Source organism: Aquimarina sp. AWH4_224, from assembly GCF_056160245.1.
In genome coordinates, this window is sequence record NZ_JBSWWU010000019.1 from 1 (window position 1) to 54,595 (window position 54,595).

The 54,595-nt window shown below is 35.2% G+C and carries 24 protein-coding genes, 1 tRNA gene and 1 rRNA gene; 5 read left to right on the forward strand and 21 right to left on the reverse strand.

Translation table 11 applies throughout. The annotated features are described in order from the left end of the window. From ACXAGJ_RS23345 to ACXAGJ_RS23365, 5 genes are all read right to left on the reverse strand, one after another. Positions 1–8,551, reverse strand: an 8,551-nt coding sequence (locus tag ACXAGJ_RS23345) for an amino acid adenylation domain-containing protein (protein ID WP_474843431.1), incomplete at its 3' end; no start/stop codon positions are given. A gap of 13 nt (positions 8,552–8,564) precedes the next feature. Beyond that, on the reverse strand, positions 8,565–14,921 hold the full coding sequence (locus tag ACXAGJ_RS23350) for an amino acid adenylation domain-containing protein (protein WP_474843433.1): 6,357 nt from the start codon (positions 14,919–14,921) through the stop codon (positions 8,565–8,567). A gap of 207 nt (positions 14,922–15,128) precedes the next feature. Next, the gene (locus ACXAGJ_RS23355; protein ID WP_474843434.1) at positions 15,129–17,408 is read right to left on the reverse strand and encodes an ABC transporter permease; all 2,280 of its coding nucleotides are present in this window, start codon (positions 17,406–17,408) and stop codon (positions 15,129–15,131) included. A gap of 232 nt (positions 17,409–17,640) precedes the next feature. Continuing rightward, the gene (locus ACXAGJ_RS23360; protein ID WP_474843436.1) at positions 17,641–24,120 is read right to left on the reverse strand and encodes an amino acid adenylation domain-containing protein; all 6,480 of its coding nucleotides are present in this window, start codon (positions 24,118–24,120) and stop codon (positions 17,641–17,643) included. Between the two features lie 59 nt (positions 24,121–24,179). Then, positions 24,180–24,707 (reverse strand): UpxY family transcription antiterminator, encoded by a 528-nt coding sequence (locus ACXAGJ_RS23365; RefSeq protein WP_474843438.1) that lies wholly within the window; start codon positions 24,705–24,707, stop codon positions 24,180–24,182. Between the two features lie 650 nt (positions 24,708–25,357). Between ACXAGJ_RS23365 and ACXAGJ_RS23370 the strand changes: the two genes are divergently transcribed. After that, entirely contained in the window at positions 25,358–25,504 is a 147-nt protein-coding gene (locus ACXAGJ_RS23370; protein ID WP_474843440.1) for a hypothetical protein, read from the forward strand. A gap of 76 nt (positions 25,505–25,580) precedes the next feature. Here ACXAGJ_RS23370 and ACXAGJ_RS23375 read toward each other — a convergent pair whose 3' ends face one another. The 11 genes from ACXAGJ_RS23375 to ACXAGJ_RS23425 form a co-directional block, all read right to left on the reverse strand. Beyond that, positions 25,581–34,292 carry a T9SS type A sorting domain-containing protein gene (locus ACXAGJ_RS23375; RefSeq protein ID WP_474843441.1) on the reverse strand — a complete coding sequence of 2,904 codons (8,712 nt, stop codon included), beginning with the start codon at positions 34,290–34,292 and terminating at the stop codon, positions 25,581–25,583. A gap of 147 nt (positions 34,293–34,439) precedes the next feature. Next, positions 34,440–36,713 (reverse strand): OmpA family protein, encoded by a 2,274-nt coding sequence (locus ACXAGJ_RS23380; protein WP_474843442.1) that lies wholly within the window; start codon positions 36,711–36,713, stop codon positions 34,440–34,442. Between the two features lie 64 nt (positions 36,714–36,777). Continuing rightward, positions 36,778–37,737, reverse strand: coding sequence for a PorP/SprF family type IX secretion system membrane protein (locus ACXAGJ_RS23385; RefSeq protein ID WP_474843444.1), 960 nt, complete (start codon positions 37,735–37,737; stop codon positions 36,778–36,780). A gap of 51 nt (positions 37,738–37,788) precedes the next feature. Beyond that, positions 37,789–40,569 (reverse strand): BspA family leucine-rich repeat surface protein, encoded by a 2,781-nt coding sequence (locus ACXAGJ_RS23390; RefSeq protein WP_474843446.1) that lies wholly within the window; start codon positions 40,567–40,569, stop codon positions 37,789–37,791. Between the two features lie 419 nt (positions 40,570–40,988). Then, positions 40,989–41,063: transfer RNA gene (locus tag ACXAGJ_RS23395), tRNA-Val, on the reverse strand. Positions 41,064–41,153: 90 nt separating this feature from the next. After that, positions 41,154–42,371, reverse strand: coding sequence for a bifunctional folylpolyglutamate synthase/dihydrofolate synthase (locus ACXAGJ_RS23400; RefSeq protein WP_474843448.1), 1,218 nt, complete (start codon positions 42,369–42,371; stop codon positions 41,154–41,156). 5 nt (positions 42,372–42,376) lie between these two features. Continuing rightward, positions 42,377–43,270 (reverse strand): energy transducer TonB, encoded by an 894-nt coding sequence (locus tag ACXAGJ_RS23405; protein ID WP_474843450.1) that lies wholly within the window; start codon positions 43,268–43,270, stop codon positions 42,377–42,379. A 2-nt stretch (positions 43,271–43,272) separates the two neighbouring features. Next, complete coding sequence (locus ACXAGJ_RS23410) at positions 43,273–43,665, reverse strand: ExbD/TolR family protein (RefSeq protein ID WP_073322092.1); 393 nt, start codon at positions 43,663–43,665, stop codon at positions 43,273–43,275. Between the two features lies 1 nt (position 43,666). Next, positions 43,667–44,365, reverse strand: coding sequence for a MotA/TolQ/ExbB proton channel family protein (locus ACXAGJ_RS23415; protein ID WP_425290172.1), 699 nt, complete (start codon positions 44,363–44,365; stop codon positions 43,667–43,669). Positions 44,366–44,433: 68 nt separating this feature from the next. Continuing rightward, on the reverse strand, positions 44,434–45,960 hold the full coding sequence (gene nhaB / locus ACXAGJ_RS23420) for a sodium/proton antiporter NhaB (protein WP_073322098.1): 1,527 nt from the start codon (positions 45,958–45,960) through the stop codon (positions 44,434–44,436). A 25-nt stretch (positions 45,961–45,985) separates the two neighbouring features. Next, positions 45,986–47,212: a Glu/Leu/Phe/Val dehydrogenase dimerization domain-containing protein gene (locus ACXAGJ_RS23425; protein WP_474843452.1), complete on the reverse strand. Its 1,227-nt coding sequence runs from the start codon at positions 47,210–47,212 to the stop codon at positions 45,986–45,988. A 454-nt stretch (positions 47,213–47,666) separates the two neighbouring features. On the opposite strand from ACXAGJ_RS23425, the gene ACXAGJ_RS23430 reads away from it, so the two are divergent. After that, positions 47,667–48,809, forward strand: coding sequence for an acyl-CoA dehydrogenase (locus ACXAGJ_RS23430; protein ID WP_073322104.1), 1,143 nt, complete (start codon positions 47,667–47,669; stop codon positions 48,807–48,809). 116 nt (positions 48,810–48,925) lie between these two features. On the opposite strand, the gene ACXAGJ_RS23435 is transcribed toward ACXAGJ_RS23430, so the two are convergent. From ACXAGJ_RS23435 to ACXAGJ_RS23450, 4 genes are all read right to left on the reverse strand, one after another. Continuing rightward, positions 48,926–49,165 carry a hypothetical protein gene (locus ACXAGJ_RS23435; RefSeq protein ID WP_474843455.1) on the reverse strand — a complete coding sequence of 80 codons (240 nt, stop codon included), beginning with the start codon at positions 49,163–49,165 and terminating at the stop codon, positions 48,926–48,928. 54 nt (positions 49,166–49,219) lie between these two features. After that, a complete protein-coding gene (locus tag ACXAGJ_RS23440; protein WP_474843457.1) occupies positions 49,220–49,426 on the reverse strand; it encodes a hypothetical protein in 207 nt (68 codons plus the stop codon). A gap of 104 nt (positions 49,427–49,530) precedes the next feature. Then, entirely contained in the window at positions 49,531–49,776 is a 246-nt protein-coding gene (locus ACXAGJ_RS23445; RefSeq protein ID WP_073322113.1) for a hypothetical protein, read from the reverse strand. Between the two features lie 101 nt (positions 49,777–49,877). After that, on the reverse strand, positions 49,878–51,500 hold the full coding sequence (locus tag ACXAGJ_RS23450) for a helix-turn-helix domain-containing protein (RefSeq protein WP_474843459.1): 1,623 nt from the start codon (positions 51,498–51,500) through the stop codon (positions 49,878–49,880). Between the two features lie 466 nt (positions 51,501–51,966). On the opposite strand from ACXAGJ_RS23450, the gene ACXAGJ_RS23455 reads away from it, so the two are divergent. From ACXAGJ_RS23455 to ACXAGJ_RS23465, 3 genes are all read left to right on the forward strand, one after another. Continuing rightward, positions 51,967–53,589 (forward strand): hypothetical protein, encoded by a 1,623-nt coding sequence (locus ACXAGJ_RS23455; RefSeq protein WP_474843461.1) that lies wholly within the window; start codon positions 51,967–51,969, stop codon positions 53,587–53,589. 24 nt (positions 53,590–53,613) lie between these two features. Next, positions 53,614–53,793 (forward strand): hypothetical protein, encoded by a 180-nt coding sequence (locus tag ACXAGJ_RS23460; protein ID WP_073322122.1) that lies wholly within the window; start codon positions 53,614–53,616, stop codon positions 53,791–53,793. A 148-nt stretch (positions 53,794–53,941) separates the two neighbouring features. Continuing rightward, on the forward strand, positions 53,942–54,388 hold the full coding sequence (locus ACXAGJ_RS23465; protein ID WP_474843463.1) for a DinB family protein: 447 nt from the start codon (positions 53,942–53,944) through the stop codon (positions 54,386–54,388). A gap of 132 nt (positions 54,389–54,520) precedes the next feature. On the opposite strand, the gene rrf is transcribed toward ACXAGJ_RS23465, so the two are convergent. Further along, positions 54,521–54,595: ribosomal RNA gene (rrf, locus tag ACXAGJ_RS23470) — 5S ribosomal RNA — on the reverse strand; the annotation flags it as partial.

The window sequence follows — 54,595 nt, forward strand, 5'->3', positions numbered from 1 at the left end:
AACCTTTGGTAACAGAACTATCCAAATCAAATCCATAGGAAGATCCTGAGTAATCCTTAACCGTAGGTCGAGGATAATCCGTGGGTAAATCTAAAACTGAAACTCCCCCTGAAAAAACAGATAACCAATACTCCTTTGAAGACTCTAAACTTGAACGATACGAAGAACTCTGTTGCCAATATGAATAATCCTTATACTGAAGTGATAAGTCTGCTAATGAATCTCCTCGATAATATCCCATCAAATCACTCAACAAAATACCCTGAGAAACTCCATCATTAACAATATGATGAATATCTAACATCAAAATATAATCCTCATCAGACAATCTAATCAATCCTACCCGTAATAAAGGTGGACGGCTCAAATCAAAGGGAACCACAAACCTTGAAATCAATGAATCAACTTCTAATTCATTAACCAAACCATAATCCGCTATCGAAAATGAAAAATCATCAACAATATGTTGTTGTGCCTCTCCATCTACCATCACAATGCCCGTGCGTAAGATCTCATGTCGCTCTATCAAAGAAATAAAACTAGACTCTAACAAAGAAACATCTAAAGAACCTTGCAAGCGAACAACCTGTGGCATATTATAGGCCAAGGATAAACGATCAAACTCATATAAAAAATACAAACGCTTCTGAGCAGATGATAAAGGATAATACAACTGCTGGGGAGCTAAGGGAATGCTACTTAAAACATCACTGGTATCCATAGTTGATAGATACTCTCCAAAACTGCGAATATCCTGATACTTGAAAATATCCTGTAAACTCAAATCCAAGGATAACTCCTTGCGTAATCGATTCATTAAAATCGTCGCTTTCAATGAATGACCTCCTAACTCAAAAAAGCTCCTGGTCACACTAATCTTGGATGCCTCTAATCCTAAGACATCACTCCATATCTCTACCAACTTAGACTCTAATGAAGTCTCTGCTGCTTGGTAAGAATCAACATCTTCTAAACTAGGAATAGGCAAACCAGAGCGATCAATCTTACCATTGGAAGTCAGTGGTAAGGAAGACAGCTCCACATAATAACTCGGAACCATGTAGTCCGGTAAACGATCTTGTAAATAACTCTTTATATCGGATACATTAACCGAAGAAGATGAAGATACATAATAACCTACCAAATGATCATCTCCTCCCCAATGTTGAATCATAACCAAACCTTCTGAAATAGCAGGGTAACCCGATAAATGATATCCAATCTCCCCTAACTCTATACGATAACCTCTCAACTTTACCTGATCATCTATACGGCCTACAAACTCCAAATCTCCATTCGATAACCTTCGTACCAAATCCCCTGTCTTATACATCTGTAAGCCTTCTCGATATGGATCTGCTATAAAACAATCAGATGTCTGATCCTCTAAACCTAAGTATCCTTGACTAACGCCTGACCCTGATATGTATAACTCACCTATACAACCTATAGGCAGCAATGATAAATCTGAACCTAAAACATACCCAAAAGTATTGCCTAATGGACGGCCTATAGCAACATTACTACCAATAGGTAACTCATCGGTAACCGCATTGATAAAAGAAGTAACCGTAGTCTCGGTAGGACCATACTCATTATAAAAAGCATAATCACCTACATAACGATTCGACAGCTCACTACTACAAGCCTCTCCTCCTGATACGATACGACGTAAACTCGGCTGAGAACCTAAACTTAAGCCCGATAAGTAAGAAGGGGTAGCATGCAAATGGGTAACTCCTTGAGAACGTAAGTAATCCGAAAATAACCCACTATCCAAAATCGTAGCTTCATCCAATAAAACCAAAACACTACCACTACATAAGGCTAGCCAAATCTGCTCTACAGATGCATCAAATCCTATATTGGAAAACTGTAAAATACGATCACTACCTTCAATCCCAAAGCAGGACAACTGAGAACAAACCAGATTCAATACATTACCATGATTAACCTTTACCCCCTTAGGGTTACCTGTAGAGCCCGAAGTGTAGATAATATAAGCCGTATCACTACTAGCGATATCAACATCTAAAGCATCCAAACTATATCTTGAAGCAACCTTAGAAAATGATGACATCAACGAAGTATCGACAATCAAATCCAAACCACTATCCGATACGATATATGACAAACGAGAAGCCGGATTACTCAAATCCAAAGGAACATAGGCACAGCCTAACTTTAGAATCCCTAAAATAGAGACCATCATATCAAATCCTCGAGGCAGTTGAAGACCAACATAAGAGCCTGAACAAACACCATGAACATCTCTTAAATAGTGCGCCAAACGAGTAGAACGTGCATCCAAATCTCCATAACTCATTTCTAAATCTCCATGAACTAAGGCAACACGATCTGGATCAGAAGCTACACTAGCCTCAAATAATGATAGAAAACTATCAGCTTCTCCATAATCTACATCCGTAGCATTAAAAGAGTATAACAAATCCTCTTTATCTGTTGCAGAGAGATACTCAATATCTTTAACTTTCTTAGTTCCAATATTCACCATTGAGTTTATTACCTCCTGCAATTGGCTTCCTATCATTAAAACTATCTCTTCATTGAGTACCGATGGGTTATAGCTGAGATCAATCTTTAATGCTTCTTCAATAGACACTGCTATTGATAGTGGATAGTTGGTTTGCTCTTTCACCTGTACATTGTCAATAACAATTCCTGAAAGGCTATCTTCATTAGCACTAGAAGGGTAGTTCTCGAACACAACAATCGTATCGAACAAATCTCCTTTTACCCCAATACTATCCTGAATTTCAACCAACGACGAATGACTATACTCTCTAGAGGATGTATGCCCTTTTTGAAGGGTAGTAAGCCAATCTACAATAGAAGACTCTCCTTCAATAGTAGAACAAACTGGAAGTGTGTTAATATATAATCCAACTCTTTCTTCTATATTGATGATTTCAGGAATTCTTCCCGAAACAGTCGCACCAAAAACCACATGATTTGAATTCGTATACCTTGACAATAAAAATGCCCAAGCACCTTGAATTACGGTGTTAACAGTAAGATGGTGGCGCTGCGTAAAATCTGAAAGAGTACTATATACTTGATCGCTTATTGAAAAACTATATTTTTTATTTTCTTCCTGTATGTTTTTATCCTCATAAATACTAGTAAAAGGAAGAACTGTAGGCTTTTGGATATTAGCTAAATAAGTGTTCCAATAGGTATTGGTTTTTAATTTTGATTTTCTGCTGATCGCATCTATGTAATCCCTATAATTATCGATCTCTATTGGATCAATTTCTTCTACATTAATTAATTGAGAATAACCCTCAACAAATTCATTAACAAGAACTGGGAATGACCAACCATCCCAAAGTATATGATGATCCGTAATAACCATTTTTGTCTTTGTAGAAGACAACTTCAACAAAGTAATTCTCATTAAAGGAGGTGTTTCAAGATCGAAAGGAGTTTGTGCATCTTCTTTTAAAAAATCAGAAATTGCTACATCTAACTCCTCTTGATTATATTGACTATAATCCAGTACTTCTAATGGTAAACAAGCATTTTCAAAAACCCCTTGTACGGGAGCATCAAATGCATCAGAAAAGAAAGCTGTTCTAAGTACACTATGAGCTGCAATTATTTCGCCCCAAACTCGTTTGAAATATTCTAGATTTAGGTCTCCAGTTAAATCACAACTACATTGTACTACATAAGCATTATAATCTAAATTATACATGCTATGAAAAAGTATGCCTTCTTGCAAAGGACTCAGTTTGTATACATCAACTAATCCCTCTTTGGCTTTTTTATCAAAGAATTCATTTAATTGAAAATTCGTAGTAACCTCCGTAAGTCCATAATCATCTGGTGTTTTTACATTTTTTTCAAGTTCTGCACAATGCTCTATAATATGCTCTAGGTTCTCTTGGAAACTATCTGCTAAGGACTGAATAGTATTTTCATAGTACTTTGTTGTATCATATGTCCATATCATTTCCAGAACTCCATTGGTTACCATCCCGCTAACCATGATTTTATGAAGGTTTTGGTTAGCATCACCTATATTCTTTCCTGCGCTTTCCTCTGCCCAACTCAAAAAATCTTCTGATGTAGAAACCCTATCAAAATTCCCTAAGTAATTAAATATTAACTCCTGGAAATTATAAGATTCAAACGCATTCGATTCATTGGCTTTACTCAGGTATTTGGAACATACTCCAAATCCTAAACCTTTATTAGGAATTTTTCTTAACTGCTCTTTTACTTCGGTAATTAACTCTGGTAATGTATACTTATCAGAATGGGATAACAAAACAGGATAAATATTTGTAAACCACCCCACAGTTTTACTTAGGTCAATCTCTTCTGCTATTTCTTCTCGACCATGTCCTTCTAAAGCAAGAACAAAATCTGATCGTTCTGTCCATTTACAAATCGCCCTTGTTAATGCACTGATAAGCAGATCATTTATTTCTGTATTATAGGCTTGGTTGGTTTGTTGCAGCAAAGCATTCGTATATTCGGAAGAAAGTTTGATTTTGATTTCTTCAACATCTTGTTGTCTCGATACTTTGGTCGATTTTAAATCGACCGGTAAAGGTTGAAATTTTTCAAGCGTATTTTTCCAATACTTGGTTTCATTCTTTAGCAAACTACTATTCGAGTAGTTGAACAGGCAATCTTGCCATTCTCTAAAAGATGTAGTTTTTGTATATGGCTGTACTTTTACACCCTTAATCAAAGCATCAATTATTTCCGACAAATCTTCAACAATAATTCTCCAGGAAACCCCATCTACTGCAATATGATGAGCGACAATATACAATCTATTAAACTGTTCTTTTTCAGGAGTATTAATCAATACAAACCTTACCAACTCTCCTTTTTCAAGAGATAAACTGCTCTGACTTTTTTCACAAACAGCTTCTAATTTTTCATGAAAATTATCCGTTCCATGAATATCAACAATATCGAGTTCGCCTTTGTAGTTTCCATAATACTGGGTAGGGAGATCTCCTGTAGAAAAGTCATATTCAAACCGTAATGCATCATGTTGATCCATTAAGAATTTGACAGCTTCTTTTACTTGTGCTGAATTAATTTTTTTATTGACATTAAGAAGTACAGACTGATTATAATGATCTTTTTGCAGAAAATCAGTTTGAAAAAAATGCTCTTGGATCGGACCTAAAGGCACCTCTCCTTCCAGATATCCTTGTTCAGCTTTTACTCCATCGTTTTCTCGAAGATGATTGGAAAGTTCTTCAATGTTTTGGAAATTGAAAATGTCCTTAGTTCTAAAAAACAGTCCATTTTCTTTTGCCCGACTTACAAATTGAATTGCAATAATAGAATCTCCTCCTAATTCAAAGAAATTATCATTGATCCCAACCTGATTGATCCCCAATAGTTCTTGCCAGATAGCAGCAATCTCCCTTTGAATTTTGGTTTGAGGTGCTATAAATTCTGAAGTAGATATGTCATCAATTATTGGTTCTGGTAATTTTCTTTTATCAACTTTCCCATTTGATGTTAAAGGGATTTCGTCTATTTGAATAATAAAAGCCGGAACCATGTAGTTAGGTAGTTTATCCTTCAACTGTTCGATTATTCGACTTTTATCAAACCCTCTCTCCGGAACTACATAACCGATCAACTTCTTTATTCCCTTTTCATCCTCATCAACTACTACTACTGATCGCTGTACTTCTTCCAAAGTTTCGAGTATAGATTCGATCTCACCAAGTTCTATTCGATACCCTCGAATTTTCACCTGTTCGTCTATTCGTCCAAAAAATTCTAGCTCATTGTTGTTGGTCCATCTAGCGAGATCGCCAGTTCTATAAATAAGTTCTCCAACTTCAAATGGATTTTCTATAAATCTTTTTTTAGTTAATTCTTCATTATTTAAATACCCTTTGGTCACCCCTTTTCCAGATATATATAACTCTCCAACAGAGCCAATAGGTAAAATCGAAAGATTCTCATCCAGTATATAGGCATGTGTATTATTAATAGGCAGACCTATTGGCAACCTCGCACCTTCCAAAACTTTTTGGTCTATCAACTTCATAAAAGAAGTAACCGTGGTTTCTGTAGGTCCATAAGCATTATAAAAATTATATGTACTCCAGAATTTGTTTGCCAGAGCCCCCTTACACTCTTCACCTCCAACTACTAATCTTTTTAATGTTGGGATAAACTGCAATTCTATTCCTTCCAAAAAGGAAGGAGTAGTATCTAAGTGAGTTATCTTATGATCAAGTAAATACTGATTAAAACTAAAATTATCTACAATGGTTTCTTTATCGATTAACACCAATGTTGCACCAGTACTTAATGCTAACCATATCTGTTCTACGGAAGCATCAAAACTAATGCTTGAAAATTGTAAAACATTGTCTGCTGCATTCATCCCAAAATAAGCTCCTTGAGAACACACTAAATTCACCAAAGACTCATGTGCTACCATTACCCCTTTTGGTTTACCCGTAGATCCAGAAGTATAAATGATATAAGCGACATCATCTTTATTGATTTCTACTCCTCTCAAATCAAAAGAAGTCTCCTTAAAGTATTCTATTTGATCCAAGAAAATTGTCGGAACTCCGAACAAGTCCTGGTATTTATTTTGAGTAAGTACAATATCAGCTTTTGTATCTTCCAAAATGTACGCTATACGCTCCTTGGGTAAAGAGGGATCTAGAGGGACATAAGCGGCTCCAGATTTTAAGATTCCTAAAATCCCCACGATCATATTAATGGATCTTTCTACACAGATAGGTACAAACATACCCTGCGTAATCCCTCGATTCATTAAATCATTAGCCAAACTATTGGATTTGGCATCCAATTCTGCATAACTAAGCTCTGAGTTGAAAAACTCAAGTGCCTTGGCAAATGGATTTATTTTAACCTGTTCGGTGAAAAGGTCTATAATTGAATTATACTTTTCAATACCCTTTACGTCATTATTCTTGTTGTTAGTACGCAAGATCTGACGGTACTCTTTTTCTGAAACTACATCAATATCTTTTACCTTTTTGAAGGGCTTTTCTACGATTTGGGACAATACCTTTAAATAATATTTCCCTAATCTTTCAATGGTAGTAGCAGAAAACAAATCATCACGATACTCGAATAGAGCTTCCAGACCATTAGAAGTTTTATCTACGGTAAGGGTAAGATCAAATTTGGAAACCTTATATTCTAAGGGCTGTAAAGATAAGTTAGCATCACCAAGAGCTATACTAGGAACTTCTTCATTGTTTTCATAGGTAAACATGATCTGAAACAGCGAGTTTTCAAAACTCTCTCTTTGCGTTGATAAATTGTTCACCAGTAAACCAAAAGGAATATCCTGATGATCGTAAGCTTGTAAGGTTGTTTTCTTTACTTGCTGAAGATGATCAACAAAAGCCTTTTCAGAACTAATTTTAGTTCGTAACACCAACGTATTTACAAAACATCCTATCAGGGATTCGATCTCTGCACTAAATCTATTGGCTACAGGAGTTCCAATACTTATATCTTTTTGGCTTGTATATTTTGATAAAAGCACCTGAAAAGTAGCTAGTAGTAACATAAACATTGTCACCTCCTGATTTTTTGCTAATTTTTCAAGTTCTTGCGTTAAGGATGCACTTATAGGTATCGTAATGGTTTTACCTGTTCCTTTGTTTTCTGAGAATCTAGGATAATCTGATGGAAGATTAATTGGCTCTATTCCGGACAAATGATCCTCCCAAAAAGAAAGTTTCTCTTCAAGTTTTTCTTCCTTCAAATAATGTCGTTCCCAATTTGCATAATCCGCATATTGTATCTCTAGTTCTGGCAACTCTACAGGCCTATTTTCTAATTCAGCATTATACAACTCCATCATTTCTTTGGCAAAAATTGGAAGTGACCAACCATCTGCTGCGATATGATGCATTACGATAATCAGGAGAAAAGTATTATCTGTTCTTTTGTATAGGGTAACTCTTAGCATATGATCCGAAGAAAGATCAAAAGGTTGGTACACCAAATTTTGTACAATTTGATCTTCGGACAAGGAAGTTTTTGTGGTTTCTACATAAGAGAGTTTCCATTGATCTTTAGAAAGTATCTGTTGAAAAAGGTGTCCTTTTTCCTGATAAAAAACTGTCCTAAGACTTTCATGACGGTTCACTATTTTGTTGAATGTAGATTCCAAAATATGCTCGTCAATTTCATTATCAATAGAGAACATTGCTGGAATATGATAATGCGCGCTGCCGTCATAATTATCAATTAACCACAGTCGCTCTTGAGCAAAAGAAAGAGGAATTCTATGATTCTCATCTCGCGAAAACGGTTTGATTCTTGAACCTTTACCATGCTCTGAACTATTTATGGTTTCATTGAGTAAGAACTCTCTAATTTCTTCTTTTCTTTCTCTAAATGTTTCGATATCGGCTTGAGAAACCTCAACGCCCTCTTTTACAGTAAGCATTAGTTTTTCTCCTTCCAAAAAGATGGTAATTCCTTTCTTTGAAGCATCTTCTAAGAAAGATATTACATCAGTTTCTATGCTTAATTCATTTATCATTTCTTAGTATTTTTTAAAGTTCGATAGTAATACCATTCATCACTTCATCTTTTTTATTCAATGAAGAAATCACACGAATATATTTTCCAAGTTCATTTAAATTACCTAGCTCAAAGAATCTTTGGATAGATATATGCACAGAAAATTCCTCATTCATAACCGATAATACTCTTACCGCTAATAAGGAATGCCCTCCTAGTTCAAAAAAGTTATCGTAAACTCCAATTCTGTTGATATTCAAAAACCCTTGCCATATTTCTGCAATCCTAATTTCTACTGGGTCTGTTGGCTCTACAAATTGAGTTGTGAGTACCGAAGTATATTCTGGTTTTGGTAACCTCTTACGGTCTAATTTTCCATTATGATTTAAAGGTATTTCTTCTAATCTCATCATCGTAGAAGGAATCATATATTCTGGTAGTTGTTCTTTTAATGTGTTCAAAATTTCCTTGGCATCAAATTCCTCTTCGCTCATTACTACATATGCACCAAGGATTGCCTCATCTTTTTCATCTTCTACTTTGATAACTGCAGCTTGCTGCACCCCAGTGATTTGTTCTATTGTCGCTTCTATTTCTCCTAGTTCAATTCGATATCCTCTAATCTTAACTTGAGTATCTATCCTTCCTAAAAACTCAATGTTTCCATCTGGAAGCCACTTTGCAAGGTCTCCTGTTTTATATAGCTGGTAAGAGCTTTCTTTCTCATACGGATCAGCTATAAATTTTTGTTTGGTCAATTCGTCTCTATTCAAATACCCTCTAGCGACTTGTATACCGCCTATCAAAAGTTCTCCTGCAATACCGATTGGCAGCTTATTTTTATACTTATCTACGATATAAATTTTTGTGTTGGCAACAGGTTTACCGATCGGAATTACGTTCGAAAACTCTGTATTCTCGGTAAGATTTATCGCTGTTACATCAATTGCTGCTTCTGTAGGTCCATATAAATTATAAAGATTAACCTCAGGAAGTTTGGTTCTAAACTCTTTTACAGTTGATGATTTTAGTTCTTCTCCACTACAAACTACATTTTGCAGACTTTTGCAATTGCCTTGATGCAATTGGGTTAAGAACACCGACAACATAGATGGTACAAAATGCATTGTTGATATTTGTTCCTTTTGAATGAGTTCCTGTAAATACATAGGATCTTTATGACCATCTGGCTTAGCAAAAACTAACCTGGTTCCTGTAATTAACGGCAGTAATAGTTCCCACACAGAAACATCAAAACAAAATGTCGTTTTTTGAAGTATAACGTCATCTTTGGTTACTCCCAAGTAATCTCTCATCCACAATAATCTATTCAGTATTCCCGAATGCTGGTTCATTACACCTTTAGGTTTACCAGTGGTCCCCGAGGTATAGATTACATACGCCAAATCATCATTATTCACCAACACTCCAGATGGTTTACCCGATTCATGAATATATATTTCTTGTTGGTCTATACAGATAGGTTCCTGTGTAGTGAAAAGATCTTTGTATTTGCTTTGAGTGATTACAAATTCAGAATCCACATCCTCTAAAATAAAATCAATACGATCCTGCGGATATTCTGGATCTATTGGAGCATATGCACCTCCAGATTTTAAAATTGCCAAAATTCCGATTATCATTTCCAATGACCGATCGATACAGATTGGAATTATAGTTTCAGGAGTTACACCCTTGTTAATCAATAAATTTGACAAACGATTTGAACGTACATCAAGGTCCTCAAAACTTAAACTATCTTCACCAAGCACTACAGCCGTGGCTTTTGGTTGTGACTTTACCTGTTCTGCAAATAACTCTAATATGGTATTGTATTCGGGGTAGGCCACCTCGGTTTCATTAAAATTATGCAGTATCGCATAATCTTCTGCAGAAGTCACAGGTAGTTTGTATATTTTTTCTTCCGGTCTTGTTGCTACTGCCTCGAGTAAATTCTGAAGATATTGCGATAGACTTTTAATTGTGTCTTCTTTGAATAGGTCAGTTCTGTAATTAATTATGAATTCAATACCATCCGAAGTTTGAGTAGCATCAAAAGTCAATTCAAATTTGGCTACATTGTTATGTACTCCAGCTGCCTTGGTTAAGGTAGTATTACCTAGATTTATTTCCGATAAGTTTTCCTCGTTTTGCAAAATTAGCATCACCTGAAACAATGGGCTTCTATTCAGATCTCTGTTATCTACTACATTATCTATTATTTTTTCGAATGGTATTTGTTGGTATTTCTGTGCCTCAAGTGTGGTGTTCCTAATTATATGAAGCAACTCCAAAAATGTTTGCTCCTCATCCACAAAAGTTCTAAGAGCCAAAGTGTTAACAAAAAACCCTATCAATTGTTCCACTTCAATTTGTTCCCTATTTGCAACAGGTGTTCCCACGCATATATCAGATTGTCCTGTATACTTGGATAGTAAAATTTTAATACCTGACAACAAGACCATAAAAAGCGATACACTTTCATCTTGTGAAATCTTAGTCAGGCCTTGACTCACCGATTTTGGAATCGAAAACTTATAATTTGCTCCTTGATAAGAACTTTTCTTTGTTCTATTAAAATCAGTGGGGATTTCTAAAGGGTCTAGATCTTTTAGTTTAATAGTCCAATACTCCAAACCTTCCTTAAAACTTTCGTCTCCCAGAAATTCATTTTGCCAAATACTATAATCCAAATATTGAATAGGTAAATTTTCGAGTTCAAAATCTTTTCCATTGATCAAAGCAGCATAAATTAAAGAGAGTTCATTTTTAAAAATGGGTATGGACCATCCATCAAAAGCGATATGATGTATCACCATGATTAATTTTTCATAACCTTTCTTCCCTTTTAAAGCCTTAATTCGAATTTTGTGATCTTTTGACAAATCAAAAGGTTCTTGTATGTTTTCGGCTATAAGTTGATCTACCTCCTCTGGAGATAATTTTTCAATATTTCTTTCGCTTTCGATTTGCCATTGATTTTCAGGAAGAATGCGTTGATATGGTTTCCCATCATTGGTATCAAAAACGGTTCTTAACGGTTGGTGTCTATTCACCAATATTGTCATAGCCTTTTGGAAAACATCAATATCAAAATTCTCTTCTACCTCCAGAATAATTGGCATATGGTAATGTTGCGAACCTTCGAACTGATCGATAAACCAAAGTCTTTCCTGACCAAATGATAATGGTATGTATTGAGGTTTATCCTGAACACAAGAAATTTTGGTGAGCGATAATTTTTCTTGGTTTTCTATAAAAATGGATTGTTGTCGTATTGTAGTGTGCTCGAACAAGTCATTTATAGAAATTTCTACTTCCAATTCCTTTTTAATTTTGCTTGCCAATCGAGTTGCAGAGAGAGAATGTCCTCCTAAGGTGAAAAAATCATCATTGACCCCAATGTTCGAAACACCCAGAATCTCTTGCCATAGCACTTCTAACTCTTTTTCCAGCTCTGTTTCTGGCGCTATGAAATCATTCGAGGAACTCGTCAACGTATTTGGATCTGGAAGTGCTTTTTTATCTAACTTCCCATTGATCGTAAGTGGCATGCTATCAAGCAAAACAAACTGTGAAGGAACCATATATTGAGGTAACTTCTCTTCTAATAGTTTTTTAAGTTCTAATGGTTGTAAATTGGTACTAGAAGTGTAATAGCACAATAAGAATGGATCATTATTTTGTTCTTTTACAATAACCACTGCTTCTAAAATTTCATCACAATCCAAAAGCACATTTTCTATTTCGCCTAATTCAATTCTATATCCTCTAATCTTAACCTGATGATCTTGTCGGCCTATAAACTCTATTTGACCATTTGGGTTCTTAACAACCACATCTCCGGTCTTATACATTTTCTGATGCTCAACAAATGGGTTTTCAAGAAATTTCTCTGCAGTTAAATCTGGTTTATTGATATATCCATCGGCTACACCATTACCACTCACATAAAGTTCGCCAGGAACTCCTATTGGCATAGGTCTTAATTGCCTATCCAGAATATAGATTTGTGTATTTACTATAGGATTACCTATGGGTACAGAAAGACTTGTCTCTGTTTCGGCATATTCGTAAATCATGCAACCTACCGTAGCTTCTGTAGGGCCATACTCATTGTATATTTTTGCTTTCCCTTGAAATTTTTGAAAAATATCTCTAGCCAAAGCAGTATCTAATTTCTCTCCACCAACTACGAACTTTTTATTAAAAATCATGTCTTCTTCTTCAGAAAAATGACTATCACGAATAACTTTCAAATGAGATGGCGTGAGTTTAATAATATCTGTCCTATTGTCTTTAATTATTTTATTTATCGTGGGCTCCTTTCCTTCTTCTTTGTATATGATTATAGAATTCCCAGAGATCAATGGAGTAAAAATTGACGTCACGGTAAGATCAAAGGAAATTGAAGTATACAGTGGAAAATTACCTCTATCTTCGCCTACATAACTTTCTTTTGCCCAAGTAGTATAATTGAAAAGCGAGTTATGATTAATCATCACCCCCTTAGGTGTGCCGGTTGATCCCGAAGTATAAATTACATATGCTAAATTTTTGGGAGATATTTTGTTGTGAACAGGATCTTTCGGATACTTGCCTTTTTCGAACACTACATCAATTGCGAATTTGGGACCTTCATAATAGTCCATATCAAAAATGTAATACATTTCTGAAATCAATAATTTTATTCCCGAATTCGAAATGATATTTTCTTTTCTAGACGCTGGGTATTCTGGATCGATAGGAACATATGCTGCTCCAGATTTCAATATCCCCAAAATTGATAGAATGACATTTTCACTACGATCTAAACAAATTCCTATCAAATCATTGTTTTGGATTTGAAATTCGTTTGATAATTGATGTGCTAATTCATTAGAGCAATCATCCAATTCTTTGTAAGTCCATTGCACATTCTCGTACTGCACTGCGATAGCATCGGGCGTATGCAAAACTTGTTTATTGAATAGATCTAAAATAGTCTCTGAATCCTTTTTTTCTACAATGGTATTGTTGAACTCAGAGATTAGCTTTTGCTTTTCATTAGGTAAAAAGTGATCTAATGATTCGATACTAGTATCGCCAGAACTTTTTGACATTTCTACAATTATATTCTTGAAATGTTCTGCAAATGATGTAATAAAGCTTTCATCAGTTAATTTGTTCTGATATATTATTTCTATATCCAACGTTTCTCTAAAGAAAACATGAATAACAATAGGAATTCCTGTATCTCCATAAGTGGATCGTAAACGAAGAGAAAAATCTTCATTTTTATTGATCGCACTCAAATCAATCGGATAATTTTCTATAACTAGAATTGAGTCAAACAAACTATCCTGAGGTTTTAGATTCAGCATTTCTTTTATTTCATTGTAAGAAGTGCTGCTGTATTCATTGCGAGCTATAAATTCTTTATTTACGCGTTCTAGATACTCGGCTATAGTTAGATGATCAGTATCAGCAATTCTCATAGGGATGGTATTAATAAAATTACCCATCACCTGATCTGCCCCATTTACTGCAGAGTCTCTATCAGATATTGGTGTTCCAAACACTACATCATTGCTATTCAAATACCTTTTCAAAAGGATCCCGTATGCCGCATAAACAATGGTAGCTCGGGTTACTCTATGCGCAGAGACCAGATTATCTATCAGATCCAGAGTAACCTGAGAATGAACCTCTTTTATTGATTCTTTTTTAATACGATCAACGGTTTGGTCTTTGTGAAGTGGTATAGGTTTTATGGTGTAATCTTCTAGGTATTTTTGCCAATACTCTTCACTACCCTCTGCATTTGATCTTTCTTGTATATTTAATAAAACCGACCGGTAATTTGGTTTTCTCGTCTCGGCAGCTATACTATTTTGGATATCATAATAACTAGAAAAGAGTTCTTTTAAAAGAATACCGGTACTCCATCCATCATATAGAATATGATGATGAGTAATCATAAAGATAAATTCCTCTTGTGCTATCTTGAGAACACTAAATCGCAAAGGAACTTGTCTGAGATCAAACTTGCGTTCCCTATCCTTTCTGATTGCACGATCAATCTCCAATGACACACTTTGATCGAAGTTAGTGGTTAGATCACGATAATTAAATTCGATTGTACTTTCTTTAAGAACGATCTGTAAAGGTTTACTCGTTTTCTCCCATTCAAAAACAGATCGTAATACTTCATTATTAGATTGTACGTTCGAAATTGCTTCTTGTAATGTATCAACGTTTAAACTCCCTTTAATTACAAAAGAAAGCTGTATGTTATACAAATTTTGGTCATTATCCTCTAAATAATGAAATAACATTCCTTTTTGAGCCATGTTAAGCTCGAAAATATCCTGAACATTGGATTTATCGATTTTCTGTGCTGAGTACATATCTTCTAAATAAATTTGTGAAAATTACATACGCTCGCTTTTTATGAAAGTATCATTTGATTACTGCGAGGGTATGAAAGAAGTGTCCTGATATAAGGAAATATCAAGATTGTATTGAATAACTAAATGTCTGAGAATTTATACTCACAAACATTTAGCTACCCATACTATATAACTATTGAATACTAAGTTGATTTTAGTTGATGATTATTCGTCTCTAAGACAATCTACAGGATCTACTCTTGCAACTTTGGTAATTTGTAAACCGACTGTAAATAATGCGATGAATAAAGAAAGTAAGCCCGCCAAAATAAAATAGGTTGGTTCTAGATCAATTCTGTAAGAAAAGTTTTCCAACCATTTTTTTGCTATAATATAACTTATTGGTGTTGCAATAATAATGGCGATAACTAGGATTTTGATAAAATCTATTGATAATAGATAAAAAATATTAAAATTACTAGAACCTAGAGCTTTTCTGATTCCTATTTCTTTAAGTCTTCGTTCTGCAGTGAATGCTGCTAACCCAAATAAACCAAGACAAGAAATAATTATGGCAAGCCCTGCAAAATATTGTGAAAGAACTGAAACTCTTTGTTCTGAAGCATATTTTGATTGATATTCGTCATCTATGAATTTGTAATTAAAGGTAAAGCCAGGGTTAAACTCCTTAAAATGCTCCTGAAGATTAGCTATTGTAGCTTTTTGGTTATTAGAATCAATTTTTACCATGATGGAATTTGCATTATTTTCTGGTGTTAGTAGAAAAAACAAAGGAGTAATATCCTTATACAAAGACTCAAAATGAAAATTCTTGACTACTCCTACGATCTGCTTTTCTTTTCCTCTAAATTTGATAGTTTTTCCAATAGGGTCCTGCAAATTCATTGCATCTATCGCTTTTTCATTAAAGATTATTCGAGAAACATCAGAGTTATTGTCTCTGGAAAACGAACGCCCCGATTTCATTTTCATACCCAGCATTTCGATAAAATTGGTATTAACCACTAATACACTAAAGTCAATTTTACTTTCCGGTAATTTTCCTTCCCATTCCAATTCATTTGTCCTTGGATAAAAGAAAAAATCATAATACATACTGGAGGCATTTTTTACCCCCGGAATGTTTTTAACATCCGCCAAGTAAGTCTCTAAGTGTTTTCTTACATTGCCTTCTGCATTATAATAAATCAATCCATCTCTATTGTATCCTAAATTTTTATCCTGGATATAACCAATTTGTTTATATATGATTAATACTGAGGTAATCAAAACAATAGAAATCCCGTATTGAAATACTACTAACCCTTTTCTAGCAAAAACTTCTCCCAAGGACCCTTTGATATTACCTTTTAATACATTTGCCGGACTAAAACTAGAGAGATACAAAGCTGGATAGCTTCCTGCCAAAAGTCCTGTGATAAGAATTACTAATAATATGTAAAACATAAAATAAGGTCCAAAATCAAGTGATAAGTTTTTATCAGCAATCTGATTGAAAACCGGTAAGATAAAATACGTAATCACGATGGCTATTACTACTGAAATGAGTGTCATCAAAATTGCCTCGAAGAAATACTGTACGATTAATGGAGACCTGCCCGAGCCAACTGCTTTTTTAATCCCTACCTCCTTCATTCTCCTCATTGCTTTTGCCGTCGATAAGTTCATAAAATTAATACAGGCTATTACAAGAATAAGTATTGCGACAATTGAAAACAATCTTACATACTCTATTCTACCCCCTACTTGAACGCCGTTTTCAAACTTCCCGTGTAAATACTTATCTACATATGGTATTACAGCCAATGAAGCTTCAAGTTGACTTTCTGATTTGCTTCGAATTAACGATGTAATTTTATCATTAAATCCTTCTATATTATCCGTATTATTTAAAATGAGGTAAGTTCCTGGATAATTGTTCGCCCAATCACTAAACGATGGGAATTTATCAGTTAATACTTTGATTGGTAGTAAAAAGTCAAAATCATCTGAAGATTTGTTTACTTTTTGAAACACTCCCGATACTACAAAATCTCCCCTGTCTTTGATTTCTACAGTTTTTCCGACGGCATCTTTAGAATTGAATAATATTCTTGCCAGTTTGCTTGAAATTACTACCGAGCTTTTATCTGATAAAACCTCTTCTTTGTATCCTTCGATCAAATCATAAGAAAAAACATTGAAAAAATCCGGAGTAGTCCATTTACCTTGGGTACTAAAACTGTTGTCCTTATAAGTAAACGTCATGGATTCGTTAGGTGTTGCAGTAACCGCACGATCCACTTCTGGAAGCTCTCGCACAATGGTTTCTCCTAATAAAGTTGGTGTAATTTCTCCTGTACTTATTCCTTCCAAATCCAATGGAATACTTCTCATAACCTGATAGAGGTTATCTTTTTGTTCATGAAACTTATCAATACTCAATTCATCATTTACCCATAATGAGATAAGAAATACACAGATTAATCCTGAGGATAATCCCAATAGGTTGATAAAAAAAGTAGATTTATTCTTTAAAAAAGTCCTATAAAAAATTAAAAGATAATGTGAGATCATTTTGGTTTTAAGTTTTAATGCTCCGTATTCAAAGATGATGCCATTAGAAAAAATGCTTAGAAACCCTTCAAAAACCAGGATAAAAAGTCAAAAAATTCTAACTAAAGTATCGTTTTCGGACAGTTACTGTTCAATAACGGACATTGTGTTAATTTGTATTTTATTCAAATAATGCTTCTAAATCCTCTTGATCTAATTTTGCTGCTTCAAAATCAGAAGGGGTAAAATGTACTTGTTTTTCGGCTTTTATGTGATCAAGGATTGCCTCTAAATTGATAAAAAACTGATCCTTGATATATTCAATTGTAGATGGTTTGTGTGCATTTTGATTATATATGAATTCAACTTCTAAATGATCATCTACAATCATTAAATTGATTTCTAATTTGGTAGTAAATTTATTTTGAGGATCGATTTCAGAACCAATATCCACATGTTCATAAACAAAAAATTCATTATTCAACTCATTCCCAAAATGTCCTAAATAATTGAATCTGATTTCAGAGATTGAACTTCTTTCTAGGTATTGTTGATGATCTCCATAATTATAAATCCCATACTCCATTCCATGATCGGGAATCTCTTTGATTTGTTCTTTTATTCTTTTGATGTTTGAACCTATTTCAGCATCATTTATCTCCACTTTTTGTGGATACAAACAGGTAAACCAACCAATTGTTCTTGAAACATCAATTTCATTTAGGTTTCTTCCGTGGTTTTCTAATTCTATGCTAAAACTTGTATCACCTGTCCAATCTCTTAAGGCAAATGCAAAAGCCAACAGTAGAATGGTAAAATTATCACTCCTGTATGCATCATGAGCATCCTTGCTAAGAAATAACGTTTGTTCGGCAGATAACCTCCCTTTTACTTTATCTACCTGCGCCATCTCCCAATTTTCTGTATCAAAATCTAAGGGAATTCTAAATTTTTCGTCTACTTGATTTTTCCAATATTCATCAACTATGGTCCTATTTTTAGAATTAAAATAGGCTTTTAATGCCTCATTCCAATCAATTAATGAAGCTGTTTTTTGTAGAAAAGCGTTGTCTTTACCTTTGGATAATATTTGAAATAAATCATTGAGTAAAATCCTCCAGGAGACTCCATCCACAAGAAGATGATGTGCAGTAACCAATAATTGATTTGCCTTCCCTTTCTGTTTGATAATAGCCGCTTTTATTAAAAAACCATCAGTAATATTAAAACCGTTCCTAAAATTCAAACATGCATTTTTTAAATGTTCATTTCCTGAATCAGAAATATCCAAAACTTCTAGTTTGAAATCCTGAGAAAGCAAGTTCGCATTGTAGAACATCAATCCATTTTCTGGATTGTAGTTTTGACGAAGACCATCGTGCGCTTGAATTAATGTACTGAAAGCTTCCTCTAGCTTCGTAATAGGAATATCTTTTCTTAATTTTAACAATACAGATTGGTTGAAGTAATTCTTGTTGTTAAAATCATGACTAAAAAACCAGTTATCTATCGGAAAAAGATCTCTTTGGCCTTCGATCACTCCTTGGGTATATGAATTGTTCTGTAATTCTGATTGAAGAATTATTTGTTCTATCGTTTGAAAAGTAAGAATATCTTTTACTTTCAGATGAATATCGGCTTCATTCAATCTTGAAGCTATTTGAACAGCCTTGATAGAGTCCCCTCCAAGTTCAAAAAAGTTATCCCTAACACTTATATGCTCTTCTTCCAGGATTTCCTGCCATATACTAATCGATGTTTTTTCAACCTCATTTAGCCTCTCATTCTCATCTGTGTTCTTTTCTTTTTTTAGAAGTGGTGAAGGAAGAGCGTTGTAATCGACTTTTCCATTACCGGTAAGTGGTATTTTATCAATGGTAATGAAATGAGAAGGAATCATATAAAAAGGGAGTTTTTCTGCCAAATAAACTCTCAGTGATATTTCATCTATAGATTCATTGTAATTCTCATTATGCTTAACGTATGCACATAGCAAAGGTTGTGTATTGTTGTTCTTGAAAGTTGTTATTATGCATGTTTCTATACCTTCATGTAACAATATTTGATTTTTGATTTCCTCTGGTTCAATGCGATAGCCATTGATCTTAATTTGTTCATCTATTCTCCCTACATATTCAATTACTCCAGAGTCAACAAATTTTGCTAGATCCCCTGTGCGATACATTCTCTGTCCTTCAGAAAAAGGATTTTCAATAAACTTCTCTTTGTTCATCAAAGGATTATTGATATAACCTCTAGCTAATCCGTTTCCTGCTACAAATACTTCGCCATGCACTCCAATCGGAACTGGTTTGAGGCGTTTATCAAGAATATAAATTTGAGTGTTGGCAACAGGTTTTCCAATAGGTACCGTAAGAAAGTTATCTTTTTCATTAAACTCATAAATCATACAACCTACAGTAGCTTCTGTTGGCCCATATTCATTATAAATTTCAAGATTATCGCCAAAAATACCACGTATCTCTTTTGCTAAGGCAGTATCCAATTTTTCACCACCAACAATCATTCTTTTTACGTGACAACCTTTATCAATTACATCAGATGTATCGAGTTTTGTGATTAATCTCAAATGCGAAGGAGTGAGTTTTATAATGTCAACCTTATTTTCTTTTAATATTTTTTCTATTAATACCTCTTGATCATTATTATGATAAATAACGATTTTATTCCCAGATACCAATGGGGTAAAGATGGAAGTAATCGTTAAATCAAATGAAATTGAAGTGTGTAAAGGAAATGCAAGCTGTTCCCCTTTTACATAACTTTCTGAAGCCCAATCGATATAATTAATTAGAGATCCATGTTCTATCATCACTCCTTTTGGGTTCCCCGTGGTTCCAGATGTATAGATAATATATGCTAAATCTTTGGAGTTACCAGTAACATTAAGATTGTCTGTTGTTCTATCCAGTGAATCGTTATCTACACAAACCACAGCGCTCTTTACATCTTTTGAAGCACTTGCCATTTCGGAAACCATAGATTGATAATTAGTACTGGTCACGATTAACTGAGACTGACTATCATCTAGTATATATGCAATCCTATCTTGTGGCAAATCCGGCGTTATCGGCACAAAGTTTCCTCCCAGTTTTAAAACCGCTAGAACACTGATAACAAACTCTGGTGATTTTTCCATGATGATAGCAACGGTTGCTTTTGGCTGGTCGACAAGCTCTTTAAGACGTAATGCCAACGAGTTTGCTTTTTCATTCAACTCTACAAATGAGAGTTGGTTTTCTCCAACAGCCATCGCTATACGATGTGGATGTTTTGTTACCTCTTCTTCAAATAACTCGTGAATTGTTTCCTTTTCAGGTAAATTCTTTTCAGTGGCGTTAAACTTTACAATTTGATCGGTATACTCTTTTGCTGTTATCGTTGCCAATTCCTCTAATCGAAGTTCTGGCATCTGAACGATTTGATTCACAAGAAGGCGAAAATGGTTGTTGAATTGAACCATTTTTTCTTCAGAAAACAGTTTATTTGAATACTCTAAAGCAAAACTGATTTCATCTTCTCCATTAAATACTTCGAGGGACAAGTCAAATTTGGAGAATCCTGGATCAAAATCATAATTAGAAATCTTTACCTCATCAAAACCAAGCCTGGTAATATCAGTATCTTGATACAAAAACATCGTATCAAAAATAGGATTTCGACTAACATCTCTCACTCCCTTTTGGCTTTGTACCATTTTTTCAAATGGATAGTCTTGATGATCTATAGCAGATATGATCTTATGTTTAACAAGCTCTACTAACTCTGTAAATTTTATTCCCTCCTCTATCTGTACTCTAATAGGTAAATTGTTTACAAACATTCCTTGTAGGCTCTGTAAACTAGGATGTCTCCTACCCCCTACAGGAATTCCTATTATTAAATCGTTTTGTCCAGTATATTTGGAAAGTAAAACACTGTACATTGAAAACAAAAGTGAATGTAGTGTACATCCTTTCTCTTGAGCTAAACCTTTCAGTCTAGTAGAGATTGAGTTATCCAATGTAAATGCGAGTCTTTTTCCAGTTGTTTCAAAAATTGCCGGTCGCTGATCATCCAAAGGCATTTCCAAAAGTGGTAGATCCCCAGATAGTTCTGTTTCCCAATAATTTTTGTGCAGTTGAAAGTCTGTACCCTCATGCTTATTTCTTTCCCAATACACAAAATCTACATAATTAGCATCGAGATTTGGTAAAGAAATGTCTCTATATAAACTAAAGAGTTCTGTTAGAAAATTATTTACGGAGATTCCATCAAATATGATATGATGAAAATCCAAGAACAATACTTGAAACTCTTTTTCAGTTTTAACTAGTTGTGCTCTAAATAAAGGAGGTCGTGATAAATTGAATGGTTGTACCAAAGATTGAATTTGGTTTTCTAGTTCCTCCTTATTCGTCTCTACAATGCCTAACTCAAAATCAATTGACTCGTGAATATAAAATTTTGGTTCTACGTCCAACTCAAATGACATTCGCAAGGAATCATGTCTCTCTATCAACTTATGTAAACTATCTGAGAGCTTTTCCTCATCTATCTTTCCCTGAATTTGAATAGCAAACGGTAAATTATATCCAATACTATTATGATCCATAGCCCAAGAAAAGTAAAGTCTTTTTTGAGCGGCTGACAAAGGATGATAATCTTCGTCATTACTTATCCCAGGAATGTCCTCATAAAAAGAAGTTTCTAATTGATCTATTACACTCAATAATTCACCTATTGTCTGTTTATTGTAAAGCTGCTCCAATGGAAGATTGACTCCCAATTCTTTGTTGAGAATCATTTCCAACTCTGCTGCTCTTAGAGAGGTTCCTCCTATTTCAAAGAATTTATCATCGATTGCAATAGTTTCTTTATTCAAAACCTTTCTCCAGGCAGAAAGTACTATTTCTTCTTCTTCGCTTTTAGGGATAAAAACTTTACCCTTTTCCTCTTTTATCTGGTTTGTAACTGCATTGATCTGTGCAATTAATTCATTAAATGTTCCTCCTTTATATTGAGTGAGTAGTTTGTATCTCTGTAGTTTCCCGCTGGTTGTTCTTGGGATATCCCTAACAGGAAGAATATGATCAATTTCAAATCCAAAATCCAGATTTACCTTAGTTCTTATTTCTTGTAGCAGTGGAATGAATTTTTCGATTTTTCCTCTAAAAAATACGAAAGCGATCACCTCTTCTTTTTGTAAATCAGGATTAAAATGTCCTGTTACTACTATTTTGTTTAATTCAATACCATCAATATCCAATGTAGCATTCTCAATATCATGAGAATAATAATTCTGACCATTAATGAAAAAAACATCTTTTGCTCTTCCGGTTATATACAGACAATCATCATACATAAAACCAAGGTCGCCCGTCTTTAACCAGGTATTTGAAATTGCCTCCTCGGTAGCAGTTTTATTATTATAATAACCAGAGGTCACATTATTACCTTGGATTTGAATATGACCTATGAATTTCTCATTCAAAGTTTCATTATCATCATTCGTAATTCTAACCGCACAGTGATCAATTGATTTTCCAACATTTACAAAAGAAACACTCTCCTTTCCAGCATTCGTAATTTCTACTTCTGCTCCAAAACCTAACTTGTCTCTTTTCACGTTACAAGAAATGACATCTTGATTGATGTCGGACATCGTAACCGCTAGACTAGCTTCTGCTAATCCATAAACAGGACACATTGCATTAGGATTCAAACCAAAAACACTACCGTAGCTAATGAATTCGTTTGCTATTTTTTCTGAAATAGGTTCTGCTCCGTTATAGATAACCCTAACATTGGACAAATCCCACTGATACTCTTCAGTATTCGAACAGTGTTTTAAAACATAACTATAACCAAAGTTTGGTGAACAAAGGATAGTAACCTTATGTTCAGAAGCTTTTTCTAACCATAAACCAGGGCGTCTAACAAATAAATTTGTAGGCATTATGTATTGATTCATCCCTTTGAAAAGCGGATTGATATGAAAGCCAATCATTCCCATATCATGAGTCAAAGGCATCCAACTTATCATACTATCACCATCTTCATACTTTGCCGCATTGCTTATATCTGTAACATTCGTTATTAGGTTTTTATGAGTAAGAACCACTCCTTTTGGGATACCTGTAGAACCTGAAGAGAACTGAATAAAAGCAATATCTTCCTCTACAACAGGGTAAATATCTCCACTACCCTTATGTTCAAGAGTTTTTTCTACTTCAACAAAACTAGATTGAATCTCTTCTAGAACTTCTTCGTAGTGATTATTATTTGCAAATTTTTCTAATTGCTGTAATTGCTTAGTACTTCCTATGATATGAGGTTTGTTCAATACTTCCCAGATCGAAAACAGCTTGAGTCTATGATCATCTTTTTGACCTATAGTAACTGGAACAGGAATTATTCCTCCAAGAATGCAAGCCCAAAAAACAATAATAAAAGTTTTATTATCCTCTATTTGAAAAACCAATTCCTCTTTTGGTTTCAACCCTTCTTGTTGTAGATATGACAAAACCTCTATTGCCCTATGATACAATTCATGATACGATAAAAAATCTTCGGTTGTACCATTAACAATAAAAACTATTCCTTTATCCTTAAGATTACTTCTTGTTTTTAGGATATTGATCAATGTTGAATTTTCCAAAACTTTAACTTGTGATTTAATTGAACGATTCTCTAAGTGTTAGACAAACCTAATAGTATCTAATACCCTAATTGTACTGGTTGTTGCAAGAAACTAGACGGTATGGTGGCCACAATATTCAACCTAAGTGAATTAATGCTCACTAGGATTTTATTAATATTTCTATTTTCTAAAATCTTACATTTCAAACCTGATAAAGGCCCGTAATTGATTTCTTTAATATCACCAATTGCTGGTATTTGAAAATCAGCTTTTACATCGATTACGTCTTTTGTACCAATCAAAATTTTGATTTTATCAATTTCATTTTCGGTAACCTTTGCATACTCTGCTCCAAATCGTATATACATACAAGCTCCATTAACAGACAAAGCCTTTGAGAAATCCTTGGTTGAATTTATTTTGACAAATACATAAGAAGGAATTAGAGGCTTCAAAACTGTCTTTTTACGATCACTCCATTGCTTAACGGTCTTTATCATTGGAGCAAAAGCTTCTATATTATTTTCATGTAGTAGTTCTTCTACTTTTCTTTCATGACGTGATCTCACGTACAAAACATACCATTCACCTAACTTAAAACCCATGTGTGTATATTTAATAAATTGATTAAAAGATATAGCTTCGCTTCCCTGACTCACATTTCATATCTTCTTAAAAATATGATTGGATAATCAAGTAAAAAGGTCTCTACAAAAAGCTCTTGTAACGATCCCTTTATTTGTCATAATGGTTTAAAGATGTATACTTGGAATATTGATGTCTTCAAACTGAGAAGTATCGTATTGAAGATCTATTCGTGTAATAATCGTTAATAAAAGTCTATTAACTTTATCCTTAAGCCCAAAACAAACTTATAAGGAAATCCACTTAAAATAAAGTGTATTTACTACGAATTTATAAATTACAGGCTTAAAATTTATAAATATTAAGGAATTAAAATAAGATTTAATTAACTGATAATTAGTGTTTTAAGAATAAATATTTTTTTTTTACGGTTTTATTAAGTGAACTTAAACCTTATACCATTATATGATTTAAAATTTTATAAATTCTGATTAAAAAGACACTATAATTTCATCATTTCTTTAACATTTACAAACGTATGTTTCATAAAAATTAATGTTCAACTAAGTACGCTTCCCTAACCAAAATCTTCGGGTGTATCGTTATTCATTCTATATTCAACCAAATCGTTTTAGATTTCGATTTCACAATTTGCGTAAAACCCTCTTTCATGAAGTCACTAAATGTGAAAGAGACTAATACCAAAAATCTAATACATATACTTCAAAAGACCTTATTAGACAGTTCTGAAAATAATATGGATAACAGGAAATGGGAAATGCGTCTGAAACTTTCTAGGAAAGGTATTAATTCATGAAAAAACACCTTTGTAATCTAATGACTACAAAGGTGTTACATTACTTATCCAATATCATATCTTATAAAAAACCTTGTTATTCAGATAAAATTATTCTTTTGACGATATGTTGCTCACCAAAACTTATTTTGCACAGATATAGTCCTGAAGCTAATTCGCCGTTTTTATTAAATATAGTCGTATAATTCCTAAAAGATGTTATTTCATCATCCAAAAGTGTTTGTATCAGCACTCCAGCTATAGAGTAGATTTCAATCTTTACATGTCTATTTTCATTACTTTCAAAAGTTATATTCACTGCATCTTTCGATGGGTTCGGAAATACAATCGCTTTGACTATTACATCGTTTTTTGTTACATCATTCTTCAAAGTATCTTTAATAGGATTGATCAAAGTGCTAGTTGATCTCGCGCAGATGGAATTTACCGGTATTCTTTGTTCGATTGTACAGCCATTAATGGGGTTAATAGCTTCAACGGTATAAATACCTGCCGCACTAATAAAAACCGGGTTCTGTTGTTCTGGAAAACCTCTCCAATTATATATCAGATCTGTATTTGATGAAAAAGCATTCAAGGTAACAACTCCGTTTGAACATTCTACAGACACATCAAAGTCAGGTAAGGTCGTATCTTCATTCACGGTGACCACATCTTCAGTCACACATCCGCTGGTAGGATTGGTCACTGTAACCGTATAGTTGCCTGCAGCGGTAACGGTAATCGGATTCTCATTCAATGCAAAACCTTCCCATTGGATAGCAGCTCCAGTAACCGGTGTAATAGCCGTCAAGGTTACTTCACTAACCGTACAATCAATCACTCCATTATTACTCGTAGTAATGGTGACTTCTGGTAAGGTAGTATCTTCTGTTATGGTGACTATATCTTCAGTCACACATCCGCTGGTAAGATTAGTCACTCTCACTGTATAGTTACCTGCAGCTGTAACGGTAATCGGATTCTGATTCAGTGCAAAACCTTCCCATTGGATAGCAGCTCCTGTAAATGGTGTGGTAGCAGTTAGAGTTACTTCACTAACCGTACAATCGATCACTCCATTGTTACTCGCGCTAATGGTAACCTCTGGTAAGGTAGCATCTCCAGTTACAATAACTACATCTTCAGTCACACATCCGTTGATAGGGTTAGTCACACTAACCGTGTAGTTGCCTGCGGCGGTAACGGTAACTGGGTTCTGATTCAATGCAAAATCTTCCCATTGGATATCGGCTCCTGTAACCGGTGTAATGGCTGTCAGGGTTACTTCACTAATCGTACAATCAATTACTCCATTATTACTTGCGGTAATGGTGACCTCTGGTAAGGTAGTATCTCCAGTTACAATAACTACATCTTCAGTCACGCATCCGCTAGAAGGATTCGTCACACTAACCGTATAGTTGCCAGAAGCGGTAACGGTAATCGGATTCTGATTCAGTGCAAAACCTTCCCATTGGATATTTGCATCTGTAATCGGTGTGGTAGCTGTCAAGGTTACTTCACCAACCGTACAATCAATTACTCCATTGTTACTCGCGCTAATGGTAACCTCTGGTAAGGTAGCGTCTCCAGTTATAATAACTACATCTTCAGTCACGCATCCGTTAGCAGGGTTAGTCACACTTACCATATAGTTGCCAGCGGCGGTAACGGTAACCGGATTCTCATTAAAGGCAAAGCCTTCCCATTGGATATTCCCATCCGCAATCGGTGTGGTGGCGGTTAGAACAACTTCACTAACTATACAATCAATCATTCCATTATTACTTGCGGTGATAGTAACCTCTGGTAAGGTAGTATCTTCAGTTACGGTGACTATATCTTCAGTAACACATCCATTGGTAGGATTGGTCACTGTAACCGCATAATTACCTGCAGCTGTAATGGTAATCGGGTTCTGATTCATTGCAAAGCCTTCCCATTGGATAGCAGCGTCTGTAATCGGTGTCATTGCTGTCAGGGTTACTTCATTAACCGTACAATCAATCACTCCATTATTACTTGCTGTGATAGTTACTTCTGGTAAGGCAGTATCTTCAGTTACAGTGACTACATCTTCGGTCACACATCCATTGGCAGGATTCGTCACACTAACCGTATAGTTACCTGCAGCGGTAACGATAATCGGATTCTGATTCAATGCAAAACCTTCCCATTGGATAGCAGCATCTGTAACCGATGTGGTAGCGCTTAGGGTTACTTCGCTAACTGTACAATCAATCACTCCATTATTACTAGCGGTAATGGTAACCTCTGGTAAGGTAGTATCTTCTGTTACAGTCACCACATCCTCAGTCACGCATCCGCTAGCAGGATTAGTCACACTAACCGTATAGTTGCCAGAAGCGGTAACGGTAATCGGATTCTCATTTAGTGCAAAACCTTCCCATTGGATATCAGCTCCTGTAATTGGTGTGGTGGCTATTAAAGTTATTTCACTAACCACACAATCAATTACTCCATTGTCACTCGCTGTGATAATTACTTCTGGTAAGGTAATATCTTCATTTACGGTGACTATATCTTCGGTAACACATCCATTAGTAGGGTTAGTCACACTAACCGTATAGTTACCTGCAGCGGTAACGGTAATCGGATTCTCATTTAGTGCAAAACCTTCCCATTGGATATCAGCTCCTGTAATTGGTGTGGTAGCGGTTAGAGTTACTTCACTAACCGTACAATCAATCACTCCATTATTACTTGCTGTGATAGTTACTTCTGGTAAGGCAGTATCTTCTGTTACGGTGACTATATCTTCAGTCACACATCCGTTGGCAGGATTAGTCACACTCACCGTATAGTTGCCTGCAGCGGTAACGGTAATCGGGTTCTCATTCAGTGCAAAACCCTCCCATTGAATAGCAGCTCCAGTAACCGGTGTAATAGCCGTCAAGGTGACTTCACTAACCGTACAATCAATCACTCCATTATTACTCGTAGTAATGGTGACTTCTGGTAAGGTAGTATCTTCTGTTATGGTGACTATATCTTCAGTAATACATCCGCTGGTAAGATTAGTCACTCTCACTGTATAGTTACCGGCAGCGGTAACGGTAACCGGGTTCTGATTCAGTGCAAAACCTTCCCATTGGATAGCAGCTCCTGTAACTGGTGTGGTAGCTGTTAAGGTAACTTCATTAACCGTACAATCAATCACTCCATTGTTACTTGCTGTGATGGTCACTTCTGGTAAGGTAGCATCTCCAGTTATAATAACTACATCTTCAGTCACACATCCATTGGCCGGATTAGTTATACTTACCATATAGTTACCGGCAGCGGTAACGGTAACAGGGTTCTCATTCAATGCAAAGCCTTCCCATTGGATAGCAGCTCCAGTAATCGGTGTGGTAGCGGTTAAGGTTACTTCACTAACCGTACAATCAATCACTCCATTGTTACTCGCTGTGATGGAAACTTCTGGTAAGGTAGTATCCTCAGTTACAGTGACTATATCTTCAGTCACACATCCATTGTTAGGATTGGTCACACTCACCGTATAGTTACCTGCAGCGGTAACGGTAATCGGATTCTGATTCAGTGCAAAACCTTCCCATTGGATAGCAGCATCTGTAATTGGCGTAGTAGCGGTTAGAATAACTTCACTTACCGTACAATCAATCAATCCATTATTACTCGCGGTAATGGTGACTTCTGGTAAGGTAGTATCTCCAGTTACAGTGACTATATCTTCAGTCACACATCCATTGTTAGGACTGGTCACTGTAACCGTATAGTTGCCTGCAGTCGTAACGGTAACAGGGTTCTGATTCAGTGCAAAGCCTTCCCATTGGATATCAGCATCTGTAATCGGTGTAGTAGCCGTTAGAGTTACTTCACTAACCGTACAATCGATCACTCCATTATTACTTGCTGTGATAGTTACTTCTGGTAAGGCAGTATCTTCAGTTACAGTGACTACATCTTTAGTCACACATCCGTTGGTAGGATTAGTGATACTTACCGTATAGTTACTTGCAGCCGTAACGGTAATCGGATTCTGATTCAGTGCAAAACCTTCCCATTGGATATCGGCTCCTGTAACCGGTGTAATGGCTGTCAGGGTTACTTCACTAATCGTACAATCAATCACTCCATTATTACTTGCGGTAATGGTGACTTCTGGTAAGGTAGTATCTTCAGTTACGGTCACCACATCCTCAGTAACACATCCATTGGCAGGATTAGTCACACTAACCGTGTAGTTACCGGCAGCGGTAACGGTAACCGGATTCTCATTCAATGCAAAACCTTCCCATTGGATAGCAGCATCTGTAACCGATGTGGTAGCGCTTAGGGTTACTTCGCTAACTGTACAATCAATCACTCCATTATTACTCGCGGTGATCGTTACCTCTGGTAAGGTAATATCTTCAGTTACAGTGACTACGTCTTCAGTAACACATCCGTTGGTAGGATTCGTCACACTCACCGTATAGTTACCGGCATCGGTAACGGTAATCGGGTTCTGATTTAGTGCAAAGCCTTCCCATTGGATATTAGCTCCAGTAATCGGTGTGGTAGCCGTCAAGGTTACTTCACTAACGGCACAATTAATTACTCCATTGTTACTGGAGGTAATGGCAACCTCTGGTAAGGTAGTATCTTCAGTTACGGTCACTGTTGTTGAACCTGTACATCCTGCTACAGTAGTCACCACCAACGTATAATCTCCCGACGTGCCTACTGTAATTTGTTGTTCTGAAGAAGTGAAATTATCCGGGCCTGTCCATTGATATGTAACACCAAGTACAGAAGTCTCACCTGTTATAGTAACTGTATTGGATATACACGAAAGAGTACCTTCAACCGATGCAGTAACATCTATATTATTACCTTCAATTCCTTTTACCTCTATATTATCAAAGGAGTAGATTTCATCGGTTCCTGTATTGAAATGTTTAATAACAATTTGCAGAGAATTACCTTGAACAATAGGAGAAGAGAATGTGGTTAAAGGAAAACTTCCAGAAGCATTATGATCAAAGAATAAAATCTCATTTCCTTGATTTAGGATATAATATGCCCGAAAATAATCTGAATTGGCCTCTAACGATCCTTGAGCTTGAAAATCAATAGATACACTAACATTGGCAAAAGAAGAGATGTTGATGACATCAGATCTCCAGATAGATTCTTGGCCGAGACCATAACTCACAAATTTATTCTCACTCACCCTAGAACGTTCTGCTCTTCCGGAATATGAAAGCGTCCAGGATGTAGCACCGAGATCCTCTATTGTACTATTTGTGAGATCCTGAAAGTCTTCAAGCCAAATTATTTCTTGACCATTATCGATGGAAGAGATGACCTCAACAGTATCTGTATTTGTACAACCATTTGACAAATTAGTTACTGTCAAAGTATATATTCCTGATATCGTAACCGAATTGTTTTGTAAATTACTGGTAAATCCATCTGGACCTGTCCAGTTATAGGTCACATTCGGAATGGTAGAATTCCCCATTAGGGTCACTGAAGACACTGTACAACTTAACACCCCATCGGCAGAGGCTTGTACATCAGGTGCCGTTTTGTCTTCTACTACCGTAACAGTTTCTGAATTACTACACCCATTTTCTGAGGTTACTGTAAGAATATAATCCCCAGGTATGTCTACCTCAACATTCTGAGATGTATTGCTAAATCCATCGGGACCTGTCCAATTGTAGGTCACATTGGGAGTAGCAGAGTTTCCGGATAATGTAACAGAAGACACTATACAAGTCAGCATTTCATCTACAGATGTCTGTACATCAGGAAGGGTCTTATCTTCTTCAACTTCTACGGTAACTGATCCTGTACAACCACTACTGGAAGTAACCTGCAAGGTATATGCCCCTGACTGTGTTACTAAAACGTCCTTTGTTGTTGCTGTAAAACTATCAGGACCACTCCAACTATACGTTACATCATCAGAAGAAGGTCCTCCTATAATCGAAACTTCATTAACAGTACAGCTAAGTACTCCTTCTACAGTGGCAGTAGCTTCAATAACATCTGGTTCTATTGCAGTGACTTTGATATTGTCGAAGTAATAAAATTCGCTGTTAGTAGTAGTTGTTCCTTTTATGATAACTTCTATAGTATCCCCACTAAGTAGTCCCGTGGACACATTGGTATATGAAGAGTTATTATCATTAATCGATCCTGTTTTCTCTGCAAAAAGAACTTTGTTTCCTCCATTGATCCTGTAAAAAAAACGGATATCATCTTTGTTATCCCCATCGATTTCCATATCTCCAGTGCTACGTACATCTACAGATACAAACACATTGTCTTTTCCTGAAATATTGATGGATTCTGAAGTCCAAATCCCTTTATTTCCTTGTCCAGTATTTACTATTTTGAACCTATTGTTTCTTACCTGAACATATCCTGAATGTCCAGTATTTGAGGATGTCCAAGCAGTATTTCCTGTATCTACAGTAGTACCATTGGCAAGGTTTTGAAAGTCTTCTAACCAAAGGGTGTCTTCTGTGTTATTTGATGAATTTACAGTCACCCTATCGATGTCACTACAACCATTCGCAGCATTGGTAACTTTTAAGGTATAAATTCCTACTTGTGTAGCTTCTACATTTTGAGACGAACTATTGAATCCATCGGGACCTGTCCAACTGTAGGTGACATTGGGAGTGGTAGAGTTTCCTAATAAAGTCACCGAAGATACCGTACATCCGAGCGTTCCATCTACAGATGCCTGTACATTGGGTTGTGTTTTATCTTCTTCAACCTCAACAGTAATTGAATCTGTACAACCACTACTGGAAGTAACCTGCAAAGTATATGCTCCCGCTTGGGTAACCCTAACATCTTTGGTAGTCGCAGTAAAACCATCAGGACCACTCCAGCTATATGTTACATGATCAGAAGAAGGTCCTCCAACAATCATAACCTCATCTACAGCACAGGTTAGTATACCTTCTACAGTGGCTGTTGCCTCAATAGTATCTTGTTCTATTGCAGTGATTTTGATATTGTCGAAGTAATAAAATTCACTATCGGCAGTAGTTGTACCTTTTATGATAACTTCTACAGTATCTCCACTAATTAAACCCGTTGATACTTTGGTATATGAAGGGCTATTATCATTAATCGATCCTATTTTCTCGGCAAAAAGAACTTTGTTTCCGCCATTGATCCTGTAAAAAAAACGGATATAGTCTTTTTTATCCCCATTGGTTTCCATATCTCCTGCGCTACATACATCTACAGATACAGAAACATTGTCTTTTCCTGAAATATTGATGGATTCTGAAGTCCATATTCCTTTATTTCCTTGTCCGGTATTGACAATTTTAAATCTATTATTTCTTACCTGAACATATCCTGAATTCCCAGTATTTGAAGAAGTCCAGGCAGTATTTCCTGTATCTGTTGTAGTGCCATTACCAAGATTTTGAAAGTTTTCTAACCAAAGGGTATCTTCTGTATTATTTGATGATTTTACAGTTACTGTATCGATATTACTACAACCATTGACAGCATTCGTAACTTTTAAAGTGTAGGTACCTACTTTGGTAACTTCTGGATTTTGAGATGTACTAGTAAAACCATCGGGGCCTGTCCAACTGTAGGTGACATTGGGCGTGGTTGAGTCTCCTGACAAATTCACCGAAGATATTCCACACCCCAGCATTTCATCTACAGACGCCTGCGCATTTGGTGGTGTTTTGTTTTCTTTAACCTCAACGGTAATTGAATCTGAACACCCCGATGTAGGAGAAACGGTGAGCGTATAGTTTCCAGGAACTCCAACACTAATATTTTGATTGGTACTACTAAAACCTTGGGGACCATCCCATTGGTACGTCACATCATTTGAGGATGCACCTCCGGTAATGTTTACTTGAGAAGTACGGCATGTAAGAATACCTTCTACAGTAGCACTTGCCGCTACAGTATTTAAAAAAGTACTTACAACTTTAACATCGTCTAAGTAATACCTCTCGGTTGGGTGAGAGTTTCTTAATCTTACTACCACTTGTAATGTATTTCCATTTAACAAGGGGGACCTGGCGACATCATAACCAGTACCATTTGTTGTCCCATCTAGACCGTAGATATCATTAAAAAAAGTGTTCTCGGCTTCTCCATTTAATATGTAGCCTACTTTTATAAAATCACTACTCTCAAAATAGTCATCGTTACTTACGGTTTCACTTCTAAGTACTGCAGATATTTCTAGATCTTTTTGAGAAGAGATATCGATAACTTCTGATAACCAAATTCCTTCATTGGCGTCATCAAACGATGCTTTTAATTCATTATTTTTTACTGAAAAAAAACCTGAACCAGTATTTTGTAAAGACCAGCTTGTAGCACCTGTATCTGAGGTAGTTCCATCCGCAAGATTAAAATTTTCATGCCATATGGCATTATTAACTTGAGGTGAAGAGGTAATGATAATAGTATCCGTTGCAGTACCTGAAGAAGTAGTTACCGTAACTGAGTATGTTCCTGATCTCGAAATTTCTATCTGTTGTAATGATGAAGTAAAATCAGGCCCAGTCCAACTGTAAGAAGCATTGGTAGCATTGGTGGTTGCTGATAGTGTTAACAAAGGATCCGAACAAGTTAATACTCCATCATTACTAGCCAAGATGGTCACTGATAATGAAGAATGATAAGGTTCGCTGGCAGTACCTTTAACCAGGTTTTGAAAATCGTTGTTTATTATTGAACAATCTGGAGTAGCTGCTAATACTGCTGTATGTAGTATTAGAAAGAGTAACATTAAAGATTTGTAAAACTCTTTTTTAAAGTAATAATTTGTCATATTTCAGGGGTTATTGGTTAAACAAGGAGGGAGTCTAATTAGCTTCTGTTTTTCTAATTGCTATATATCGACTTATACTTCATAGAGAAGAAAAAGACGTTTCCAAAAAACTATGTAATTGATGTTATTCTATTATGAAGTAATGTCTCACTCTTTTATAATAAATTCACATCTTCTATTCTGTTCATGTTTTTCTTCGGGACAAGGAACTCCGTCTATACATTCATTATATAACCTTCTTTCTCCATAGGCTCTACCACGAATCCTTCTCCAGTTGATGTTTCCTTCGTCTGTCATATAACTAACTGCAGATCTCATTCTCTGAACACTTAGCTTTTTATTATACCAATAACTTGATCTACTATCGGTATGTCCATGAACTTCCATTTTCATTGTTGGATATATGCTCATAAGATCTACAACCTTATTTAATCCAAACTCGGCATCTTGTCGTAAGTCACTAACATCAAGATCAAAATTAATAGGCATTGGTACCACCATAATTAATTGAAGTCTTTCCTCTAATTTTACCGAACCATAGGGAACACCTGAAGCTTTTAATCGATTATTTTCAATCCCCTGACTTAAGAAGTATGCTCTAATTTTATCGGCCCTATCTTGGGCTAAAACAGGTTGAGTATTATACTTATCTAAATACGATGCTATACTTACGATTACTTTGGGGTATTTCTTAAGTAGCGTGGCTATTTCTTCTAATTTACTTTGTGATGAAGGTAAAATCTCAGTTGTATTTTCAGAAAAATGTGAATTATCAGCAATAAGTTCGAACCTATAAGAATCGCTAGATTCTGAAAAACTAGTATTAAGATCACTACTACTTGTGTAATCGGTATTGCTTTCCAGACTTAACTCTTTTTCTAGTTCTATTACTTGCAGATACGTATCTGTATATTCGGTTTTATTAATAAAATGCTCGTAAGGTATATATCCTTCTTTTTCCGCTTTAATCATGTAAGCGTCTTTTAATTGTTCTGAAGAAAACTTGTATTCTGCTCCATCTTGTATAATTTGACTATCTATTATCCTATTTTTGTCATCGTATATCGATACTGTAGTGCCTTCTAAATAGGCTCTGGTATCTTTATCTAATATGGTTCCTAAAATGGTATTGATATCAAAACTTTTTATTCTGTTATATTCGAACAAACTATAAATATCATCTTTGCCTTTTCCTCCTTCTTTATTAGAAGAAAAATATCCTTTTCGAGAATTACTATCTATGAAAAAACCAAAATCATCCTTGGCACTGTTAATAGGTTTTCCAACATTTATAACTTCTATAGCTTCTTTTGTAAGATCAACAAAAAATACATCTAATCCACCTAGACCATAATGACCATTTGAGGTAAAATAGAACTCTCCATCTTTGCTTACAAAAGGAAATGTATCTTTTCCTGGAGAATTGATTTTAGGACCTAGATTGAAAGGCAAACCTAATTCACCGTTTTCATTTATGGTGACACCATAGATATCTGAGTCACCATATCCTCCTGGTTTATCTGATGAAAAATAGAGTGTTTTTTCATCTGGACTTAATGAAGGATGACCAACAGAGTATTCTTTCTCATTAATAGATAGTGACTCTGGTACAGACCATTTTCCTTTTTCATCCTTTACGGATTTATAAATCCCTAAAATGTCTAGCTCATTCTTATTACTACCTATTTTATTTTTAGTAAAGTATATGACATTGCCTTCTTGATTGAAAACCGGAGTTGACTCATGAAATTTGGTATTTAATTCTGGAGCAAACGGTTCTACTTCGTAAAGATTTCCTGTCTCGGGATCAATTTTTGCTTGATATAAGGATAAAAAGGATTCGTCAGTCCATTTATGAATTCTCTTTTTTAATAGTAAAGTATCCCTTGAAGAACTAAAAATGATAAGATCTTTATATTGCGCCGATCCAAAATCTGTAAAAGGTGAATTAATAGTCTGATTTTCTATCTCATATCTTCCCGATTGATACTCTATTTTCTTTAGGTAATCGCTATTGGCTAAGGGTATTGTTTTCAAATTATCATACTCACTATTCTGATAATATTGATCCATGTATTGATCTGCCAAACTATACTCCCCTATTGTTCTAAGACATTGGGCATACCTAAATACATATTCATTCGTGATCTCATCGGGATAGTTGTCAACAAATTCTTTATACCATTCTGCAGCTTTTTCTAACTCACTATTAAAATAATAGCTGTCTCCAAGCTTTTTAAAAATTTCAGGGCTTTTATATTCCAGTCCTAGAACTTTCTGGTATGTCTCCTGAGCATTTATATATTGTTTTTCTTCAAATTGTTTATTGGCAATATTCAGAATTTTCTGCTGTGCCTGTATAACACCAAATGATATTGATACAATCAAAAAAACAATATGTTGAAGTAATTTTTTGTTCATTGTTTCTGTTTGTAAATATTTTGCGAGTTCAACAAAAATCAATAAGAATGTTTTTCTTTTTAGATTAGAAGAACCGTGGAGTTAACCCTCTTTTAAATATTTTCTTTAATTCAAAACGCATTATGAATTCGTAGGAACCATTGGTATAACGAGTGTTTCCTAATTCTGACAATTCCCTATCATAAGAAAACCCCAACATTAAACTTTCTGATATATTAAAACCAGCCAGTGCACTAACTGCTTCGCTAAACCGATAAGAAACTCCTAGCGTGAACGTATCATAAAACAAAACATTTGCAGAAAGATCTACTTGCCAGGGGCTTCCTTCTACATACTTCGTAAGCACAGCTGGTTTAATTTTGATAAGTGGAATTAATTCAACTATAAAACCTGCTATGAGGTAGTAATTAATACGTTCTTTGGCAAGAATATTATTTCTTACACTATTGGTAGACAAGCTTGATTCATCAAAGTGTTCCGTTTCGAGTATATTGGGTGCGCTTAAACCTACATACAAATTATCGGTCCTAAAATAAAGTCCGGCTCCTATACTCGGACTAAATCTTTGATCGATATCCTGAAGTGTTAATTCATCATTTGCATTATATTTCCTAAGTGATATAATGTCTACATTTAATAGGTTTCCTCCAGCATTCATACCAAAACTTAATCTGGCCTTTTCTGATACAGAAATGGTATATGAAACACTAGCGTTAAAATTAGTTTCCTGAGAAGGCCCCGCTACATCATTTATAATAGAGAGTCCCACACCTATTTTGTTTTTTTCATTTATAGGGGAGTGAATGGTAAATGTTTGAGTGCTGGGAGCTCCATCTAAACCCACCCATTGACTGCGATACAATCCCATAATACTAAGCACTCCTCTACTACCGGTATATGCAGAATTCACATTGACGGTATTATACATGTATTGAGTGTACTGACTATCTTGCTGAGCATAACTGCTAACAGAAAATACAGGGGTCAAAAAAAGAAATAAAGAGAATAGTATGAATTTCTCCATAAGGAAAGGTAGGGGTATTAAGAGTTAAAAAGGTATGATAGGTTGGTGCTATCAGTTTATATATACATATCCGGATTTATTGTTCATAGTGCCTGTTAAGTTTTTATATTCAAGAATAAAATAATACGTTCCAGAAGGTAAAGGTCCGTTTTGATTTTTTGCAAAACCATTAAAAAGATCATTACCTTTTTGCTCGTAGCCTTCTGCCTGAAATACTTTTGCTCCCCATCTGTTATATATGATCAAGCTGTTCTCAGGGAATTTGTTTAACCCGGCAATACGAAACTCATCATTCAAACCATCTCCATTTGGGGTAATAATCTCATAAATTATAAATATGTCTTCTTCTAATAGGGTTGTAATGGTAGGATCTTCTCCATCTCCATCTCCATCATCATCATCGTTAGTATCATTATTAGGGTCATCAGAAAAATCAATAATCTCAATACCATTAGGATCTTGACCCATGGCAAAAGCCTGATTTACCACAGATCCATTACTCAGATCTTCTTCGGTTATATTGTATATTCCTGTAAATGTTGAATTATCTACTTCTCCGACCTGTAAATTAATAGGCCCTCCATTAAGCGTAATGCCGGGTAATGGGTCTGAAATAACAATATTGGTAACATCTTCATTTCCATTGTTTTCAACACTAAAAGCATATTCAATTTGGTCACCGATATTTAATATTCCATCGGCATTAGTGTCTATGTAAGTTCCAGTTTTTGATAGTGCTAAATTGGGATTAGGTATAAAAACATCATCATCGCTAATAGTAGCAGTTTCCATATTATTAGCCATATTGACACTTCCAATACTGGGCGCAGAAATAGTAGCAATAATGGTCTCTATAGGTTCTATTTCGGTATCGTCTAAAACAGGAACGGTGATCAACACACTATTGGTTCCCTGTACAATAGTAAAAGTCGTAACATTGGTATAATCAACTCCGTTAGTTGCTGTACCTGTAAGGGCTATAGTACCAGTAATATCAGCTCCTGTAGTATTAGTAATGCCTCCATCTATACTAACAGTGAAAGTAGCATCTGATGTTCCTTCAACAGCATCGGATGAAGCAGTGATAGAATATACCAAGCTAGCACCATCATCATCACTTATAGTAGCTGTTGCCATATCATTAGCCATATTGACAATTCCTATATTAGGAGCAGAAATAGTTGCTATAATGGTTTCGATAGGCTCTACTTCGATATCATCCAAAACAGGAACAGTGATCAAGACACTATTGGTTCCTTGCGCAATAGTAAAAGTAGTAACAGTGGTATAATCAACTCCGCTGGTTGCTGTACCTGTAAGGGTTATAGTTCCCGTAATATCAACTCCCGAAGTATTATTAATACCTCCATCAATACTAATGGTAAAAACAGCATCAGAGGTTCCTTCCACAGCATCGGATGAAGCAACAATAGAATAATTTAGAACGGAATCACAGTTAAAACTATCTCCGTTAATCGCCCAAAGATTAGTAACGATAAGATTTTCTCTAGCTTCATTTGACAAACAGTAGGTTAGTCCTTGGGCTCCTAAAAAAACATTGGATTGTACGGTTTGCGCATTCCAGCCAATTAATGTAGCATCGTAGTTAGATGTAGATAAACCACTATTCGAAAGTGCATTAAACATTGATGAAACATTCTGGATATCCCAATTGCCCAGACTTTGATTAAAAGCTAATGCATCAGAAAATATGAAATCAATAAATTGTAATGAACTTGTGACCCATCCACTCAAATCCTGATTAAACACAGGATTACCAGAAAACATACTACTCATATCTGTCACAGAACTTACCGTCCAATTTCCAATGTCCTGATTAAAGTTGGAAGCACTAGCAAACATAAAGGACATATCGGTAACGTTTTGTGTATTCCAACCACTAATATCTTGATTGAAAGCTGAAGCCTGGTTAAACATAAATGACATATTGCTAACATTTATTGTGTTCCAGCCACCAATATTCTGATTAAAAATAGCCGCATTTGAAAACATGGAATCCATATTCATGACAGCGGCCGTAATCCATCCAGAAATATCCTGATTAAATGCTAGAGCTCCGGTAAACATACGTTCCATATTGGTCACATTACTGACATCCCAACCGCCAATCATTCCGTTAAAAGAAGAGGCACCATCAAACATCTGAGACGTATCTGTTATATCGGTCATGATCCATGTAGAAATATTTCCATTAAATGCAGTAGCATTAAGAAATGCTCCCGACATATTGGTTATTAATCCATTATTCACAATCCATCCAGACAAATCTGCATTGACTGATGTTGCACCATTAAATATGTTTTGAAAGGTTATTACTCTTGAAAGATCAGGATTATCTGTAGCATTAATCTGAAAATTTATAGCATCTCTGAAATTTAACTCCGAAACCGATATTCCTCCCCATTGCTCAACAGATAGAATATTTTGCACATTTGTAGGAACTATTTCAAAATTGAACCTTTCAAACTGACCATTTATCCGAACGGTATAAATCCCTGGTATTACATATGTGTGTTGATGTAAAGGGTTTGTGATGTTATTTTCGACTGTTCCATCACCCCAATCGATATTAAAATTGTAGTCTGCAGCAATTCCACTGTTTGGTAAAACAATAATTTCATTAGCTACATTTGTTTGCCAGGTTGTAACAAAATCTTGTGCTCTTAATTTGAAATTATTGGAAGTTAAGAGTAAGAAAAAAGCAAACAAAATCAGCCTACTTCTGCTTACAATATAAGAGAGGACGGGGCATAATTTTTCTATCAATACAGAAAAACTACATACAGGTTTTAAGTGTAGTATTTTTCGCATATAAATAAGTTGGTTGACCACAAATATAAGGCAAAATAATCGATAAAGCGGAAATTTCCCCGAAAAATACAACGGTTAAACTTCAGTATACCGTAGTAAAAACAAGCCTTAATACGAGTAAAAACGGGGAAATATCACCCAAAAACCAACACAAAAAAAGAAGTAAATTTTATTAAATTGTGCTAGCTTCTAATCATTAATATCAATTTTTCACATTACTTATTTTATAAAAATCGAAGTTTCTTCTTATTTTTAATCTCTTAGTATTGTAAATTATTTAACCTGAAATACGACATTACTTTAGCGTCAAAAAAATAATAAAATTTGTAGGCTTTTAAGATTGATCATTTTTATAAAAGTGAAGTATGTAAAATGAAACCTATGTATACAAAAAAAGCTTCCATTTCTGGAAGCTTCTGTGGGCGCGAAGGGATTCGAACCCCTGACCCCTTGGGTGTAAACCAAGTGCTCTGAACCAACTGAGCTACGCGCCCTTTTCAATATTTTTTCGCAATCCTTGTTCCTGATTGCGGATGCAAATATAACACAGTTTTGTAGTCTACCAAAAGAAAATTGAAGAAAAATTAAATTATTTCTGCTACTACAAATGTACTTCCTCCTACATAAATGACATCTTGATCTGTAGCTTCCTGTAATGCAGATTGATAGGCTTCTTGCACCGAGTCATAATGCGCTCCAAGTAATTTGAATTTTTTTCCATTTTTTCTCAATTCATACGCATCCAAACCACGAAGAATATTTGGTTTGGCAAAATAGTAATGTGCATCCTTTGGAAATAATGGCAATATAGTATCAAGATCTTTATCATTAACAACCCCTAAAACGATATGCAAATTATCAAATTTCTCCTCCTCTAGCTGTTTTACCACTTCTTTGATTCCATCTTCGTTGTGCGCAGTATCACAAATTACCTTTGGATGTTCTTGCAAGATTTGCCATCTCCCCAATAAGCTTGTATTCTTAACTACTTGCAGAAGGCCTTTTTCAATATGAGCATCTTCAACCTTCCATCCTCTTTCACGCAATACCAATAGGGTTTGTAAAGCTGTTTTTACATTTTCTATCTGATATCTTCCTTTTAAATCTGTAGCGATCAATGAACCAGTATACGCTTCTGCCAAAAATAATGTACTATTACATGCTTTGGCTTTATCCAAAAACACCTTTTTGGTTTCATTGGTTGTTCTTCCTATTACTACCGGAACATCTGGCTTAATGATGCCTGCTTTCTCTCCAGCAATAGCCTCCAAAGTATTTCCCAAAAAACGAGTGTGATCTAGTCCTATATTTGTGATAACAGATACTTCTGGAGTAATGATATTTGTAGAGTCCAATCTCCCCCCCAGGCCAACTTCAACTACTGCGATATCTATATCCGAGTCACTAAAGTATTGAAACGCCATTCCCACAGTCATTTCAAAAAATGACAATTGATGCTGTTCAAAATAACTTTTGTGTTTCTCAATAAACTCAACAACATATTCTTCGGTGATCACTTTGCCATCAATCCGAATACGCTCTCTGAAATCTTTTAAATGAGGAGAAGTATACAACCCCACCTTATATCCGGCTTCTTGTAATACTGAAGCCAGCATATGACTGGTAGACCCTTTCCCATTGGTCCCTCCAACATGAATGCTTTTGAATTTCTTGTGTGGGTTTTCTAAGTGAGCTGCTAATTGGATTGTATTGTGAAGATCAACTTTGTAGGCGCTTGCTCCTTGACGTTGATACATCGGTAATTGAGCAAACATCCAATCCAGGGTTTCCCTGTAATTCATAAATACTATTCAGAAAGTTTAAATTGATAGATAATGGTCCCCACTTGTTTTACTGGTGCTTTGGCATCACTATTGAACTTGGTAGCCAATGCAGCCCTTTTGGCTGGTTCCATAAGACAAGAAGCGCTATTGGTTGTTCCTTTTACTCCAGGAGTTGCTCTGATTACTCTTCCGCTTTGATTTACCTCTATTCTTACCACAACAATACCGGATTCATTACAATCCTGAACGAACTTTTCTTTATTTAATGCTTTACGACCTCCTAAACGATAATTTCCATCTCCATCTAGCCCTTTTCCGTTACCATAATACTTTTTGGCATTAGGGTCACCATCCGGACTTCCTTTATCTCCCGGAGATCTATCGTTACCTTCTCCTCCTTTGGCCGTCCCATCATTTTTGGGCCCATTAGAAAAGCTATTCAATATATCCAGCGTTGACTTGTCTGGTTTAGGATCAGGTTTCTTTTCCTCTACCTTTTTCGGTGTTTCCTTTACCGTCTTTTTCGTAACCTTTTGATCTGAAGTTTTTTTAGGGACTTCTTTAGTCTTTTCAACCTTCTTTTTAGGTTTTTTCTTTGGTTTTTTATCAATCACTGGGGCATCTTCCAAATCTTGAGTAGCTACCTTTTCTTGAATTTCAGGTGAATCCTCTTGTGGAGTGGGAGCTGTAGAAGCCGATTCGGGTGTTGTATTCTTTGGTGAAGTTTTAATGGGTTTATTTGGCTGTATCTTGCCTGACCCAACCGCTGTAGTACCAAAATTTACAGCAATCCCGCTTTCTTCTTCCGGAACAATGTAACTAAGGCTAAGATAAAACAGTAACAAGATAATCCCTATGTGCAACAATATCGTTAGCACCAAGGATTTTCTTTTATGTTTTGTATCCAGCTTTATCATAATCAATCGGGTTTCACCGCCAGTATAACTTTAAATTTATTTCTATTCGCAATATCCATTACAGCTACTGCACGTTCTATAGGCACTCCTTCTTCTGCTCTCAGAATAATAGTAGGCTCATTTTGTCCTTGTAACCTTGAAATCAAGGTTGATTCTAAGCTACTTTGCGTAATACGCTCGTCATCTACATAATATTGCAATTTATTGGTAATACTTACCGATATGTTTTGCGCGTTGGAGCTCTTTCCTTTAGCCTTCGGTAATATAAGGTCCAAGGCTTCAGGCGTTATCGCAGGAGAGGTCAGTAAAAAAAACACCAATAACAGAAATACAATATCTGTCATCGACGACATACTGAACTCCGGACTTACTTTGTTTCTTCCTCTTAAGTTCATACTATGCAGGTTCGTTCAACAAGTCCAAGAAATCTACTGCCTGAGCTTCCATAGTATGAATCACTTTATCTGTACGAACTACTAAGTGATTATATCCTATATACGCTACAATACCTACTACAAGACCACCAACGGTTGTAGTCATAGCCGTATAAATACCTTCGGCCAGAACTCCCATATCTGCAGTACCAGAACTGGATGCCAAATTATGGAATGCCAAAATCATACCAATTACAGTTCCTAAGAATCCTATCATAGGTGCAGCACCTGCTACTGTAGCCAAAATACCTACATTCTTTTCTAGTTTGTAGACCTCCAAACGCCCTGCATTTTCAATAGCTTTATTAATATCTTCCAGAGGATGTCCGATTCTAGAAATACCTTTCTCGGTCAATCTTGCCACAGGATTATTCGTTTGAGCACATAAAATCTTAGCCGCTTCAATTTTTCCACTTGCCACATTATCTCTAATCTGATGCATAAAGCTTTCATCATATTTGGAAGCCGCTTTGATAGCAAAAAGTCTTTCAAAGTAAATATAAACTGCTACAAAGAGCAAAACAAAAAGTATAGCGATAATCACTATCGCTCCGGTCCCTCCACTTAACAGAAGGTCCATAATAGAGAGTGATTTCTCTTCAATTACTGTGTCAACTTGTGCAGAACTTTGGGTAAACGCACTGAGCATAGATAAATACATCATTTTGATTTCGTTAATTTAGTGTTAGTATACTAACGTTATTTATGTAGGTTAAGTATATCCCCAATTTACAATAAATAAATCACTCCTAATAATCCAACTCCTCCAAGCACTATTGTATAAGGGAAAGCCATTTTTACCATTTTGGTATATGATAATCCAATTAATGGTGCTAACGAAGAGGTTAGTAAAAATAAGAACGCTGCTTGACCATTAGGTGTTGCAACACTTGGTAAATTTGTACCTGTGTTAATCGCAATAGCTAAGTTTTCGAACTGCTCTCGAGTAATAGCACCCGCATCAAAAGCTTGTTTCACTTCACCAATATATACCGTAGCAACGAATACATTATCACTGATCATGGATAATACTCCATTCGCTACATAAAACATAGAAGGCTGATCTTTTGGGTCTAATTTCAACGCCCAATCGATAATAGGAGTGAATAAATGTTGGTCATGAATCATCGCAACAATTACAAAGAAAACCACCAATAGTCCCGTAAATGGTAATGCTTCTTCAAAAGCTTTACCTAATTGATGCTCTTCTGTAATACCCATAAAGGCCGTTTGAACGATAATCAATGCTAACCCTATAAATCCAACTGGTGCAAGGTGTAATGCTAATCCTATGATCAAAAGTATAGCAGAAACCGCTTGAACAATTAACCCATATTTAGATCGGTCTGATCGATTGGCATCTTCCTCGTCTGTATAGTTCTGTATAATTGTTCTGGCAACATCTGGTAATTTGGCTCCAAAACCAAACGATCCTGTCATTTCCAAAACCACTGTAGTAAGTAAACCTGCCCCTAAAACAGGTAAGGATATAGGTGCCATTTTCAGGAAAAACTGAATAAAATCCCAACCCATTCGCTCACCAATCAATAAGTTTTGAGGCTCACCTACAAGTGTACACACACCTCCTAAAGCTGTACCTACAACACCATGCATCACCAAGCTTCTTAAAAAGCTTCTGAATTGTTCTAACGTTTCTCCACTAAGTTCTTTTCGATCCAAGACCCCACTATCATCATAATCTCCTGAACCCGAATGTATTTTGTGATACACCCCATAAAATCCAACAGCAACACTAATCAAAACTGCTGTTACTGTTAAGGCATCTAGAAAAGCCGAAAGTACCGCTGCAAGAAATACAAATAGCAGCGACAAAATCATTTTTGATTTAATCTTCGTAAATACCTTACTGAAGATATACATCAACAAAGGTTTCATAAAGTAGATACCGGCCACCATGAATACCAACAAAAGAATAACTTCTAGGTTTTGCTCAACTTCGAGTAATACTCCTCCTTTGATTCCTTTTCCTAATTCATCATGAAGTACTTTTCCATGATCGAGTTTGTACATAGGATGCGTGAGGCCTAAAGCAAGTGCTTCTATAGCTAATATCCCCCCTGATTGCAGAGGATAACATTTTAGCGCCATCGCCAAAGTAAAAATAAACTCCGCTATAAATACCCAAGCGGTTACGGTTGGTCCTAATATGAAATACGAGAAAACATTAAAAATTAAAAATCCGATCATTACAAATTTGAACCATTTCGGACTACTTCCTAGAAAATACTTTAACATAGTGATGCTTGGTTATACATTAATATTATACCAGCTGTTTGAAGGCTATTTCAAACGCTGTTTTACTTATATTTACTTTTGTTTGTTTGCTATCGTAAGTGCTCTGTATTGCTTTTTTTATAGTTTCTGAAGTATCTTTAAAAATAGCTTCATCCGTCATTTGCACCCTACGCTCCATAAAATAGGCAAATACTCTAGCCATACCGCAATTTGAAATAAAATCTGGAATAAGACTTACCTTTTCATCGGTATACTCCATGATAGGCCCAAAAAATATTTCTTTATCGGCAAATGGTACATTTGCCCCACAGGATATTACCTCTAAGCCAGAATCAATCATTTGTGTAATCTGTTCCTTGGTGATCAACCTGGAAGCTGCACAAGGTGCAAAAATCTCAGTTGGCAATGACCATATCCTTTCATTCATCTCCTCGAAAGGAATTAACGTTTCACTATACAGCTTATTACCTTTCTTGTTTAAATATAACTCCTTTATTTCTTCAAAAGAGAACCCATCTTCCTTGATAAGACCACCGATATGATCGATAATACCTACAACTTTGGCTCCCATTTCAGATAGATAATAGGCAGCTGCCGAACCTACGTTTCCAAAACCTTGGACTACAGCTCTTTTCCCCTTGACATCCCCGCCATAAATGGTATAGTAATGCCTAACCGCTTCTGCTACGCCATATCCTGTAATCATATCCGCAACAGTATACTTACGGGATACATCTGGTGAAAAGGTAGTATTCTCCAAAACTTTAATAACCCCTTGACGAAGCTGTCCTATTCGATTAATTTTATCCGCCTCCGTAGGTTGAAAATGCCCATTAAAGACTCCTTCTTGTGGATGCCAAACTCCACATTCTTCAGTAATTGGGATTACCTCATGAATTTCATCTACATTAAGATCTCCTCCTGTTCCATAATAACTCTTCAGTAAGGGAGATACCGCTTTATACCAACGCTGAAGCACTCCTTTTTTTCTTGGATCATTGGGATCGAAGTTAATTCCAGATTTTGCACCTCCAATTTCAGGTCCCGAAACTGTGAACTTTACTTCCATGGTTTTGGCCAAAGAAAGCACTTCATTCATATCTAATCCTTTTCGCATTCTTGTACCACCACCAGCAGCTCCACCTCGTAAAGAATTGATCACTGTCCAGCCTTCGGCTTCGGTTTCAGAATCCTTCCAATTAAAAACTATCTCAGGCGCTTTATTTTCATACTTTTTTAGTAATTCTTTCATTCTTAAAATTTCAATTTAGCAAATCAATAATTCTCTCTTTAAAAAAAACAACACCAATGGTGTCTGTAAAAAGTTAAATTAAATATCCTCCAAACGGAGGTCAGCGCTGAGTCATTTTTTTGCGTTTTGAATAGATTAATAGGTTACTACAAAGCAACCTCACAAATATAAAAAACTAAATATCCCTAGAACGAAAATAAAGGTAAAATTATCGTATCCGAATAAACTGGCAATCTTAAACAAAATAGCTTCAAAATTCCCCCATAAGACCATACGTGTTTTGATATTATTTTGCCCTAAAATTTCATTACATCAAAAAACAAAAAAAACACCAGAACTATCATATTATCAACTATATTTGTAGAATTAATAAAAATATCGGGGTTATCTCGATTTATTTTCATCAAAAAGTAGGAATTGCGTGTTATGCACGCACAGTAAATTTTCAATACATATGGACTTTAAATTATCCGAAGAACAGTTAATGATACGCGATGCTGCTCGTGATTTTGCTAAAGCAGAATTGTTACCTGGAGTAATAGAACGCGATAATAAACAAGAATTTCCCACTGAACAGGTTAAAAAAATGGGAGAACTTGGATTTTTAGGAATGATGGCTTCTCCAGAATACGGTGGAGGTGGAATGGACACCTTATCTTATGTACTAGTTATGGAAGAGTTATCAAAGATTGATGCTTCTTGCTCAGTAATCGTATCAGTAAACAACTCTTTGGTATGTTGGGGTCTTGATGAATATGGATCGCCAGAACAAAAAGAAAAATATTTATCCAAATTAACCAATGGTGAATCGATTGGTGCTTTTTGTTTATCAGAACCAGAAGCGGGTAGTGATGCTACTTCTCAAAAAACTACGGCAATAGACAAAGGAGATCACTATGTATTAAACGGAACTAAAAACTGGATTACTAATGGAGGTTCTGCAGATTATTACTTAGTTATTGCACAAACTGATAGAGAAAAGGGACATAAAGGAATTAATGCCTTTATTGTTGAAAAAGGATGGGAAGGTTTTGAAATAGGGCCAAAAGAAGACAAATTAGGAATTAGAGGAAGTGACACTCACTCTCTTATTTTTAATGACGTTAAGGTACCTAAAGAAAACCGTATTGGTGAAGATGGATTTGGTTTTAAATTTGCTATGAAAACATTGGCAGGAGGTCGTATCGGTATTGCCGCTCAAGCATTAGGTATTGCTGCCGGAGCTTATGAATTAGCCAAAGAATATTCTAAAGTTCGTAAAGCATTTGGAACTGAAATCATGAATCATCAGGCAATTGCTTTCAAGCTTGCTGATATGCACACCAAAATTGAAGCTGCAAGAATGTTAGTGTATAAAGCAGCGATCGATAAAGATAACCATGACAGCTATGACCTTTCTGGAGCTATGGCCAAGCTTTATGCTTCTGAAGTCGCTATGGAAACTGCTGTAGAGGCTGTACAGATACATGGTGGTAATGGATTCGTAAAAGAATACCATGTCGAACGATTAATGCGTGATGCAAAGATCACTCAAATCTATGAAGGTACTAGCGAAATCCAAAAGATTGTAATTTCAAGAAGCGTTCTTAGAGATTAATTAGATATCACCTCATAATTAAAACCCCAAACTAAGAACTAGTTTGGGGTTTTTTAATTCAATTACTATACTAATTAGCACAAATTTTCAAAAGAGTCTTTCCTCATTGAACACGTTTAGCATATTACTACTGTCTCAGAATCACCGCAAAGAACCGGATCATTAAGAATTCCTGAAAGACATTCTCTTGTTTCCAAACAAATGATGATTGCAGTACGAACACTACCTGTATCTTCATCTGGACAAACAAAAAATGAATCAGATGTCCCTCCATTTATCCCTTGCTTAGCTCGTTTATCCAACCTTGCTACATTTATTTTCTTCAGTGTGATTTTAGTTTTATTTTGTTTTTTCATGATGTATTCAAATTAATAGATATCCTAAGGGTTATTCAATAACTTTCGATACTTCTAGTCACAGTTTATTCCTCCGGTTTCTCTACATATCCCGTCACCAGAATTATTACAAAATATAATTCCCGTAGGCACACTACCAGTATCTTGGCCATTACCACATACAATAAAAGTACCTCCCTTTACAGATCCTTTTATTTCTTTGTCAAGTCTGGCTACATTTATTTTTTCTAACTTAATTTTTGTTTTGTTTTGCTTTTTCATATTCTTAATCGAAAAACTATTTTTAAAAAATTAAAAAATCCGAAGGCGTTAGAGTTAAATCAAACAATACCTCTAACCGCTTTGGAAATACTTATTTTAATAAATCAACATTTATTACCAACTTCACTTTCTCTGCATAATTGGTTTCCAGCAGATGGACAACCAAAAGTTCTTTCACATAAAGCATCCCCTGCTATTCCAACTTTGGTTTTTAAACTACCGGTATTTCTTTCATCACATAATATAAAGGATAGCAAAGTCCCTCCTTTAATTGATGCTCCCGCTCGTCGATCTAGTCTTGCGACTTGAATTTTTTTTAATTCAATTTTTGTTTGTTTACGTTTTTTCATAATATTCTAATTACATCCTTTTTACCCCCCAAAAATAGAGAAGAATTCCAAAAAAAAAGCTCCAAACTGGTTAACATTCATAAATATTCACCAATAAAAGCTTATTCAACCCCTTGATTATCAATACTTTTTATAAACTCTGCTGGTTTACAACCTTTTCGCTTCAAAAACGCCTTTGCAAATGACTGTATGTTGTTAAACCCTACTTCTCCGGCCATTGATCTTACCGAATATTGCTTAAACTTTTTATTCGTTTTAATTTGATCCACGCAAAAATCAATTCGAAGGTCATTAATATAATTTGCAAAATTCTTCCCTTTCTCAATATTAATAACCTTGGATAGGTACGAGGAGTTAGTTTTTAAACTTTTTGAAACACTACCCAAGGATAAATTATTTTTCAAGTATTTGTGATCATTTTCAAAATCTTGAAGCTTTTTCAAAATCTCCTTTTTAATATCTTCTGGAACTTCTACAACAATAGTTGCTTCTTTTTTCTTTTCAATCGAATTAACCAACTCTGTATATTTATCAGAAATTTCGGAAAACTTATTCCTTCTTTTCTTTAAATAAAAAAACAACGATATGAGAATTGACAATAAAATTACACCAAAAAGAATTGACCTATATCTCGACATTTTGTTTTTAGAATCGATGGTTTCGATCAATTCCTTTTTATCTTTCACCAATCTAGCTATATCATACTTTTCTACGATATTATTATTTAACCGAGCATACTTTTCATTGAACGTTCGCTCCAATTGAAGTAATTTATTGGTAATTCTAAGCTGATTCTCTAAATCCTTATTCTCCTGATAATAATCAATAAGCAATGTGAAAATCTCATGTATTTGAGGAACATAATTGAATTCATTCGTAGCGGACTCTGCCTTTAAAAGGTAATCCAACCCCTCTTTCTTTTTACCCAATTTCAGTAAGGATTTAGCTAAGTACAAATAAGAAATTTTCACATTAACATCTTCCTTATCTTCTCTTGAGGTGACCAGCATTTTTTGTAAGCTGTCTTTAGCTTCAGTATACGCTTCTCTGTAAAAACTATTTACTCCATATGCAGATAACAAATCTGGGTAGAACTCGGCATTCCCCGTAGAAAATCTCAATCGAATTCCTTTATTTAAATAATAACTAGCAGAGTCATATTTTTTAAGACGATTATAAGTATCACCCAACTTGTACAGTGTAGCTGCGTAGGTCATGGGGTACTCTACTAAGGTATCTTCCTTGATTAAAAAATCATAATTTTCCTTAAAAGTGATTAATGCTTCTCTATTTTTCCCCAAATTAGTCTTCAACAAGGCGATATTATGTTTTAATGCAACTATTTGCTCCTCATTTTCAACACGTTCAGCATGTTTTAAAGCAATCAAATAGGATTGCAAAGCATCATCATAACGATCCAAAGCATATAATGCATATCCTTTTTTTAAATATCCGGTTGCTGGATAACGCATATGCGTTTCCATATCTTTTGTTGTGATAATAATAGAATCGGCATACTGTAAAGCTATATTGTTTCGGTTACTATAATCATAAACATTAAACAACAAGTTGTAAGCTCTTGCAGTTTGTATGACATCGTTTTCATTCTTTGCTTTGTCCAAATATTCTCTTGCGATATGAAAACTTAAAATAGAGTCCTCACTATTTTCGTCAAAAAGCTGATCTAACTCATCAAATGTCTTGGACTTTAATGAATCGAACATTTTTTGTGGATTATTATCTGAGGATTGTGCTTTTAAACCAATTGACCATAAACAAAGCCATAATACAATACCAAAACGAATACTTTTTATATACATCTTAAAATCGGGGGAGCTAGCTTTAATACAATTATTCCAACATAAGTTTGAAGTATATAAAAAAAATAGATGTTAAAAAAATCTGAAAGGCAAAAATCATCTTTATTTCATAAATAATCAGAGATTCCTACGAAAAACGGTAAGGTAACATTTATGAATACAAAGGGTAATATTCATGAATACGTACCTGATCGCCTTGAATTACAGTTGTCTCGCCAATACATTTGTCCCGTGGATATCAGAAAACAACCTATATCCCATCAAGAGGTTACCTCATTTTTTGCAAAAAAGTCGAACTACTATAATCGACTTTAAACTAAATATAGTGTCACATTTTTACTCAATTTTTAAAATAATGCTTAATAAAGAAATGAAAAAACACGTAAAATTATTTTCCTATTTACTTGTAGGATCAACCCTATTACTGTCTTGCGATAAAGATGAATTGGTGTTTGAAGAAGAATTATCTATTAACGACAGTAATTTTTCAATGATGAATGGCAAGCTAAAGTTTGCTTCTAAAGAAGATTTAGCTGAAACTATCAATTATCAAAAAAATGAAGGGCGTAGTACTGCAGCAAACACTTTTGAAAACTTATATCAAAGAGGGTTTAGATCACACAAACCAATAATAGACAAAAACAATGTTGAACTAATTTCAAAACTCAAACAAGAACGACAAGAGAAAGTTCAAGCGGGAAGAACTGATATTATTCAAGGTAACGATTTGATCGGAGACCCATTTTTTGCCGCAGTACTTAATGAAGATAAAGAAATTATAGTTGGGGAGTCCATTTATAAATATACTCCAAGAGGTTTATTCTTCTCTAAAATAGAAGACAGTTCTAAAATGAGAAAAGTAGCCGCTCAACAAAACAAATTTAACAAACTAGCAAAAGTCGATGCAATTTGTGAATTAAGAGATTCTGAATATGGAATTACCGAAATGGAATCAGGAGTTCATCGTTTTGTTAGACCTGTTGAATTAGAATTTGATACTTGCGGAGGCGGTGGATACTCTGGAGGAGGAAGCAGCTCTGGTAGCGGAAACAACTCAGGAAGCGGTAGTGGCAGTAGTAATGAAAACCCAAGAAATTCAGAGATTGGCCTTAACCAACTTATCCAAGGACTAGATATTTGTAATGGAGGAAAAGAAAACTGGTTCCAGAATATTTTTGGAAGCTATAGATATTGTCATAAATATTTCAATGATGACGAATTTAGATTTGAGTTAGACTATTGGAACCAAGAATGGTTAGTTTATGCTTCTGTAGGAGTTGAAGCTGAGACTCACGAGGATGGATGGTTATGGTGGAATAATGTAGATTCTGACGAAATCATATTAGGAATTAACAAAGTACATTTAACTTATAATCTTCCGGCTCCAGATATTGCATTCGAAAGTAATTATGTACAAAATACTTTAAACCAATTCCACAGCGCTCCTTTATATATGCACAATGGAAGATTCTTGGTAGAAAACAACAATTCGATCTATGAGCCGGTAAAAATTAAAGTATTAAACAACACCGCTCTACCATTTTTTGATATTAGAGGAGAAAATGTACTTAACATTTATCTAGGTAAATACTTTGGGCAAGATATCGGACTTACAAATTATGATATCTTCAATGAATCCAATATTAAGCAAATCTATAAGCTAGGTATAGATTTCCTTAAAAAACAAGCTTCTTCTTCTAGAAAAGACTTTGTTGTGACTGTACAAAGAAACAACAACACTATTGATGTCTTGTATTTTGATGAAATGAAAAGAAATTACAATACTGATGAAGTAGAAATAAAATTTGATTCTGATTGGTCTGTTGTACTTGGAGCAAAGTCAGCAGATGGAGGAGATAGTTTTTCTATTGATTATCAAGCTACATTGGGTAGTCTAGATTACCTAGGAGACTACAAATATATATCCGTTGATATCTATGGATTAGCACGAAGAGGGAATGAGTGGAAAGGACTACGCTTAATAATGAAATAACACGAACACTAATAATTTATAATCATGAAAAAAAATCAAAGTAAAAAAATAGAACTCAGTTTAAACAAACAAAAAATATCAAAATTACAGGCCACCAAAATTAAAGGTGGAGCAACCTTCCATTTAGGCGATTGCTTTTCTTCCTGGGATATTGATTGTATATATTCTAAAGGAAAAGATGATATGATCAACAGACCTCGTTAAGCTTAAATATACATTATACTTTTTATTATAAAACGAAGTAAAAAGGGTCTCTTAGGACCCTTTTTCTTTTAACTCTTTTGTGATGAACCCGACTATATTCAAATCATGCTCCACTTACGATTATCAAATCGGTTATCTTATATGTGAAATGGAATACATTCGAAATGAAACTGTGAGAATAACAGAAGATCTTTCTGTTACTGATCTAGATTTCCGTTTTGATAAAGATGCTAATAGTATAGGAACACTGTTGATGCATATAGCAGCTTTAGAATTCAAATTCGTTCTCAATTTCCTCTTCAAACGTCCATTTAATAATGAAGAAAAAGAAAAATACGCCCCAGCCATGCCAATTTTTATGCATAAAAACTTAATACAAGGAAATCCCATTTCATATTATCAATCAGAATTACTTCACGTTAGAAAACAAACATTAAGTCAATATGAAATGATTAAAGATGAATGGCTACAACAAGAAGTGATAACTCCTGCGGGAGAAAAGATAGGTAATCACCTATACCTAAATAAACACATATTATTTGATGAAATTTCTCATCAAGGTCAAATCAAACTAATCAAAAAACGATTACAATAAACGTTTTATGATCTTAATCCAACTTTTGTATACCAAAAAATACCCTTTAAAAACTCTAATTACATCTTTTTACAACTACATATTTTTTTAGGGTATAAAAAAACCCTCATCGATTGTGATGAGGGTTTTCAAAGAAGGCGGCGACCTACTCTCCCACGATTGTAGTACCATTGGCGCTAACGGGCTTAACTACTCTGTTCGGAATGG

Bases quoted from the DNA above. Each gene is read 5' to 3' on its own strand.
- ACXAGJ_RS23350 (WP_474843433.1), bottom strand. From the start codon at position 14,921: ATGTACTCAGCACAGAAAATCGATAAATCCAATGTTCAGGATATTTTC.
- ACXAGJ_RS23365 (WP_474843438.1), bottom strand. From the start codon at position 24,707: ATGGGTTTTAAGTTAGGTGAATGGTATGTTTTGTACGTGAGATCACGT.
- ACXAGJ_RS23370 (WP_474843440.1), top strand. From the start codon at position 25,358: ATGAAGTCACTAAATGTGAAAGAGACTAATACCAAAAATCTAATACAT.
- ACXAGJ_RS23375 (WP_474843441.1), bottom strand. From the start codon at position 34,292: ATGACAAATTATTACTTTAAAAAAGAGTTTTACAAATCTTTAATGTTA.
- ACXAGJ_RS23380 (WP_474843442.1), bottom strand. From the start codon at position 36,713: ATGAACAAAAAATTACTTCAACATATTGTTTTTTTGATTGTATCAATA.
- ACXAGJ_RS23385 (WP_474843444.1), bottom strand. From the start codon at position 37,737: ATGGAGAAATTCATACTATTCTCTTTATTTCTTTTTTTGACCCCTGTA.
- ACXAGJ_RS23390 (WP_474843446.1), bottom strand. From the start codon at position 40,569: ATGCGAAAAATACTACACTTAAAACCTGTATGTAGTTTTTCTGTATTG.
- ACXAGJ_RS23400 (WP_474843448.1), bottom strand. From the start codon at position 42,371: ATGAATTACAGGGAAACCCTGGATTGGATGTTTGCTCAATTACCGATG.
- ACXAGJ_RS23405 (WP_474843450.1), bottom strand. From the start codon at position 43,270: ATGATAAAGCTGGATACAAAACATAAAAGAAAATCCTTGGTGCTAACG.
- ACXAGJ_RS23410 (WP_073322092.1), bottom strand. From the start codon at position 43,665: ATGAACTTAAGAGGAAGAAACAAAGTAAGTCCGGAGTTCAGTATGTCG.
- ACXAGJ_RS23415 (WP_425290172.1), bottom strand. From the start codon at position 44,365: ATGTATTTATCTATGCTCAGTGCGTTTACCCAAAGTTCTGCACAAGTT.
- nhaB (WP_073322098.1), bottom strand. From the start codon at position 45,960: ATGTTAAAGTATTTTCTAGGAAGTAGTCCGAAATGGTTCAAATTTGTA.
- ACXAGJ_RS23425 (WP_474843452.1), bottom strand. From the start codon at position 47,212: ATGAAAGAATTACTAAAAAAGTATGAAAATAAAGCGCCTGAGATAGTT.
- ACXAGJ_RS23430 (WP_073322104.1), top strand. From the start codon at position 47,667: ATGGACTTTAAATTATCCGAAGAACAGTTAATGATACGCGATGCTGCT.
- ACXAGJ_RS23435 (WP_474843455.1), bottom strand. From the start codon at position 49,165: ATGAAAAAACAAAATAAAACTAAAATCACACTGAAGAAAATAAATGTA.
- ACXAGJ_RS23440 (WP_474843457.1), bottom strand. From the start codon at position 49,426: ATGAAAAAGCAAAACAAAACAAAAATTAAGTTAGAAAAAATAAATGTA.
- ACXAGJ_RS23445 (WP_073322113.1), bottom strand. From the start codon at position 49,776: ATGAAAAAACGTAAACAAACAAAAATTGAATTAAAAAAAATTCAAGTC.
- ACXAGJ_RS23450 (WP_474843459.1), bottom strand. From the start codon at position 51,500: ATGTTCGATTCATTAAAGTCCAAGACATTTGATGAGTTAGATCAGCTT.
- ACXAGJ_RS23455 (WP_474843461.1), top strand. From the start codon at position 51,967: ATGAAAAAACACGTAAAATTATTTTCCTATTTACTTGTAGGATCAACC.
- ACXAGJ_RS23460 (WP_073322122.1), top strand. From the start codon at position 53,614: ATGAAAAAAAATCAAAGTAAAAAAATAGAACTCAGTTTAAACAAACAA.
- ACXAGJ_RS23465 (WP_474843463.1), top strand. From the start codon at position 53,942: ATGGAATACATTCGAAATGAAACTGTGAGAATAACAGAAGATCTTTCT.